A 55983-nucleotide genomic window follows, 5' to 3' on the forward strand; every position below is an offset into this window, starting at 1 on the left:
GGAGCACCTGCGCGACCTGTGGATCGGGACGTACCCCTCGGCCGGCGCGGGCACCCCCGCCGGGCTCGGCGAGGGCATCTGGCGGGTCGGGCTCGACCCCGACACCGGCCGGCTCGGCGAGCCGGAGCTGGTCGTCGCCACCCCCGCGCCGTCGTTCCTGGCCGTCGACCGGCAGGCGGACCTGCTGCTCGCCGTGGGTGAGGACGCCGACGGCACCGTGTCCGCGTTCCGGACCGGCGCCTCGGGCGGCCGCCGCACGCTGGACCTGCTGGGCACCGTCGCCAGCGGCGGCGCGGACCCGTGCCACGTGCTGCTCGACCCCGCGTCGCCCGCGGCGTACGTCGCCAACTACTCGTCGGGCACCCTGGCGGTGCTCGACCGGACCGCGGACGGCCTCGCCCCCGGTGGTCCCGCGCAGGTCCTCGGGCACGCCGGATCCGGGCCGGTCGCCGACCGCCAGGAGGGCCCGCACGCGCACTCCGCGGCGCTGGCACCCGGCGGCGGGCACGTGCTGGTCTGCGACCTGGGCACCGACGAGATCCGCCGGTACCGCCGTGACCCGGAGACCGGGCACCTCACCGACGACGGCGTGGCGGCGACGCTGCGACCGGGCTCGGGACCGCGCCACCTGGTGTTCTCCGCGGACGGCCGGATCGCCTACGTGTCCTGCGAGCTGGACGTGACCGTCGCCGTGCTGGCGTGGGACGTCACCCGCGCGACCGGCCGCGTCGTCCAGCACGTGCCCGCCGCCGAGGACGGCTCCGGCCCCGGGCGCCAGGCCCTGCCGTCGCACATCGACCGGGTGGGCGACCGGGTGCTGGTCGCCACGCGCGGCACCGACGTGCTCGCGACGTTCGCCGCCGGCCCCGACGGCACGCTCGCGCCCGCCGGTCAGACCGCGCTGCCCGGCGCGTGGCCGCGGCACTTCGCCGTCGTGGAGGGCTGGACCGTCGTCGCCGACCAGGTGGGCGACAGCCTGACGGTCCTGCGCGACGGCGCCGTGGTGCACACCGTGGCGCTGCCGGCCCCGGCCTGCGTCGTCGCGGCGTGAGCGCCGTGGACGCGTCCGCCGCGGCACCGGCCCCGCGCCGCCCCCTGCCCCCGATGCTGCCGGGCCCGCACCTGCGCCGGCTCGACGTCATCACGGTCGTCGCGACGTTCGGCGGCCTGCTGTTCGGGTACGACACGGGTGTCATCAACGGCGCGCTCGACCCGATGGTGGCCGACCTCGGGCTGACGCCCGCGACGGAGGGCCTGGTCACCAGCAGCCTGCTGGTCGGCGCCGCGATCGGCGCGCTGCTGGGCGGTCGGCTCGCGGACCGGCTCGGCCGGCGGCGGACGCTCGTGGCGCTCGCGGTGGTGTTCTTCCTCGGCGCGGTCGGCAGCGTGGTCGCGCCGTCGTTCGAGGTCATGGCCGTGGTGCGGTTCCTGCTCGGGGTGGCCGTCGGCGGGGCGTCCGTCACCGTGCCCGTCTACCTGGCGGAGCTGGCGCCCACCGAGCGCCGCGGTGCGATCACGGGACGGAACGAGATCGCGATCGTGGTCGGGCAGCTCGCGGCGTTCGTCATCAACGCGGTGATCGGCACCGTCTGGTCGGACCACCCCGGGGTGTGGCGGTACATGCTCGCCGTCCAGGCGGTGCCGGCGGTCGCGCTGTTCGTCGGGATGCTGCGGATGCCGGAGTCGCCGCGCTGGCTGCTGGCGCGCGGGCGCGACGACGAGGCGCTCGCCGTGCTGCGCCAGGTGCGCGACCCGGGCCGCGCCGCCGCCGAGCTGCTGGAGGTCCGCACGGCGGTCGAGGCCGAGCACGCCGCGGGGGAGCGCGGGAACGGCGGCTGGGCCGAGCTGCGGCTGCCGTGGGTGCGCCGGCTCGTGCTGATCGGCGTGGGCGTGGCCGTGGTCAACCAGCTCGGCGGCATCAACGCGGTCATGTACTACGGCACCCAGCTGCTGCGGCAGTCCGGGTTCAGCGGCGACGTGGCCCTGGTCGCGAACGTGCTGAACGGCGTGTTCTCGGTGCTGGGCATGCTGATCGGCCTGCGCGTCATCAACCGGGTGACCCGGCGCGGGCTGCTGCTCGTCGGGCTCACCGGCATCATCGGGTCGCACCTGCTGATCGCGCTGAGCTCCGCGGCGCTGCCGGAGGGCACGGGCCGGTCGGTCGCGGTGACGGCGTTCCTGGTGCTGTTCGTGGGGTTCAACCAGTCGTCCGTCGGGCTGGTCTGCTGGGTGATCCTGGCCGAGCTGTTCCCGCTGCGGGTCCGGGGGTTCGCGATCGGGCTCAGCGTGTTCTGGAACTGGACGGCGAACGCGATCATCTCCGGGTTCTTCCCGAGCGTGGTCGCGGGGATCGGCGTCAACGGGACGTTCCTGCTGTTCGCGGGCGTGAACGTGCTGTCGTGGCTGTTCGTGCGGTTCGTGCTGCCGGAGACCCGCGACCGCTCGCTCGAGCAGCTCGAGGCGGACTTCCGGGCCGCCCGGGCCTGATCCGCCGCCCGTGCCGGCGTCCCGGGGGTCGGTCGTCCCGCGCGCGACCCCGTCCAGATGGTCGACAATGGGGAGCAGTCCACCCCCGTCCCGCAGGAGCCGTCGTGCCGTCCGACCCGCAGCGCATCGCCATGCTGTCGGTGCACACCTCCCCGCGGGACCAGCCGGGGACCGGCGACGCCGGGGGCATGAACGTCTACGTCGCCGAGCTGTCCCGGGCGCTGGCCCGCCGCGGTGCCGGCGTGGAGATCTTCACGCGCGCCACCTCCTCGACGCTCCCGGACACGGTCGAGCTCGACCCGGGCGACGACCGCGTGCTCGTGCACCACGTCCCCGCCGGTCCGTACGAGGGCCTGGACAAGAACGACCTGCCCGCCCAGCTGTGCGCGGTCACCGCGGGGGTCGTCCGGCACGCGGCCACCCGGCCGGCCGGCTGGTTCGACGTCGTGCACGCGCACTACTGGCTGTCCGGCCAGGTCGGCTGGCTCGCCGCCGAGCGCTGGGACGTCCCGCTGGTGCACACGATGCACACGATGGCGCGGGTGAAGAACGCCGCGCTGGCCCCCGGCGACAGCCCGGAGCCGCCCACGCGCGTGATCGGGGAGGAGCAGGTCGTCGCCGCCGCGGACGCGCTCGTCGCGAGCACCGCCGAGGAGGCCCAGGACCTGGTCGGCATGTACGGCGCGGACCCGGCCCGGGTGCACGTGGTGGCGCCGGGCGTGGACCTCAGCACCTTCCGGCCGTGGGCCGGGGACCGCGCGGCGCTGCGGCGCGACCTCGGCCTGCCGGTCGACCGCGACGTGGTGCTGTTCGCCGGCCGGGTGCAGCCGCTGAAGGCCCCCGACGTGCTGGTCTACGCCATCGGGGTGCTGCGGGCGACGGGCCGGCCGGTACCGCTGCTCGTCGTGCTCGGCGGCCCCAGCGGACGGCCCGCGGCGCTGCGGGAGCTGCAGGCCCTCGCGGTCGCGCTGGGCGTCGAGCAGGACGTGCTGTTCCGGCCGCCGGCGTCGCGCACCGAGCTGGCCCGCTGGTTCGCCGCCGCGGACCTGGTGGCGATGCCGTCCCGGTCCGAGTCGTTCGGCCTGGTCGCCGTCGAGGCCCAGGCGGCCGGCACCCCCGTGGTCGCGTCCGCCGTGGGCGGTCTGCGGTCCGTGGTGCACGACGGGGTCTCGGGCCGGCAGGTCCGCGGCCACGACCCCGCCGTGTGGGCGGACGTGCTGGCGAGCACCCTCGCGGACCCGGCGGTCCGGGGCCCGTGGCGCGCCGCGGCCCGCCGGGTCGCGGAGCAGTACGGCTGGGACGCGACCGCCGAGCAGGTGCTCAAGGTCTACGCCCTCGCCGCCGAGCGCCGCGCCCGCGGCTGACCCCGGCCCGCCCGGGCCGCGCCCGGTCAGGCCGGGACCGGCTCCAGCAGCAGCACCGGGATCACCCGGTCGGTCCGCGTCTGGTAGTCGGCGTAGTCGGGGTACGCCGCGACCGAGCGGTCCCACCAGAGGGCGCGCTCGTCCCCGGTGACCTCGCGGACCGTGTACTCGCCGCGCGCGGGTCCGTCCTGGAGCTCGACCTGCGGGTGCGCGAGCAGGTTGTGGTACCAGACGGGGTGCTTCGGGGCGCCGCCGAGGGACGCGACGACCGCGTAGACCCCGTCGTGCTCGACCCGCATCACGGGGATCTTGCGGACCTTGCCGGACTTCGCGCCCAGCATCGTGACGACGACGACGGGCATCCCGCGCATCGTGGTGCCGCGGGTCCCGCCGGAGCTTCTCGATCAGCTCCACCTGCTCACGGGTCCGGGTGTCGGTGGACGGCTCGTACTCTCCGGTGATCGGCATACCAGCCCGAACGCGCCGCGGGCCGTCCGTTGTTCCGCGGGCCGAACGTCCCCCGACGTCCGCGCGCCGGGTGCGGCAGGATGGACCCCATGACCTACACCCTCGTTCTGCTCCGCCACGGCGAGAGCGAATGGAACGCCAAGAACCTGTTCACCGGCTGGGTCGACGTCGCGCTCTCCGAGAAGGGCGTCGCGGAGGCCAAGCGGGGCGGCACCCTGCTGACCGACGCCGACGTGCTCCCGGACGTCGTGCACACGTCGCTGCTGCGCCGCGCCATCACCACCGCGAACTACGCGCTGGACGCCGCGGACCGCCTGTGGATCCCGGTCAAGCGCTCGTGGCGCCTGAACGAGCGGCACTACGGCGCGCTCCAGGGCAAGGACAAGAAGCAGACGCTCAACGAGTACGGCGAGGAGCAGTTCATGCTCTGGCGCCGGTCCTACGACGTGCCGCCGCCGGACATCGAGCTCGGCTCGGAGTTCTCGCAGGACACGGACGCCCGCTACGCCGGCGAGCCCATCCCGCGCGCCGAGGCCCTCAAGCAGGTGCTCGACCGCGCGCTGCCCTACTGGGACGCCGAGATCGTGCCGGACCTCCAGGCCGGGAAGACGACCCTGGTCGCCGCCCACGGCAACTCGATCCGCGCGATCATCAAGTACCTCGACGACGTCGACGACGCCACGATCGCGGGCATCAACGTCCCGACCGGCATCCCGCTCGTCTACCACCTGGACGAGGAGACGCTGAAGCCCACGAACCCGGGCGGCACGTACCTCGACCCCGACGCCGCGGCCGAGGCCATCGCCGCGGTGGCGAACCAGGGTCGCTGACCTCCCGCTGCACCGCAGCACGACGCAGGGCCCGGACCGAGTCGGTCCGGGCCCTGCGTCGTGCCTCCCGCAGCGTGCGGGGAGGAGCTGCGTCAGCGGGTGATGCCGCCGGGGCGCTCCTGCGAGAAGTCGCCGGTCACCAGGTACACGATCCGGCGCGCGACCGAGACGGCGTGGTCGCCGAACCGCTCGTAGTACCGGCCGAGCAGCGTCACGTCGACCGTCTGCTGGGGGGTGCCCGTCCAGCCCGGGCTCAGCAGCACGCGGAACGTGTCCTCGTGCAGCGAGTCGAGCAGGTCGTCGTCGCGCTCGATGCCCTCGGCCTCGGTGAGGTCGTGGGTGGTGAGCACCTGCGTGGTGCGCTGGGCCACGCGGCGCGCGGCGTCGTTCATCTCGGTGAACACGCCGGTCAGCGCCGGGTCGACGGCGGCACGGGGGTACCGGCCGCGGGCGACCTGGGCGACGTGCCGGGCGAGGTCGCCCATCCGCTCCAGGGTCGCGCTCATCCGCAGCGCCGACACCACGACACGCAGGTCGGTGGCGACGGGCTGCTGCTGGGCGAGCAGCAGGACGCAGCGCTCGTCGAGGTCCCGCTCGAGGGCGTCGATCGCCAGGTCGTCGGCGATGACGGACTCCGCCAGGGCGAGGTCCTGGTGCAGCAGCGCCTCGCCGGCGGCCGTGATCGCGTGCTCGACCCGGCGGCTCATCGCGACCAGGTCGTCCTGGAGCTGCTCGAGCCTCGGCGTCGAAGATCTCCCGCATGACTTCCTCTCGTGGGCGCGCTCGCGTGTCGCGCATCATCGGTCCGGCGGCCCACGCTCGCACGCGGAGGTGAACGCCTGGGTGAACGGCACGCCGCGCCCCGGTGAACGGCGGTGAACATCTGCCGCCACCTCGCGGCCGGGACGCGTCCGGGGGCCGAGCACGTCGGATGCGACCGTACTCTGACGGCGTGGAGGGTCTCAACGGTCTGATCGTGCTGGCCGCCGGTGCGCTCGGTCTGGTGACCGGCATCGGCGCGACGCTGGCGTTCCGGTTCAGCGAGCGCGCGCAGCACCGGGTGCCGGAGCCGCCGGAGCGCGCGCTCGACGACGGCCTGGTCCGGGTGCTCGCGGTGCTGCGGTCCGCGGCGGTGGTCCTCGACGACGAGGACCGGGTGGTGCGGGCGAGCCCGCCGGCGTACGCGCTCGGCGTCGTGCGGGACGGCGCGGTCGAGCACGCCGCGGTCCGGGACCTCATCGCGGACGTCCGTCGCACCGGCGTGATCCGGGACGAGGAGCTGACGCTGCCGCGCGGCCCGCTGGGCCCGGGCACGGTGATGCTGCAGGTGCGGGTCGCCCAGGTCGGCCCGGGCCTGCTGCTGGTGCTCGCGGAGGACCGGACGCAGGCCCGCCGGCTGGAGGCGATCCGCCGGGACTTCGTGGTGAACGTGTCGCACGAGCTGAAGACGCCGGTCGGGGCGCTGTCGCTGCTGGCCGAGACCGTGCAGGACGCCGCGGACGACCCCGAGGCCGTGCGCCGGTTCGCCGGCCGGATGATCAACGAGTCGCACCGGCTGTCGGCGCTGGTGCACGAGATCCTCGAGCTGTCGCGCCTGCAGGTCGCCGGTGCGCTCAAGGAGATCGTCGTCGTGGACGTCGACGCGGTCGTCGCGGAGTCCGTGGACCGTGCCGGGACCGGTGCGGCCGCGAAGCAGATGGCGTTCGACGTCGGCGGCGAGAGCGGCGCGCGGGTGTTCGGCGACCAGACGATGCTGGTCCAGGCGGTGCGCAACCTGCTGGACAACGCGGTCGCGTACTCCCCGGAGGGCACCCACGTCGGCGTCGGCGTCCGGGTCCGCGACGGCCTGGTCGAGATCGCGGTCGTCGACCAGGGCGTCGGCATCTCCGCCGAGGAGCAGGACCGGGTGTTCGAGCGGTTCTACCGCGTCGACCCGGCCCGCAGCCGCGACACCGGCGGCACCGGCCTGGGCCTGTCGATCGTCAAGCACGTCGCGGCCGACCACGGCGGCGACGTGCAGGTCTGGTCGCAGCCGGGCCGCGGCTCCACGTTCACCCTGCGGCTGCCGGTCGCGACGGGCCCCGTGCCCGGCGCGGTGCCGGAGCCGGCGGCGCTGCCCGCGCCCGTCCCCCCGTCCGCCGGCGCCGTGCGCGCGCCGGGCACCGTCGACACCGCCCCGGAGGCCTGACCCCGTGACCCGCATCCTGCTCGTCGAGGACGAGGAGTCGTACCGCGACCCCCTGGCCTACCTGCTCGGCCGCGAGGGCTTCGAGGTCACGACCGCCGCCACCGGCCCGGACGCGCTGGTGGCGTTCGAGGAGCACGGCGCCGACCTCGTGCTGCTCGACCTCATGCTGCCGGGGCTGTCCGGGACCGAGGTGTGCCGCCGGATCCGCCAGCGCAGCGACGTGCCGGTCATCATGCTGACCGCGAAGGACGGCGAGATCGACAAGGTCGTCGGCCTGGAGCTCGGCGCGGACGACTACGTGACCAAGCCGTACTCGTCGCGCGAGCTGCTGGCGCGGGTGCGCGCGGTGCTCCGGCGTCGGCAGCCCGCGGCCGCGGGTGGCGACGGCGCCGACGACGAGCCGGACGACGGCGTGCTCGTCGCGGGCCCGGTGCGGATGGACGTCGAGCGGCACACCGTGACCGTCGGCGACCAGCCGGTGGCGTTCCCGCTCAAGGAGTTCGAGCTGCTGGAGCTGCTGCTGCGCAACGCCGGCCGGGTGCTGACCCGCGGCCAGCTGATCGACCGGGTGTGGGGGACCGACTACGTCGGCGACACCAAGACCCTCGACGTCCACGTGAAGCGGGTCCGCGCGAAGATCGAGCCCGACCCGGGCACCCCGACGCTCCTGGTCACCGTGCGGGGCCTCGGCTACAAGCTGCTCGACGACGACCCGTCCTGAGCCCCGCGGTGCCGCGGCGCGCGCTGCGCAGGATTGGCCGGTCGTTCACCTCCGGTTCACCCGTGCAGGGCAGGCTCGTCACCTGCGCTCCCTAGCGTCGGCGTCACCGGCGCGCACAGACGGGTGCGCGCTGCGCCACGACAGGACGGAAACACTGTGAAGCTCAACCGCGGTCGTACGGGTGCCCTCGCCCTCGCAGGCGTCGTCGCCCTCTCCCTCACGGCATGTGGTTCGGACAACCCGACCGGCGCGACGACGGAGACCTCCGGTGGCGACACCGCCGCGAGCTCGCTGTCCGGCGAGCTGGTCGGCGCCGGTGCGTCGTCGCAGGAGTCCGCGATGGAGGCCTGGCGTGCCGGGTTCCAGAGCGCGAACCCCGACGTCACGGTCTCGTACGACCCGGTCGGCTCCGGTGGCGGCCGCACCTCGTTCCTCGAGGGCTCCACGGCGTTCGCCGGCTCGGACTCGGCCCTGGACGAGGAGGAGCTGGTCACCGCCCAGGAGCGCTGCTACGGCACCTCCGCGGTGGACCTGCCGGTCTACGTCTCCCCGATCGCGGTCGTGTTCAACCTCGACGGCGTCGACAGCCTGAACATGTCGGCCGCCACGATCGCGGGCGTCTTCAACAACACGATCACCACGTGGAACGACCCGGCGATCGTCGCGGAGAACCCCGACGCGACCCTGCCGGACCTGGCGATCACCCCCGTGCACCGCCTCGACGAGTCGGGCACCACCAAGAACTTCACCGACTACCTGTCCAAGGCGTCGGGCGGCGTGTGGACCGAGGAGCCCTCGGGCGACTGGGCCCTCGAGGGCGGCGAGTCCGGCCAGGGCACGTCCGGCCTGGTGCAGACCGTCCAGTCCGGCCAGGGGACCATCGGCTACGCCGACTTCTCCAAGGCCGGCGACCTGGGCGTCGCGTCGATCAAGGTCGGCGAGGAGTGGGTGGCCCCGTCCGAGGAGGGCGCCGCGACCGCGCTCGACGTCTCCCCGCGCGACGACTCCCGCGCCGAGGGCGACATCGTGATCAAGCTCGACCGCGAGACCACCGAGGCCGGCGCCTACCCGATGGTCCTCGTGTCCTACCTCGTCGCCTGCCAGGCGTACGAGACGCAGGAGGAGGTCGACCTGGTCCAGGCGTTCCTCACCTACGTCGCGTCCGCCGAGGGCCAGTCGGCGTCCGAGACCGCCGCGGGCTCCGCGCCGATCTCCGACGCGCTGCGCACCGACGTCCAGGCGTCGATCGACGCGATCACCGTCGCGTCCTGACCCACCGGGCGGGGACGGCGGCCGCGACCCGGCCGCCGCACCCGCCCGGGCCACGGCCGGTCCGCCCTCGGGCGGGCCGGCCCTCGGCGCGAAGAACGCCCTCTCTCCTCCCCCTCCCCCTGGAGACAGCGTGACCAGCACTCAGCCCCGCCCCGCGGGGTCCCTCGACCCGGCGGCGCCCCCCGGCGCGACCGCGAAGCGCCTGCGCTCCGGCCACGGCGACCGCGGTGGCAGCCGCGTGTTCCGCTGGGTCTCGACCGCCGCGGGCGTGCTGATCCTCGTGATCCTCGCCGCCGTCGCGATCTTCCTGGTGCAGCGCGCGTGGCCGGCGCTCACCGCGGACGCGGCGGTGCTGTCGGACAAGATCAGCTGGTTCCCGGACGACACGAGCCTGCTCGGGTTCATCGGGCCGCTGGTGTTCGGCACGCTGCTCGCCGCCGCGGTGTCGCTGCTGATCGCGACACCGATCGCCATCGGGATCGCGCTGTTCATCTCGCACTACGCGCCCCGGCGCCTCGCGAGCGCGCTCGGCTACGTGGTCGACCTGCTCGCCGCGATCCCGTCGGTGGTCTACGGCCTGTGGGGCGGCCTGGTGCTCAGCCCGGTCGTGCAGCCGGTGTGGGAGGTCCTGGGCCGCTGGTTCGGCTGGATCCCGTTCTTCAGCGGCACCGTGTCGCCGACCGGTCGCGTGATGATGACCGTCGCCGTGGTGCTCGCCGTCATGATCCTGCCGATCATCACCGCCATCTGCCGCGAGGTGTTCCTCCAGACGCCCCGCCTGCACGAGGAGGCCGCCCTGGCCCTCGGCGCCACGCAGTGGGAGGTCGTGCGGATGGCCGTGCTGCCGTTCGCCCGGTCCGGGATCGTGTCCGCCGCGATGCTCGGCCTCGGCCGCGCGCTCGGCGAGACGATGGCCGTGCTGATGATCCTGTCGCCCGGGTTCCTCTACTCGTTCCAGCTCCTCGCCGCAGGCCAGCAGCAGACGATCGCCGCCAACATCGCGGCGCAGTTCCCGGAGGCGAACCAGACCGGCGTCGCCACGCTGATCGCCACCGGCCTCGCGCTGTTCGTCATCACCCTGGCCGTGAACATGGCCGCCCGCGCGATCGTCGCGCGGCGCAAGGACTTCTCGGGGGCCAACTGACATGACGACCACGACCCCCGCCCCGCAGTCCCCGGAGACCGGCTCCGCGTCCCTGCGCGAGCTGCTGCAGACCACCGACACCCGGCGCCGCCGCACCGACGTCACGATGCGGGTGCTCATCACCGCGGCGTTCGTGCTCGCGATGCTGCCGCTTCTGTCCCTCACGTACACCGTCGTGTCCAAGGGCATCGGCCGGCTCGACGGCTACTTCCTGCTCAACTCGATGCGCGGCGTCTTCGGCGGGATGGACGCCGGCGGCATCTACCACGCGATCGTCGGCACGCTGGAGATCACGCTGTTCGCGGCGCTGATCTCGGTGCCGATCGGCCTGCTCGCCGCGATCTACCTGGTCGAGTACGGCGGCGGCAAGACGCTCGCCAAGGTCATCACGTTCCTCGTGGACGTCATGACCGGCATCCCGTCGATCGTCGCGGGCCTGTTCGCCTACGCCCTGTTCGCGCTGCTGCTCGGCCCGGGTGCGAAGTTCGGCATGATCGGCTCGGTCGCGCTGTCCGTGCTGATGATCCCGGTGGTGATCCGGTCCAGCGAGGAGATGCTGCGGCTCGTCCCGAACGAGCTCCGCGAGGCGTCGCTCGCGCTCGGCGTGCCGCGCTGGCTGACCATCATCAAGGTGGTGCTGCGCACCTCGGTCGCCGGACTGACCACCGGCGTGATGCTCGCGATCGCCCGTGTCATCGGCGAGACGGCCCCGCTGCTGCTCACCGTCGGCGTGGTCGACTCGATCAACTTCAACCTGTTCGAGGGCCGCATGATGACCCTGCCGGTCTACGTGTACCGGCAGTACTCTCAGGGTCTGGTCCCGTGCTCCCCGGGCGACGCCGCCTGCATCCCGGACATCAACTTCCAGCGTGCCTGGGCCGCCGCGCTCACGCTGTTCCTCATCGTGATGCTGCTGAACCTCGTCGGCCGCCTCGTCACCCGGTTCTTCGCCCCGAAGATCCGCTGACGGCGCCTCCCCCTTCCCCCTCCCCGACAGACCTCCCAAGGAGACCGAGATGGCTCAGCGCATCGACGTCAAGGACCTCAACATCTTCTACGGCAGCTTCCGCGCCGTCGCCGACGTGAACATGGCCATCGAGCCCCGCTCGGTGACCGCGTTCATCGGCCCGTCCGGCTGCGGCAAGTCGACCTTCCTGCGCACCCTCAACCGCATGCACGAGGTCATCCCCGGCGCGCGCGTCGAGGGCACCGTCGCGGTCGAGGGCGTGGACCTGTACGGCTCGGACATCGACCCGGTCGCCGTACGGCGCCAGGTCGGCATGGTGTTCCAGCGGCCCAACCCGTTCCCGACGATGTCGATCGCGGAGAACGTCCTGGCGGGCATCCGGCTGAACAACCGGAAGATCTCCAAGAGCGACGCGAACGACCTCGTCGAGCAGTCGCTGCAGGGCGCGAACCTCTGGAACGAGGTCAAGGACCGCCTCGACCGCCCCGGCTCCGGCCTGTCCGGCGGCCAGCAGCAGCGGCTGTGCATCGCCCGCGCCATCGCCGTGAAGCCGCAGGTGCTGCTCATGGACGAGCCGTGCTCCGCGCTCGACCCGATCTCGACGCTCGCCATCGAGGACCTGATCGCCGAGCTCAAGTCGCAGTACACGATCGTGATCGTCACCCACAACATGCAGCAGGCGGCGCGCGTCTCCGAGAAGACGGCGTTCTTCAACATCGCCGGCACCGGCCAGCCCGGCCGGCTGATCGAGATCGACGACACCGCCACGATGTTCTCGTCGCCCAAGGAGCAGGCGACCGAGGACTACATCTCCGGCCGCTTCGGCTGAGCCGCGGGGGGTCCGCCGGGGCGACGTGACGGGAGGGGATCGTCGCCCCGCGGGGGCCGGTACGACGCAGGCCCTGCCCGGGCGACCGGGCGGGGCCTGCGGTGCGTCCGGGGCCACCTAGTCGGCCGGTGCCGGCGGACCTGGGTGGTGCCTGAGTGGTGCACCGGGCCGTCTAGCGTGGCGGCGCGCCGGCGTCGCGGGACTGGAGGGTACCGCCGCCGACCGGCCGGGACGCAGCAGGCCCCGTCCGGGGTGACCTGGACGGGGCCTGCTGCCGATCCGCGCGTTACGGGGCGGTGGTCGGCTCGGCGGTCGGGGCCTCGGTCGGCGCGGGCTCCTCGGTCGCCTGCGTCGTCATCTCGGGCTCGGGCTCCGGCGTCGGGACCAGGTCCGTGTACTCCGGGAGCGTCCCGTCGAGCACCGGCACCTGCACCGTCTGGGTGCCGCCGGCGCCGGTCGCGATCGTGACCTCGGTCGTGGCGCCGGGGGCGTCGGGCGTCTCCAGGACGACGTCCTCGCCGTCCTGCCCGCCGAGCAGCACCGTCTCGCCCGCCGCGACCCGCACGCGCTCGGTGGACCCGGTGGTGGACACCTCGACGGTCAGGGCGTCGTCGCCGCGGTTGGTGAAGGCGCCCTGCAGGGCGGCGGGGCCGTCGGCCGCCTCGGCGACGAGCAGCAGGTTCTCCGCGGTGAGGTCGCCGAGGGTCGCGCGGACGCCGTCGGACGCGGCGTACGGCTTCTCGGTGGTGATCTGGTTCGTCACGGAGCAGCCGGACAGCACGGCCGCCAGGACGGCGGCGCCGATGACGACGGGGCGGGCGGACGAGCGGCTGCGGGCCACGGTGACTCCTCGGTGCGAGCGGGGGCTGGCGCGTCGGTGCGCGCAGGGGTCGGGCGCACGCGCGCGGCGTGCTGCGCCGAGCCTACGTGGGGCGGGGCGCGGCGCGCACGAGCGTCCCGCCGAGGGCGACGAACCCGCTGGTCAGGCGCGCGCCACGGGGGTGCCGGAGGTCGCACGGGGGCCTGGTCGCAGACTAGCCACGCCGGGCCCGTCCAGCACCACCGCCACGCGGCGTGTCGGATCGCTGACGCGGCACGCAACGCGCTGACCTGCGCAAACGCTGGAGATCTCCACCAAGTCCCCCCGAGTCCGCGTGGTAGACTGGCCGTCCGCGAAAGGGGACACCTGCAGATGACTTTCACTGTTGGGGAGACGGTTGTCTACCCGCACCACGGTGCAGCGTTGATCGAGGAGATCAAGACCAGGACCATCCGCGGCGAGGACAAGATCTACCTCAAGCTGAAGGTCGCCCAGGGTGACCTGACCATCGAGGTGCCGGCGGAGAACGTCGACCTCGTGGGTGTGCGCGACGTCGTGGGCCAGGAGGGCCTGGAGCGCGTGTTCGACGTGCTGCGCGCCCCGTACACGGAGGAGCCGACCAACTGGTCGCGCCGCTACAAGGCCAACCTCGAGAAGCTCGCCTCCGGCGACGTGATCAAGGTCGCCGAGGTCGTGCGCGACCTCTCCCGCCGGGACGCCGACCGCGGCCTGTCGGCCGGGGAGAAGCGCATGCTCGCCAAGGCCCGTCAGATCCTCGTCTCGGAGCTCGCGCTCGCCGAGCACACCGAGGAGGAGAAGGCCGAGGCCATCCTCGACGAGGTGCTCGCGTCCTGACACCGGACGCCTGACCTCACCGAAGCCCCGCACCCCGACCCGCGTGCCCACCGCCGCCGTCCTCACCGCCGCCGGCAGCGGCACGCGGCTCGGGCTGCCCGGGCCGAAGGCCCTCGTCGAGCTCGCCGGGGTGCCGCTGGTCGTCCACGCCGCCCGACGCCTCGCTGCGTCGGGCGTCGTGCTGTCCGTGGTCGTCACCGTCCCGCCCGGGCGCGGCGGCGGGTTCCGCGCGCTCCTCGGCGGCCCGGTCCGCCCCGGGATCGGGATCCCGGTGACCGTCGTCGAGGGCGGCGGCTCCCGCCAGGCGTCCGTCGCGGCCGGCCTCGCGGCGCTGGCGGACGACGTCGACGTCGTCCTCGTGCACGACGCCGCCCGCGCCCTCGCCAGCCCCGCGCTGATCCGGTCCGTCGAGGCGGCGGTCCGCGCCGGGCACCGCGCCGTCGTCCCGGGGCTGCCGGTCGCCGACACCATCAAGCAGGTCGGCGAGCCCGTCGACGGGGCCGCACCCGTCGTCGCCACCGTCCCGCGCGCCACGATGCGCGCCGTGCAGACCCCGCAGGGCTTCGACCGCGCGCTCCTCGACGCCGCGCACGCCGCCGGTGCGCACCGCGCCGCCGACGAGACCACCGCGGCCACCGACGACGCCGCGCTGGTCGAGGCGCTCGGCGAGCAGGTCTGGGTCGTCCCCGGCGAGGAGTCCGCCATGAAGATCACCACCACCCGGGACCTCGCGGTCGCCGAGCTGCTGGCCCGCACCGACGGCGCGGCGGTGCGGTCGTGAGCGGCGGCGGCCTCCCGCGCGTGGGCACCGGCGTCGACGTGCACGCCTACGACCCCGACCCCGCGCCCGACGCCGTGCTGCACCTCGCGGGCCTCGCCTGGCCGGGGGAGCGGCCCCTCGCCGGGCACTCCGACGCCGACGTCGCCGCGCACGCCGCCGCCGACGCGCTGCTCGCCGCCGCGGGGATCGGGGACCTCGGGTCGCAGTTCGGCACCTCGCGCCCCGAGTGGGCCGGGGCGGCCGGGGTCGTGCTCCTCGCCGAGGCCGCCCGCCTGGTGCGCGTGGCGGGGTTCACGATCGGGAACGTCGCGGTCCAGGTGATCGGCAACCGCCCGAAGATCGGCCCCCGCCGCGCCGAGGCCGAGGCCGCGCTGTCCGCCGCGGCCGGCGCCCCGGTGTCCGTCTCCGCCACGACCACCGACGGCCTCGGCCTCACCGGCCGCGGCGAGGGCGTCGCCGCCATCGCGACGGCCCTGGTCGCCCCACCCGCCTGAGCCCCGGCCCTCCCGCCCGCGTGCCCGCGCGCCACGCGCCACGAGAGGTCACGACACGCGGGCGGGGTGCCTCGGTGGTCAGCGTGTCGTGACCTCTCGCCGCCCGCGCCGGGCTCAGCGCCGGGTCGCGGGGCGGGCGCGTCGGCGAGATGGCAGTGCGCGCCTGCGCGGGGCGCAGGGTGCAGAGGCGCGGAGTGTCATCTCGGCGCCGGGGTGGCCGCGGGCGCGGGCGCGGGGGTGGGCGTGGCGGCGGGCGCGGGTTCGGTGGCGCGAGCGGGGGTGGTGGGGGTGCGGGGTGGGCGGGTGGCGTAGAGGACGCCGCCGACGATCAGCGCGCCGAGGGCGAGCTCGCCGGCGGCCGGGTGCTCGTCGAAGATCAGCCAGGACGCCGCGATGCCCACCACCGGGACCAGCATGGAGAACGGGGCCACCACGCCGGAGGGGTGCCGGGCCAGCAGCGTCGTCCAGATGCCCGACCCCACGACCGTCGCGACCAGCACCGTGAACGCCAGCCCGGCCAGGGCCCATGCGGCGGTCGGCGTGCCGAGGGTGGTCAGCGAGCGGCCGATCGCCGCGGGGCCGTCGACGACCAGCGACAGCGCGAGCATCGGCAGCGGCGGCACGACGGACATCCAGAGCATGAACCGCAGCGGGCTGTCGGGGTGCGCCTGCCGGCTCGACACGTTGCCGAACGCCCAGCCGAGCCCGCCGCAGAGCGTCAGCACCACCGGCAGGAGCCCGGCGGATGCCCCGGCGCCCGCCCGCAGCAGCGCGATCCCGGCGAGCCCGCAGATGGCGACACCGACGCCCACGGCCTGCCGGACCGTGATCCGCTCGCGCAGCCACGCGGCGCCGAGCAGGACGGTGAACGGCGCGGACGCCTGGAGCACCAGCGACGCCAGGCCCGTGGGCATGCCGGTGTCCATCGCCAGGTAGAGGAACGCGAACTGCAGCACCCCGAACCCGATGCCGTAGCCGACCAGCCAGCGCACCGGCGCCTTCGGTCGGGGGACCAGCAGGATCGTGGGGACCGCGAGCACCGCGAACCGCAGCGCGACGAGGAAGAACGGCGGGAACTGCTCGAGCGACAGGTGGATCGCCGGGAAGTTCAGCCCCCAGAGCACGGCGACGAGGAGGGCGAGGAGGCGGTCGCGCAGCGGCATGCCCCGATGGTCGACCCCGCCGACCGTCCAGCACCAGCGAGAAGATCAGCAGCGACGTTGTAGCGTCGCTTCATGGACACCCGGCACCTCGCGACCCTCCGGGCCGTGCGCGACCACGGCGGCGTCACGGCCGCCGCGCGGGTCCTGCACCTGACGCCGTCGGCCGTCTCGCAGCAGCTGCGCGGGCTCGCGCGGGACGTGGGCGCGGAGGTCGTGGAGCGGGTCGGGCGCGGCGTGCGGCTGACCGGTCCGGGCCTGGCCCTCGCCGAGGCGGCGCTCGACGTCGCGGTGGCGCTCGAACGGGCCGAGGCCGCGGTCGACGCGTTCCGGTCGGCGCCGCACGGGCTGGTGCGGGTGGCGGCGTTCCAGTCCGGCGCGGAGCTGCTGCTCCCCGGGCTGCTGCGCCGGGTCGCGGGGCTCGACGGGGTGCGGGTGGAGCTCGGGGACGAGGACGTCGCCCAGGCGGACTTCCCGGCGCTCACCGCGGACTTCGACCTGGTCGTGGCGCACCGCCCCGACGACGCCCGCCGCCCCGACGACGCCCACCGACCCCACGACGTGCACCCCTGGCCCGGCGACGTCCTCGCCGTCCCGCTGCTGCGCGAGCCGCTGGACGTCGCCCTGCCCCCGGGGCACCGGCTCGCGGACCGTGACGTCCTCACCCCGGCGGACCTGGTCGACGAGCCGTGGATCGCGGTGCGGGAGGGGTTCCCGGTCGCGGGGGTGCTGGAGGCCGTCGGGGTCGCGGCCGGGGCGCCCCTGCGGGTGGTGCAGCGGTTCAACGACTTCGGTGTCGTGGAGGCCCTGGTCGCCGCCGGGCACGGCGTCAGCCTGCTGCCCCGGTACACCGCGGGGCGGCGCGGCGCGGTGCTGGTCCCGCTCGCGGGAGTGCGCGCCGGGCGCCGGGTGGACGTCCTGGTGCGCCCCGACCGGGCCGAGCGGCGGGTGGTGCGCCGGGTGCTGGACGCCCTGCGCGCCGAGGCCGCCCGGTTCGACGGGCCGCCCGACCCCGGTCCGGGCGCCCGCGACCGGTAGCCTTGACCCTCGTGAGCCTGCGCCTGTTCGACACCGCCACCCGTGAGGTGCGCGACTTCGTCCCCGTCGTCCCGGGCAAGGTCGGCATCTACCTGTGCGGTGCGACCGTGCAGGCGCCCCCGCACATCGGCCACGTGCGGTCGGTCGTGGCGTTCGACGTGCTGGTCCGCTGGCTGCGCCGCACCGGGCACGACGTCACGATGGTCCGGAACGTCACCGACGTGGACGACAAGATCCTGGCCCGGTCCGCCGAGGCGGGCGTCGAGTGGTGGGCGTGGGCGATGCAGAACGAGCGCGCCTTCACCTGGGCGTACGACGCGCTGGGCGTGCTGCCCCCGACGTACGAGCCCCGGGCCACGGGCCACGTGCCCGCGATGGTCGCGCTGATGGAGCGCCTGGTCGAGACCGGGCACGCGTACCGGGCGGGGGAGGGCGACGTCTACTTCGACGTCCGCTCGTTCGCCGAGTACGGCGCGCTGACCAGCCAGCGGCTGGACGACATGGCGCCCGCCCCCGACGGCGGCCCGACCGACAAGCGCGACCCCCACGACTTCGCGCTCTGGAAGGCCGCCAAGCCCGGCGAGCCCGCGACCGCGGCGTGGGACACCCCGTTCGGCCGCGGCCGGCCCGGCTGGCACCTCGAGTGCTCCGCGATGGCGCAGCGGTACCTGGGCGACACGTTCGACATCCACGGCGGCGGCCTGGACCTGCGGTTCCCGCACCACGAGAACGAGCAGGCGCAGTCCCGCGCGGCCGGGTACGGGTTCGCCCGGTACTGGCTGCACAACGGCTGGGTGACCCAGTCGGGCGCCAAGATGAGCAAGTCGCTGGGCAACGGGCTGCTGGTCAGCACGCTGCTCGAGACGGTGCGTCCGGCCGTGCTCCGCTACGCGCTGACCGCCGTCCAGTACCGCTCGATGCTGGAGTGGACCCCGGACACGCTCGCCGAGTCGGAGGCCACCTGGGACCGGCTGGCCGGGTTCGTGGACCGGGCGGTCGAGGTCGTCGGCGTGGTGCCCGCGGAGGAGCTCGCCGCGGCCGACCTGCCCGAGGCCTTCGGTGCCGCGCTCGACGACGACCTCAACGTCCCGCAGGCGCTCGCGGCCGTGCACGAGCACCTGCGTGCCGGCAACACGGCCCTGGCCGCGGGCGACCACGCCGCGGTCCGCGTCGAGCTGGTCGCGGTGCGCGCGATGCTCGACGTGCTCGGCCTGGACCCCGCGGGCGCGCAGTGGGGCGCCGCCCGCACCGACGACCGGCACGCGACCGCGCTCGACGCGCTCGTGCGCGCGGAGCTCGACGCCCGGGCCGCGGCCCGGGCCGCCCGTGACTGGGCCACCGCGGACGCGATCCGCGACCGACTCGCGGCCGCCGGTGTGGCCGTCGAGGACAACGCCACCGGCGCGCGCTGGTCTCTCGTCGCGCGCCAGACCACTGAGGACGAGGACTGATGGCCGGGAACTCCCAGCGCCGGGGCGCGACGCGCAAGCCGGGCAGCAAGAAGGGCATGTCCGTCGGTTCCGGCGGCAACAGCCGACGCGGGCTCGAGGGCAAGGGCCCGACGCCCAAGGCCGAGGACCGCGCCTGGCACCCCGCGGGCAAGCGCAAGGCCGCCGCCGAGCGCCGCGCCGCGACCGGGACGGGGCGCCCGTCGGGCAACCGGCCCACGGGTCGCGGGGGCGCGGCCGCGGGCCGGGCGCGCGGCGCGGGGGCGACGGAGGTCGTCTCCGGGCGGAACTCCGTCGTCGAGGCGATGCGCGCCGGGATCCCGGTGTCCGCCGTCTACATGGCGACCCGTCTGGAGGCGGACGACCGCACGCGCGAGATCCTGCGCACCGCGGCCGACGCGGGCTACCCGCTGCTGGAGGTCACCAAGCCGGAGCTCGACCGCCTCACCGACGGCTCCGTGCACCAGGGTGTCGCGATCCAGGTGCCGCCGTACGACTACCGGGACGTCGAGGACCTGCTCGACATCGCCGCGGCGAGCGACCGCGCGCCGCTGGTAGTGGCGCTCGACGGCGTGACCGACCCGCGCAACCTCGGGGCCGTGCTGCGGTCGGCGGGAGCGTTCGGCGCGCACGGCGTGCTCGTCCCCGAGCGGCGGTCCGCGGGCGTGACGGCCTCGGCCTGGAAGGTCTCCGCCGGCGCCGCCGCGCGGGTGCCGGTGGCGCGGGCCACCAACCTGGTGCGCGCGCTGGAGCGCCTGCACGAGGCGGGCTGCTTCATCGTGGGCCTCGACGGCGGCGGCGAGGTCACCGTCGGCGACCTGCCGTACTCGACGGACCCGCTGGTGCTGGTCGTCGGCTCCGAGGGCAAGGGCCTGTCCCGCCTGGTGCGCGAGCACTGCGACGCGATCGCGTCCATCTCGATCGCGTCCGACGTCGAGAGCCTCAACGCCGGCGTCGCCGCGGGCATCGCGCTCTACGAGGTCGCCCGGCAGCGCCAGGCCTGACACCGCAGGTCACCGGCCCGCACCCCGTCCTGGGGTGCGGGCCGGTGCGCGTGGCCGGACGATGGGCCGCATGACTGCTGACAGCACCGACCCCGTCGCCACCGTCGCCGCGCTGCTGCGCGACCACCGCCTGGGCGTCCTGACCACCGTCGCGCCCGACGGCACCCTGATCGCCCGCCCGATGGCGCTGCAGGAGGTGGAGTTCGACGGCGACCTGTGGTTCTTCGCGGAGCGCGGGTCCCGCAAGGCCGCGCACGTCGCCGCGCACCCGGGCGTGAACGTCGCGGTCGGCTCCGGCGCGACGTGGGTGTCGCTCGCGGGGACCGCCGAGGTCGTCACCGACGTCGCGAAGAAGCGCGAGCTGTGGAGCGCCGCGGTCGAGGCGTGGCTCCCGGAGGGGCCGGACTCCCCGGAGTCGGTCCTGCTGCGGGTGCGCGCCGACTCGGCCGAGTACTGGGACGCGCCCGGCGGCCGGGTGGCGACGCTGCTCAGCTTCGTGAAGGCGAAGGTCACCGGCGACCGGCTCGAGGGGACGAACGAGACCGTCGAGCTTCTGACGGGCCCGCCCGGGGTCAGTCGCGGACGACCGGGATGGTGTCCGTGTCCTCGCGGAGGTCCGCCGCCGAGACGCCGAGCACCGACTCCTCGTCGGGGCGGTTCGGCAGGATGTCCTGCACGTAGGACGCGACGGCCTCGCGCATCGGGACGTCCCGGCCCTGGCCCTCGGACAGGAACCACCGGTGGTCCAGCAGCTCGTGGTACAGCTGCGCGGGCTCGAAGCTTGGGCGCAGGGCGCGGGGCACGGCGCGGACGGCGGGCTCGAACACCTCGGTGAGCCAGTCGTGCGCGACGAACGTCTCGTCGTCGTTCTGCCGGTCGGTCGCGGCGCGGAACTGGTCGAGGTCGTTGAGCAGCCGGCGGGCCTGGTTCTCCTGCACGTCCAGGCCGGTGAGCCGCATGAGCCGGCGGGAATGGTGCCCGGCGTCGACGACCTTCGGCTGGATCCGCACGGAGGTGCCGTCGAGGTCGGTGGTGATGTCGAGCTCGCCGACGTCGAAGCCGAGGTCGTTCAGCCGCTCGATGCGGGCCTGCACGCGCCACCGCTCGTTCAGGCCGAACGACTCGGCGGTGGTGAGCGCGGTCCAGAGCTCGTGGTACCGCTCGACGAGCATCTCGCCGATGGCGACGGCGTCGACCTCCTCCTCGAGGAACTCGCCGGCCTGCAGGTCCATCAGCTCGCCGATGATGTTGACCCGCGCGACCTCGAGGTCGTACGACCGCTGCCCGACGGTGAGCGTGTCGTGCAGGTCGCCGGTCTCGGCGTCCACGAGGTACGCGGCGAACGTCTCGGCGTCGCGGCGGAACAGGGTGTTCGACAGCGACACGTCGCCCCAGTAGAACCCCGCGAGGTGCAGCCGGACCATGAGGACGGCGAGCGCGTCGATGAGGCGCGTGGCGGTGTCGGGGCGCAGCGCCTGGCTGAACAGGGCGCGGTACGGCAGCGAGAACCGCAGGTGCTGGGTGATCAGCACGGCCTCGAGCGGCTCGCCGTCGGGGGAGGTGCGGCCGGTGATGACGCCGACCGGGTCCACGCTCGGCACGTCGAGCTTGCTCAGCTGCCGCAGCAGCTCGTACTCGCGGTAGGCGACGGTCTCGCCGATCTCCTTGATCGCGATGACCCGCCCCGACAGCCGCGCGAACCGCACGGTGTGCCGGGAGATGCCGCGGGGGAGCGCGGCGAGCTGGTCCGCGGGCCAGTCGGCGAGCGGCACGTCCCAGGGCAGGTCGAGGAGCGCCGGGTCGGGCGCGGCCGCGGTGATCTGCAGGCGCGTGCGAGGAGTCATGGAACCGATTCTCCCATCGGACGACGACGGGGCGGGACCGCGTACGTGCCGGTCCCGCCCCGTCGTCGTGGAGGTGCTGTGCGTCAGACGGAGATGCGCTCGCCCGAGCCGGCGTGGAACAGGTGCTGCTCGCCGGTGCGGATGCGGACCCAGATCTGCTCGCCCTTGGCGGGGACCTGGCGGGGGTCGACGCGCACGATGACCTGCGAGTCGCCGGCACCGGAGGTGACCGACGCGGCGCCGGCCTCGCCCACGAGGGCGCCGTAGACGAACGCGTCGGAGCCGAGCTCCTCGACGATGTTCACGACGACCGGCAGCGCGTCCGGGGTGCCCTCGGGGACGACGTCCAGCGCCTCGGGGCGGAACCCGATGGTGATGGAGCTGTTGTCGTCCGCGGCGAGCTGGCCCAGGGCCGAGCGCGGCACGGCGATGCCGGCGGAGCCGACCGTCGCGACGCCGTCGACCAGCGGGAAGGTGCCGATGTTCATGGCCGGGGAGCCGATGAAGCCGGCGACGAACACGTTGGCCGGGGTGTCGTACATGTCGCGCGGGGTGCCGACCTGCTGCAGGAGGCCGTCCTTGAGGACCGCGATGCGGTCGCCCATGGTGAGCGCCTCGGTCTGGTCGTGCGTGACGTAGACCGTGGTGACGCCCAGGCGGCGCTGGAGCGAGGCGATCTGCGTACGCGTCTGGACGCGGAGCTTGGCGTCGAGGTTCGACAGCGGCTCGTCCATGAGGAACACGCGCGGCTGGCGGACGATGGCGCGGCCCATCGCGACACGCTGCCGCTGGCCGCCCGAGAGCGCCTTCGGCTTGCGGTCGAGGTACTGGGTGAGGTCGAGGATCTTGGCGGCCTCCTCGACGCGGGTGCGGATCTCCGCCTTCGGGGTGCCGGCGATCTTGAGCGCGAAGCCCATGTTGTCGGCGACCGTCATGTGCGGGTACAGCGCGTAGTTCTGGAACACCATCGCGATGTCCCGGTCCTTCGGCTGGACGTCGGTGACGTCGCGGTCCCCGATGAGGATCCGCCCGCCGTTGACGTCCTCGAGGCCCGCGAGCATGCGCAGGGAGGTGGACTTGCCGCAGCCCGAGGGGCCGACGAGGACGAGGAACTCGCCGTCCTCGATGTGCAGGTCGAGCGCGTCCACCGCGGGACGCTCCGTGCCGGGGTAGACCCGGGTGGCCTTGTCGAACGTGACCGTAGCCATGGTTCATCGATCCCTTCACCGGCAGGTACGTGCCGGACGATCCGTCGTGAAGAGTGTCAGAGTGTCTTCGCTGACACGGGTCGAGGGAGGTCGGGCGACCCCCCTCGGTCCACGGTCATCCTGCCACAGAAGGCTGACCGGCGGGGATGGCCGCCGGTGTCAGTTGAGGACGACGGTGACGTCGTCGCCCCAGCCGACCAGGTCGCCGCGGTGGCCCCAGACCTGGCGCACCTCCGGCGGGAGCCGGGTCGCCCACGCGGGCCGGCCGGAGCCGAGGTCGAACGCCGCGAGCGAGAGGCCCAGGCCGCCGTCGGGCGGGACGGCGAGCTCGCCGCCGACCCACCTCGCGCTGTCGTCCTCGGGGGCGCCGACGGTGAACCCGGCCTCCGTGAGCCGGTCCGCCCGCGCGACCAGCAGCACGCGCCGGCCGTCGGTCATCAGGCCGCCGCCCACCTCCGAGGAGGCCGCCACGGGCGTCCGCCACAGCTCGCGCCCGGTGCGCACGTCGAGCGCGCTGACGCCGTCGCCGTCCGCGGCGTACAGCACGTCGTCGAGCAGCACGGCCGCACCGTCCGTCCACCGGGGCCGGGCGACCGACCACAGCTCGTCGCCGGACGGCACCTGGACGGCCGTGAGCAGGCGCCCCTCGCCCGGGCGGCTCGTGATCAGGAGCTCGGTGTCCGGGGCGCTGCCGTCGTCGACCCCCAGGTAGATCGGCTGCCCGGCCAGCGGGAACAGCTCCGCCCCGGTGTCGTCGAGCACGACGAGCCCGGCGCCGGACGCCGCCAGGTGGCCGGTGCGGGTGACCACGAGGTAGTCCGTGCCGCCGACCTGCCGGGTGCCGTCGGCGGCGTCGAACGCCCAGCCGCCGATGTCGCCCTGCACCACGACCCGACCGGCGTCGGCGAACACCGTCGGCGGGTACGCGGTCTGCTCGGACCCGGTGCCGCGGTCGAGTGGCTCGGTCGTGCGCCACAGCGGCGTCGCGTCCGGGTCGTCGGGGGCGTCGGGCGCGGCCCGGACGTCCCACGCCGTGACCTCGAGCGTCCCGGCGACCACGGACGCCAGCACCTGCAGCCCCCCGCCGCCCGCCCAGGACGACATCGGCGGCACCGGGCGGCTCGACCGCACCTCCCCGGACGCGGCGTCGACGGACACCAGGCGCGCGGCGGCGGGCGGGCCGGCCGTCCAGCGGTCGTCCGACGCGGCGGGGTCGGACGCCGACCGGTCGAGGACCAGGCAGCGCACGGTGGTCACCGGCGGGGCGCCGCCGTCGCACGACGGGTACTCGAGCCCGATGTCGGGCGCGGCGGCCCCGGGGTCCTCGAGGGAGGTGGACCAGACGGTCGCCCCGTCCGCACCGACCGCGATCAGGTCCCGCGCGTCGTCCCACGGCGGCGTCGTGACCCCGATCCGCAGGTCGCCCGCGTCCAGGCCGGTCATCGACACGGCCGCGAGGTCGCCGTCGAGCACCCGGCCGACCGGCAGCCGGGGGTCGACGTCGCGGAGCACGCCCTCGACCTCCTGCCGGGCGGTCACCCGGTCCCGCTCGCGGGCGTCGAGGACGACCTGGGTGCCGACCACCGCCGCGACCAGGACGACCGGCACCGGCCACCAGCGCAGCGCCGCGCGCCGACGCCGCGCGACCCGGGCGGCGTGCGCGGCGTCGGCGTCCGGGTCGGTGCCCGGGTCGGCGCCCGGGTGGAGCCCCGGGTCGGCGCGCCGACGCCCGTCGCCGGGCGCGCCCGCGGTGACGTCGACGACCTCGACGTCCTGCATGGCGTCCCGCGGGGCCCTGCTCATGCGGGCAACCTATGCCCCGGCGGGCGCTCCCGGGAGGGGTTCGCCGGACAGGTCCGCGACGAGCCCGGCGAGCAGGTCCGCGACGTCCTGCGGCTCGGGGAACCGGAACCGGGCCACCGTGTCCCCGGGGCCGACCTTCAGGGTGACCCCGTCCGCGCCGAGGGCCTCGAACGCGTGCTCGTCGGTGACGTCGTCCCCGGCACTCAGCACCGTGCGCGCGCCGAGCTCGTCGCGCAGCGCGACCAGCGCCGCGCCCTTGTCGGCGTCGAGCACCGACACCTCGACGACCTTCTTGCCGTGCAGCACCTTCGACCCGAGGCGCCCGCCGACCACGAGGGCGTCGCGCTCGGCCTCGTCCCCGACGGCCGGGTCGGCCATCCGGGTGTGCACCGCGACGGCGGCGGGCTTCTGCTCGACCCAGACGCCGTCGCGGCCGCGGGCGACCGCCTGCATCTCGGCGCCGAGACGGTCGAGCCGGTCCTGCTGGTCGTCGGTCAGGGTGATGACGTCGGCGTCCAGGCCGTGCGCGCCGACCCGGGACCGCTCGGCCCCGTGGCTGCCGATCAGCACGGTGCCCGGCGGCACGTCCGCGAGGCGGTGCAGGTCGCCGGTCGGGCGGCCGGACACCAGGGCGAGCCGCACGACGTCGGCGTGGCGCGCGAGGTCGCGCAGCGCCGCCACGGCGTCGGGCAGGATCCGGGAGGCCTCCGGGTCGTCCTGCAGCGGGGCGAGCGTGCCGTCGAAGTCCAGCGCGACGAGCAGCGGCAGGCGCGCCGGGTCGGCGACGACCTCCCGGAGCAGCGCGCGCAGGGCGGGGCCGTCGTGCGCCGCGGGGTCGTCGTGCGCCGGGTGGTCGCCGTGCGGTGCGGGGGCCCCGGTCACCGGGCCTCCTCCTCGCCGGTGCGGCCGCGCACGGGCACGGCCGTCAGGACGGACAGGAACGAGTCCGACCAGTGCGCGACGTCGTTCTCCAGCACGCGGCGGCGCAGGCGGCGCATCCGCTTGCGGGCCTCGCGCGGGTCGATGTTCGCGGCGTGCTGGATCGCGTTCTTCAGCCCGGCGATGTCGTGCGGGTTCACCAGGATGGCCGCGCCGCCGAGCTCGTCCGCGGCGCCGGTGAACTCGCTGAGCACCAGGGCGCCGCGGTCGTCGGAGCGGGCGGCGATGTACTCCTTCGCCACCAGGTTCATGCCGTCGCGCAGGGCGGTGACCAGCATGACGTCCGCCGCGAGGTAGAGCGCCGCCATCTCCTCCATCGGGTAGGAGTGGTGCAGGTAGTGCACGGCGGCGTGGCCGAGCTCGCCGTACTCGCCGTTGATCCGGCCGACCAGCACCTCGACGTCGTCGCGCAGCTGTTGGTACGCGCCGACGTTCTCCCGGCTGGGGGAGGCGACCTGGACCAGCGTCGCGTCCGCCACCGTCAGCCGGCCGTCCTCGAGGAGCTCGCCGAACGCCTTGATCCGGTGCCGGATGCCCTTGGTGTAGTCGAGCCGGTCGACGCCGAGCAGCAGCACCTCGGGGTCGCCGAGCTCGTGCCGGATCTCCTTCGCCCGGGCCTGGACCTCGGGGGTGCGCGCGAGCCGGTCGAACGCGTGGGAGTCGATCGAGATGGGGAACGCCGCGGCGCGCACGTGCCGCTCGGTGCGCCCGTCGCCGTCGGTCAGCGTGATCATCTGGCCGCGCGTCGACTTGTCGGTCAGGCGTCGGACCACGCGGACGAAGTTGGCGGCGTCGCCGCCGCGCTGGAACCCGATGAGGTCCGCGCCGAGCAGCCCCTCGACCACCTGGAGCCGCCACGGCAGCTGGGCGAAGATCTCCAGCGGGGGAACGGGATGTGGTGGAAGTAGCCGATCCGCACGTCGGGGCGCAGCTCGCGCAGGTACCGCGGGACCAGCTGCAGCTGGTAGTCGTGCACCCACACCGTGGCGCCGGGCGCGGCCTGCTCGGCGGCGGCGTTCGCGAACCGGCGGTTGACCCGCTGGTAGGCGTCCCACCACTGCCGGTGGAACGTGGGCGGCTGGATCACGTCGTGGTACAGCGGCCAGAGGGTGTCGTTCGAGAACCCCTCGTAGTACAGCGTGAGGTCGTCCTCGGTGAGCTTCACCGGCACGAGGCGCATGTCGTCGGCGTCGAACGGCTCGAGCTCGAGGTCGGCCGAGCCGCCCCACCCGACCCACGCGCCGTCGGAGTTCTGCACCACCGGCTCCAGGGCGGTCACGAGACCGCCGGGCGACCGGGTCCAGCTCGGCTTGCCGTCGTCGCCCAGCGTCACGTCGACCGGAAGCCGGTTGGCGACGACGACCAGGTCATAACCAGCAGATGTCACGGATCCATCAGCTCCTTGGTGTCGTCCTGACGATAACGTGACCCGGCGCCGACCGCCCGGGATGCGGGCCCCCGCCGCGCGCCGACGCCGGACGCCGCCGGGCGGCGGATACCGTGCCGTCATGGAGCGCGTGGGGCTGTCACCGGGCGCCGAGGTCGGCGGGTACACGATCCTGGCGCCGCTCGGTTCCGGCGGCATGGGCACGGTCTACCGGGCCGTCGACGGCGGCGGTACGGCGGTCGCGCTCAAGCTGCTGCACCCGCACGTCGGCGCCGACCCGTCCTCCCGGGAGCGGCTGCGGCGCGAGGTGGTCGCCCTCCAGCGGCTGCGGCACCCGGGCGTCGCGGCAGTGCTCGACGCGGAGGCGGACTCGACCGAGGCGTTCCTGGTCACCGAGCTCGTCCCGGGCCTCGACCTGGCCGAGCACGTCCGCCAGCGCGGCCCGCTCGACGCCGCGGAGCTGCTGCGGGTCGCCGAGGGGCTGAGCGACGCGCTCGCCGCGGTGCACGCCGCCGGGGTCGTGCACCGCGACCTCAAGCCGTCCAACGTCCTGGTCACGCCCGACGGGCCCGTGCTGATCGACTTCGGCATCGCGCAGTCCGTGGACGAGACCCGCGTGACGTCGACCGGGTTCGTCGTCGGGACGCCCGGCTACCTCGCGCCCGAGCTGGTCGACGGCGCGGAGCCGACCGCGACCACGGACTGGTGGGGCTGGGCCGCGCTGCTCGCCTACGCCGCCACCGGTCGCGCCCCGTTCGGCACCCGCCCGCTCGAGGCGGTGCTGGTCCGCACCCGCAGTGGCGACGCGGACCTCGCGGGCCTCGGGCCGGTGACGGCCGGCGCCCTGTGGGACGCGCTCGCCCCCGACCCGGCCGACCGCGCGGAGCCCGCCCAGGTGGTGGCAGCGCTCGCGGAGGCCGCGCGCCGCGGGGAGCGGTACTCGGCCGAGGCGGCCACCGAGGCGATCGCGGCCGGCACGGTCGCCGGGGTGGCCGGCGCCGCCGGGGTGGCCGGGACCGCCGCCGTGGCCGGGACCGCCGGGACCGCGGCCGGCGGGACGGTCGCCTTCGGGGCCGCCGCCCCAGCCGACGGCGCACCGACGCTCCGCCAGCCCGCCGGGGACGCGTACCGTCGCGGCGGTCCCGCGACGGGGGAGACGGCGGTGCTCGGCGCCCCTGCCGGCCCCGGCGGCTCTGGCGACACCGACGACACCGACGACCCCCGCGGCTGGACCGAGCCCGCCGTGGGCACCGCCGTCCTCGCGCCGACGGCCGGACCGGCGCGCGACGGGGCCACCCGGGCGATCCGCACCGACGCCCCGCCGTCGGTCCCGCCCCGCGGGTGGGACGACGACGCGCCGACCCGCGCGTGGGACGCCCGCGGCGCCGACGACGACCGCGGCGACGACGGCACGGAGCAGTGGCCCGACCCGCGCGGGCAGGTGCTCCCGCCCGTGCCGCCGGAGCCGCCGCGCCGCACCGGGACCCTGCTGGCCCTGGGGCTGCTCGCGGTCGCCGCGGCCGCCCTGCACCCCGGGCTCGCCCTGCTCGTCCTCGCCCCCCTGCTGCTCGTTGCCCGGACGGTCGGCTCGGTCGGCGACGCGCTCGCCCGGCGCCGCGAGCGGGCCGGCGCCCGGCGGACCGACGGCCTGCGCGCCGTCGCATCGAGCCCGTGGCACCTGCTGCGTGCCCTGGTGACCGTGGTGCCGTCGCTCCTGGTGGCCGCGAGCGTCGTCGTCATCGTGCTCGGCGTGGGCTGGTGGCTCGTCGCGACGGGCGCGGTCGACGTCGGCCCGCTGCGCGCCGCGGACGGCAGCCCCACCGGCGCGGCGACCTCGGTGCTGCTCGCCGCGGCGACCGCCGCCGGGCTGCTCGCCCTGTGGTGGGGGCCGCTCGCCCGGACCACCCGCACCGGCGCCCGGTGGCTGCTCGCCGGGGTCGCGCCCGGTCGGGGCGGCGCCGTGGTCGTCGTGCTGCTCGCGCTGGCCGGCGCCGGGGCGCTCGCGGCGCTCGCGGTCACCGGGTCGCCCGTCGACTGGGCCCCGCTGCCGGAGCCGGCGCTGCCCGCGGCGCCCTGACCCTGCCGGGGGTGCCGCCGCGGTGCCCGCCGGGGCGAGAAGGCCCAGCCCCGTCCCAGGGCGACGCCGTACCCTGGGCGGCATGACCGGGACGGGGCACACGCGTGCGCGCGCCACCGCGACGGCCGCCACGCTCCCGCTGCTGGCGCTCGTCGGCTCGCTGCTCGCGCTCGGCGGGTCGCTCTGGCTCGGTGCCGCGCGCAGCGTCGTCCACCACTGCCTGACGGTCGACGGCCCGCTCGCGCTGCTCGGCGTGCGGCTCGAGCTCCTCCAGGACGTCGCGGACTGCCCCACGGGCACGCTCGCGCTGACGCCGGCCGCCTCGCACGGCGCGGTGCTCGCCCTCGGCCTCGTCGTGCCGGTGGCCGCCGCGAACGCGGCGCTCGGCCTGCTGGGCCTGGGGCTGACGGCCCTCCTGCTGCGCGCCTCGCGCACCGTCCGCGCCGTGCTCGGCGCCGTCGTGCACGTGCTCCCGGCGCCCCGGTCCGCGGGCCCCGTGCCCGCCGCCCGGGCCGTGCCGCGCTGGCACGTCGACCTGGTGCGACCGACCGACCTGGTCCGCGCGCTGCACCCGCACCGGGGCCCGCCCGTGGCGCTCGCCTGAGCCCACCACCCGGACCGCACGAAGGCAGGACCCATGACCGGCAGCACCAGCAGCACCCCGAGCCCCGGCCAGGCGGCTCGACCCGGCAAGAACGAGCGGCGCGACGCCGCACGCGAGCAGGCCCGCATCCTGCGCGAGAAGCAGATGAAGCGCGACAAGCGGAACAAGGTCATCGCGATCACCGTGTTCGGGGTCGCGGTGCTCGCGCTCCTGGGCGTGGGCGCGTACATCTTCAGCCAGCGTGCGCAGACGGCGTCGCTGCCGGAGTACGACGACATCCCGCTGAGCGAGGTGACGTCGGCTCCGTCCGCCGCGCTGGACGGCGGCGGGTTCGCCTTCTCGGCGGACGGCATCGGCGACGTCGACGACACGCTCCCCCGCGTGGACGTCTACCTGGACTACATGTGCCCCGCCTGCGGCAGCTTCGAGGCCACGAACGGGGAGAACCTCGTCGACCTCGCGGCGGGCGGCGAGCTGCACGGTCGTCTACCACCCGATCGCGATCCTCAACCGGTTCTCGCAGGGCAGCGGCTACTCCACCCGGTCCGCCGCGGCGGGCGTGCTGATCGCCGAGGAGGCGCCGGACGCGTTCCAGGCGTTCACGCAGCAGATGTTCGCGTCCCAGCCCGCCGAGGGCACGCCCGGGCTGAGCGACACCGAGATCGCGGACATCGCCCGCGACACCGGGGTCCCCGACGCCGTCGCCGACCGCATCGCCGACGGCACCGCCCTCGACGACTTCGGCCAGTGGGTCACCTCGGCGACCAACGAGGTCAGCGCCGACGCCGACCTCGTGAACCCGCAGTCCGGCAACTTCGGCACGCCGACCATCACGATCGACGGCACGTTCTGGGGCGGCGACTGGACCGACCCGGCCAACCTGCTGGCGGCCATCGGCTAGTCGCGACGCAGCCCCCGAGGGCCCCCGCGACGCCGACCACCGGTCGGCCGCGCGGGGGCCCTCGTCCGTCGGGGCCGTCCGTGGACTCGCGCCCGGTACGCTGGTCGCCGCGCCCGCGGGCGCACCCGCCTCCTTAGCTCAGCTGGCCAGAGCAGCTGTCTTGTAAACAGCAGGTCGTCGGTTCGAATCCGACAGGGGGCTCCGCTCCGCTCCGCCGTCCTCCCGCTCCGCCGTCCACCCGCGTCCTACCCTGGCCGGCATGACCCGGCGCGCGATCATCGTCCACGGCACCGGCGGCCACCCGGACGCGGTCTGGTACCCCTGGCTCGCGGGCCGCCTGTCCGCGCGCGGCTACGTCGTGGACCGCCCGCACCTCCCGGGGCTCAACGTCGAGCCGGTCGCGCGGACGCTGCCCCGGCTGCTCGACGCCCGCACCCTCGACGCGGACACCGTGCTGGTCGGGCACTCCGGAGGAGCGGCGCTGCTGCTGGCGGTCCTGGAGCACCTCGACGGGCCGGTCGCGCAGGCGGTGCTGGTCGCGGGGTACAGCACGCGGCCGAACGACGCGGACGAGCCGGTGCTGCAGGAGTCGTACGACTGGGACCGGGTCCGGGCGAACGCCGGGGACCTGGTGCTGGTGAGCTCGGTGCGGGACCCGTACGGCTGCGACGCCGAGCAGGGTCGCGCGATCCTGGACCGGGCCGGCGGGACGCTGGTGGTGCGCGACGACGGGCACTTCGGGGACGTGGACCAGCCGTACGGCACGTTCCCGCTGCTGGACCGGCTGATCCTCTGAGGGCGGGACGGCTCAGATCCGGGGCCCGGTGGCCGAAGGGGTACCGCAAGCAGCACCGTACCGACGCAGGAGACCCCAGGAGACCGACATGACCCTCACGCTGGCCGCGCGCCCGAGCCCGCTCACCCGTGCCGTCGTCGAGCACGCCCGCTCGTGCGACCGACCCGGCTGGCGGCTGGACACGAGCCCGCGGCGGTTCGGTCTCGTCGTCGCGCGGTGCACCCGGTGCGGGACGCAGGAGTGGCGCGCCCGCTGACACCGGCGGCTGACCCCGCGGCGACCGACCCGGAGCCACCCGGTCGTGGTCACCCGTCCGGGTGCATGAAGAAGCCCTCGACCGCGCAGGGGGCAGGCGATCGAGGGCAAGAGAACTGTAACCCACGATCGCGCGCCGCGGACACGTCCGTCACCCGTTCGGATGCCAACCACCCGGTCGGAGTGCCTGGCCAGCGGCGACGCGGTCAGCCCTGGCTCGCGCTGTAGCCGCGTCCGGGCCAGTACGGCCACTCCTCGAAGTGCTCGACCCGGCCGTCGGGCGCGAACTGCAGCACCCAGAGGTCGGTGTACTCCTGCGGCTCGTCCCCGGTGTAGCGGACCAGCGCACGCACGACGGCGTCGCGCCCCTCGACGGCGACCACCCACGCCGACATCGTGAACGGCTCGGGGTCGGACCAGAAACCCCGGACGGCGGGCAGGCCCTCCAGCGGCGGCTCGTACGGCGAGCGCAGGTAGCGGACGTCCTCGGTGAACAGCGTGCCGAGCGCGGCGGTGTCGTCGGCCCGCCACACCCGCTCGTAGGCCTCGACCCAGCGCAGCACGTCCGTGCGGTCCATGGCGTCTCCTCGTCGAGCGGTCAGGCCCTGCCGGTCTCCTCGAGCAGCCGCAGGGCCGCGGTGACCCGCGGGTTGCGGCCGGGGTCGGCGTCGATGCCGAGCGTGGCGTAGACGCCGTTGATGTGGTTCTGCACGGACTTCTCGGTGATGCGCAGGGCCTCGCCGATGCCCGCGTTGGACAGGCCCTGCGCGAGCAGCCGCAGCACGGAGTACTGGCGGTCGGTGAGCCGCGCGACGGCGGACCCGGCGCGCGGCGCCATCCGGTCGAGCAGGGTCGGGTCGAGCGTCGTGCGCCCCGCGGCGGCGGCCTTGATCGCGGTGACCAGGGTCTGGGCGCTGGTCGAGGACGTCTTCGACAGGTACGACCAGCCGGCCGCCACGTCGGGGGGCAGGTCCAGCAGCAGGTCCATCGCGTCGTGCGCGGAGAGCAGCAGGATCCCCAGCCCGGGCTGGCTGCGCCGGAGCGTGACGCCGAGCGCGATGCCGTTGCCGTCGGGCAGGTCGATGTCGAGCACGGCGACGTCGGCGGCGCCCGGTCGCAGCGCCGCGAGACCCTCGCGGACGGTGCCGACCGAGGCGACCACGCGGACGCCCTCGGTGGCGCCGAGCGTGAGCTCCAGCATCGACCGGAAGAGTGGTTGGTCCTCGACGACGACCACACGGGTCACCTCGGGTGCGATTTCGGACATCCTGGACAGTATGGTCGGTCCCGGCCCGCAACGCGGGAGTCGGCGCGCGGACCCGGTCCGCCTGGACGGGTGGTGACGGATGCCGACGGCAGTGATCCGGACCGCCGCCGCGCTCCGCGCCGACCGCCGCACCCTGCTGCTCGCCGCGGGCACCGTGATGTCGGCGTTCGCGATCGGTGCCGCCGTGCAGACCGCGTGGGTGTTCGGCAACCAGGGCGGCGACGTCCCCGTGCTCGCGCGGATCGGCGCGAACCTGACGGCCGTCGTGGCGATGCTGGTGATCCTCGCGGTGACCGGGGTGTCGCTGCCGCAGCGCGGGGCGCTGACGATGTCCGCGGGCGTGCTCGGCGCCGGCGTGACCGCCTCCGGCGTGCGGTTCGCGTCCCAGCTGCTGCTGGACGTCTACGTCGACCCGCCGCAGCGGGTGATCGTCGCCGAGCTGGCCAGCGGCGCGACCGTGGCGTGGATCGCCGCGAGCATGGGCCTGGCGGCGATGCTGTCCCAGCGCAACCTGCGCCTCGAGGTGACGAACGCCGCCCAGGACCGGCTGCGGATCGAGCTGGCGCTCCAGGCGCTGCAGCACGAGGAGGTCCGGGTCCGCCGCGAGGTCGCCGAGGGGCTGCACGGCAGCATGCAGCAGCGTCTCGTGCTGATCGTCGCCCGGCTGGACGGCCTGCTGAGCGGGCTGGGGGAGCGGGCGACGGAGGCGGACCTGACGATCCTGCGGGAGGTGCGCGCGGAGATCGAGACGGTTCGGGAGGCCGACGTCCGGGCGACCAGCCGGATGCTCTACCCCGACCAGCTCGAGGTCGGGATGGTGCCGGCGATCCGGGCGCTGCTCGGCCGGATCCCGACGGCCGTGAACACGCGCCTGGGTGTCACCGACGAGGTCCGGGTGCTGGACGACCCGACCGCCTCCCGCCTCACCCGCAGCGAGCGGCTGCTCGCGGTGCGGGTGGTCGAGGAGGCCATCTCGAACGCGCTGCGCCACGGCCGCGCGGAGGTGGTGGACGTCCGGGTCTCGCTGGTCGACGACTCCCTGGAGCTGCGGGTCTCGGACGACGGCCGGGGGTTCGGCGACGAGGCGGGGGTGCCGTCCGGGACGGCCCGCCTGGCCGACCGGCTGCGGCTCGCCGGGGGCGACCTGCGGGTGTCCTCGGTGCCCGGGGACGGCACCCAGGTGGTCGCCCGCCTTCCGGTGGAATCGCTCCGGGCGGCACCGCTGTGACCTGCGACGCCAGGATTTCACCCACACGCTTTGTCTGATTTGCCCGGATACCGGTTGCTCGGTGGAGGCACCCGTGCGGGTGGGTGGGTGGTGGCACCCAGAAAGCGCCTCCCCGGCCGGTGGCACCCGGCCCTACTGTGCGCGAGCCACGTCGCCGGGACTCCCCTGCTCCGACGACCGGCGGACGCGTGAGGTGCTCTGGCGCCACGGACGCGTCGGTCACCGTCAGCCGTCCCCGAGGAGCCTCCGCATGTCCACGTCCACCGCCACCAAGCGCCCCACCCTGCGTCGCAAGGTCGTCGCGCTGACCGTCGCCGGTCTCGGCATCGCCGGCCTCGGTCTGGCGTCCGCCGCCCAGCTCAACCTGACCGCCGGCGCGCTCGGGGCGGGCACCACCGTCGTCGCGTCCTGCGACTCCGACGGCGTCGCGGTCGCGTTCACCAACGCGTTCGCCGCCGCCGCCAAGGGCTACACCGTCACCGAGGTCAAGCTGTCCGGCGTGGCCGCCGGCTGCGCGGGCCAGACCGTCAAGGTCGACCTGCTCAACACCGACCCGGCCGACGGCTCGACCGGCGCCTCGCTCGGCCAGGTCACCGGCACCGTCGCCGCCAGCGGCGGCTCCGTCACGCTGGCGGTCCCGGGCTCGGTCAAGGCGGCCGACGTCAAGGGCGTCGCGGTCGTCATCGCCAGCTGACGGACGCACCATCCGCGCGCGGCACGCCACGACGGCCGGTGCGGGCAGCCCCCCTGCCCCGCACCGGCCGTCCGGCGTGCCCGCACGCGTCCGGGGGGCGATCGGCTGGCTCGGCACCGCCGCGGTCGTGGCGGTGCTGGTCTGGTTCGGCTGGCCCAGCACGCTCGGGGGCTGCACGACCCTGACGATCGTCTCCGGCCTGTCGATGGAGCCCACCTACTCCACCGGGGACCTGGTCGTGTCCCGGTGCGGGGTGCCCGACGAGGGCGACGTGGTCGTGTACTCGCCGCCCGACGCGACCGACGGCCGGATCATCCACCGCGTCGTCGGCGGCGACGCGGCGGACGGCTGGATCATCCAGGGCGACAACAACGACTTCCTCGACCCGTGGCGCCCGCATGCCGAGGACGTGCTCGGCATCGCCCGGTGGCACGTCCCCGGGCTCGGCAAGGTCGCGACGGTGCTGCTCGACCCGTGGACCTGGGCGTCGCTGGTCGTCGTGGCCGGCGGCGTGCTGCTCTGGCCGACCCGGCCCGACGACGACCCGGACGACGACCCGGACGACGCCCCGGACGACGCCCCGGAGCCCGCGTGACCGCGATGGGCCGCCGGCGCGGCCTGGCGCTGGCCGCCCTCGGCCTGGTGGTGCTCGCGGTCGTCGTGCTCGCCCTGCGCCCCGCGAGCGCCGCGCGCCTGCCGCTGACCGGCGCGCAGATCATGACCGCGCGCGCCGCGCCGTGCTCGTCGGCGTCGATCGGGGCGGCCGCGGGCGGCACCGGCACCGGCTCGACGCAGGTGGTGCTGACCGGGGTGCCCGAGGGCTGCCGCGGGCGTGCCGCGACCGTCCGGCTGTTCGCGGCCGACGGGACGGCCCTGGCCGCCGCGGACACCGCTGTCACGCTGGCGGCGGCGGCGAGCACGACCGTCACCGTCCCGTCCTACGCGCCCGCCCGGGTCGGCGGGGTGGCGGTGACCGTCGGGACGTGGTCGCTGCCGACGACGTGGACCGCACCGTCCGGCTCGGTGGCCGGACCGGTCACCCCCGGCGCCGGCACCGCGTTCGGCCCGGTCACCTGGAGCCAGGTCGCGTCGTCCGGGACGCAGGCGTGCGTGTCCGTGCCGGTCTCCGCGGCGCCCGGCACGCCGTGGCGGGTCGACCTGCACCTCGACCAGCGCCCGTTCAACGGTCTGACGTCGGGCGCCGGGTTCGTGGTGAGCCCGTGGTGGGCGCGCCTGGCGTCCACCACCCCCGTCGCCGGCGTCGTCTCCGTGGTCGGTGGACCGGGGTACGAGACGCTCGCCGCGGGCCAGTCCGTGACCGTCACGGCCTGCCACTACGACCTGCCCGTGCCGGCGTACGACCCGGCGCTGGCCTACTCCCAGACGATCGGCACCCCGACCGGCAGCGGCGCGTACGCGTGCCTGCCCGTGACGGTGGGCGTCTCGGGCACCCCGCAGTTCTTCGCGGGCTGGCGGACCGACGTGGACCTCGCGCCGCTCGTCGCGTGGATGACCGCGCGGGGCGGCGCGCCCGACCTGCGGACCGTGTCCGTGCCGGGCAGCTTCGCGGCGGAGTCCCGGGGGGCGGGCGTGGTCCGGGTGACGCCGACCGGGTGGGACACCTGGGGCGTCCGCGACGACACCGCCCGCGCGTTCCAGGTCTGCGTGCGCTCCTGACCCGCGCGACCGGGTGGCGCCGGTCGTCCCGGGATCGCCCGGACGGGTGGTTCCGCCCCGGGGTGCTCAACGCGCGCCCCCGCCCGACGATGGGGGCACCAGGTCGACGGATCGACCTGGTGTTGTTCCACGGAGGGGGCGCCGATGGCGCACGAGCGCACCCGCGCGCGCCGCGCGGCAGGAGTCACCCTGGCGTGGCTGGGGTGCGCCGGCCTGGCGGTCTCGATGGCCCGCGCCGCGACCTGGGACGGCACCGCCGCTGCCCCCGCCGGCGCCTGCGTGGTCAGCCGGATCGAGGTGGGCTACGACATCGACTACGTCGCGGCGCTCGGCGGCTACGGCGTGACGGGCGCCGCCCTGTCCGACGTGCCCGCGGGCTGCGCGGGCCGCGAGGTGGCGGTGACCCTGCACGGGTCGGACGACGAGGCGCTGGCCGAGGCGCGCGCGACCGTGACGGCCCCGACCACCACGATCGGGATGCCGGGCGCGCAGGTCCCGGTCGAGGCGCTGTCCGGCGTCTCCCTCGCCCTGGTCACCGACGGCGGGAGCGCCACCGCCGCGACCGGCTGAGCGCCGGGGCGCGGTCCGGCGTCAGAACTCGGTGAGCGTCGGCAGCTTCGGCCGACGGGTGTCGCCCGACGACGTGCCGCGCAGCCGCCGCGTCGCCCACGGGTAGGCGTAGACCCGCACCCACCGCGCGTCGAGCCGCGCCTGCTCGACGCGGCTGACCCGGGGGACGTCGGTCGGCGGGTCGTCCCAGGCGGCGTCGTCCGGTGCCAGTCCGAGCCCGACCAGCGCGCCCTGCGCGACCCGGGCGTGCGCCTCGGTGGTCAGGTGGATCCGGTCGGGCGACCACATCCGGATGTCCCGCAGGTGCCGCATGCCCCACAGGTCGAGCACGTGCGCGCCGTGCCGCCGGGCGATCGACCAGATGTGCGCGTTGTAGACGCCGACCTTCGGGCGCGTGACCGACACCAGCGCCGAACCCGCGGAGTCGAACCCGGTCGCCAGGAGCACGTCCGCGCCGGTCGCCCGCACCCGTGACACCGCCTGCTCGAGCTGCCGGGCGAGCCGGTCGGGGTCCGAGCCGGGGCGCAGGATGTCGTTGCCGCCGCCGACCAGGCTCACCAGGTCCGGCTCGAGGGCCAGCGCCGCCGGGAGCTGCTCGGCCACGACGGCCCGGAGCAGCCGGCCGCGCACGGCGAGGTTCGCGTACTGCAGCGGCGGCAGGCCCGCCGCGCGGCGGCGGTCGGACAGGTGCGCGGCGAGCACGTCGGCCCAGCCGCGCAGCGGACCGTCCTCCCCGCCCGGGGAGTCCCAGAGCCCCTCGGTGAACGAGTCGCCCACCGCCACGTACCGCGACCAGCGCGGGGCACCGCCCGCCACGTCGTGCTGCGTCGTCATGCCCGCAGTCTGCCCCCGCGGCACCGCCGGTGTCAGGGCAACGTCCAGTCCACCGGCGCGGCGCCCTGCTCGGCGAGCAGCGCGTCCACCCGGGAGAACGGCCGCGAGCCGAGGAACCCCCGGCGTGCCGACAGCGGGCTCGGGTGCGCGCTCGCGACCACCGGGACGTCGCCGAGGTGCGGGGCGAGCTGCTGGGCGTCCCGCCCCCAGAGGACGGCGACGAGCGGGCCGCCGCGCTCGACGAGCGCCTCGATCGCGCGCGCCGTGACCTGCTCCCACCCCCGGCCGCGGTGCGACGCCGGCTCGCCGGGGCGGACGGTGAGGACGCGGTTGAGCAGCAGCACGCCCTGGTCCGCCCACGGCGACAGGTCCCCGGTGGTGGGGCGCGGCACGCCCAGGTCGGACTCGAGCTCCGTGAAGATGTTCGCGAGCGACCGCGGCACGGGGCGCACGTCCGGCTGCACCGAGAACGACAGCCCCGTCGGGTGCCCGGGCGTCGGGTAGGGGTCCTGGCCGACGAGCAGCACCCGCACGTCCGCGAGCGGCCGGGTGAACGCGCGCAGCACGTCCGGCCCGGCGGGGAGGTACCCGCGCCCGGCGGCGACCTCGGCCCGCAGGAACGCCCCGGCGGCGTGGACGTGCTCCTCGACGGGCGCCAGCGCGGCCGCCCAGTCGGGCGCGACCAGCTCGGCGAGGGGAGCGGCGATCACGGTCCCCGACGCTATCCCACCCCGCGCCTGCGCCGGCCTGCGCCGGCCTGCGCACGCCTGCGCCTGCCTGCGCCGGCGTGCGCCGAGATGGCAGAACGCGCCTGTGCCGCGGGGTCGCGCTCCAGGCGCGTCCTGCCATCTCGACGAGGGGGCGGGCAGGAGAGGGCGGGGTGGGGAGGGCGTGCGGGGGGCGCGGCAGGAATGACACCGGTGTGATTACCGCCGTACGATGGACGCCGACCGCGGGTGGACGCAGGAGGTGGCGGGTGATGGCAGGGCTGGACGCGACGGCGCAGCAGGACGTGACCCGGCCGGTGCTGGTGGCGCTCGACACCCCGGCCGACGGATCCCCGGCCGACGGGACGCCCGGCGCCCGGCTCACGGAGCGCGACCAGCAGGTCCTCGCCTTCGAGCGCCAGTGGTGGAAGTACGCCGGCGCGAAGGAGCAGGCGATCCGCGACCTGTTCGACATGTCGGCGACCCGGTACTACCAGGTGCTGAACGCCCTGATCGACTCCCCGGACGCCCTCGCGCACGACCCGATGCTGGTCAAGCGGCTCCGCCGGATGCGCGCGACGCGGCAGCGCGCCCGCAGCGCGCGGCGGCTCGGCGCGGACGCATGAGGGTCTGAGCAGCGCGAGCCGTTAGCCTGTCCGCCGTGACGAAGGCCAGCGACCGGTACCCGGAGGACGAGTTCGACGCCGAGCCGGCGCAGGATGTGCCGGTGGGCGTCCACCGGGCACCCCGCAGCTGGTGGAGCCGGTGGTGGCCGTTCGTGGCCGTCGTCGTGCTCGTCCCGTCGCTGACGGTCGGGTTCGTGCTGTGGGCGTCCTCGTGGGACGGCTCGCTGCCGGGCTTCGGCAGCTCGTCCGCGCCGCCCGCCGCGCAGGAGCCGGCCGAGACGCCCGACCCGTCCGCCACCGAGGGGACGCCCGCGGAGGAGGCGCCCGCCGAGGAGGCCCCGGCCGAGGAGACGCCGGCCGAGGAAGCCCCCGTCGAGGAGGCGCCCCCGGCGCCCGACCTGGCCGCGTCCGTGCGCGTGCTGAACGCGGCGAACCGGCAGGGGCTCGCGGCGAGCACCGCCGAGGACCTCGAGGACGCCGGATTCACGGCTGTCACGGCGGGCAACGGCAACGCCGGCGGCAGCACCGCGACCACGGTGTTCTACGGGACGCCCGAGCTCGCCGCGACGGCGCAGCAGGTCGCGACGACGCTCGGCATCACCAACGTCGTCGAGTCCGCCGACGTGGCCGAGGACGGCGTCGTCGTCCTGCTGCTGCGCGACTTCGTCAGCTGACCTCTTCCGCCCGCCGCGGCGCCGCGGCTACAGTCGGCGGCGTCGCGGTGAGCGCGCTCCCACGCCGACCGCGACACGCCGTGCCCACCTGAACGCGCCGGACACCGGCCGGACCGAGGAGCAGCCGCATGCCGCAGGGGACCGTGAAGTGGTTCAACGCCGAGAAGGGCTTCGGGTTCATCACCCCGGCCGACGGCGGGCAGGACCTGTTCGTGCACTTCAGCGCCATCCAGTCGAGCGGCTACCGCAGCCTCGACGAGGGCCAGCAGGTGGAGTTCGAGGTCGGGCAGGGCACCAAGGGTCCGCAGGCGGAGCAGGTCCGCCCGCTCTGAGCCCGACCGCGCTGCCGGCGACGCGCCGGTCAGCCGTCCAGCGCGTCGACGGTCAGCACCACCGAAGCGGCGGTCCACGCCAGGGGCGCCACCGCGGCCGGTGAGCCGTCCGCGAGGACCTTCTCCGGCAGCGCGCCCATCGCCGTGCGGTGCGCGTCCAACCAGTCCAGCCGTGCGCGCGCCTCGTCCGGGAACCCGTTCGACGCGGCGGTCAGGGCGTACAGCGACGTCTGGGGCGTCCACGAGATGCCGTCGCGCTTCCACGCGGCCCCCGGCGCCAGGCCGCCCGCGGGTCGCGCCATCGCCGCCGCCGACGCCTGCCACGCCTCGACGCCGCCGGTCAGCGCGACGGGCTGGAACGGGGGCAGCACGAACGCGCTCGCCGCGTCCGCGGGCCCGCCGTCGGCGTACCGCCCGTAGGCGTCGTCCCCGCCGAACGCCCGCTCGACGGCCGCGCGGGTGCGGGTCGCCGCGTCGCGCGCCTCCTCCGCCGCGGCCGGGTCGCCGAGCAGGTCCAGGACGTCGTCCGCCGCCTCGAGCCCCGCGAGCAAGGGCGCGACCGTCCCGAGGGTCAGCTCGTCCTCCTCGACCTCCCAGTAGTCGGGGGACGCCGCGGGCAGCCCGTCGCCGGCGACCAGGGCGGACGCGTGCGCGGTGCCCCGGCGGACCAGCTGCTCGACGCGTGCCGCCGTGGCCGGGCGGTCGGCGGGGTCGGCGGCGGCGACCACCTCGCCCGCCGCCCACAGCGCCCAGCCCGTGCCGTCCGTCTGCGGTGTGCGGTCGTCCGGCACCGCGCCGGAGCCGTCCGGCAGGTACCGGGCCTGGAACGAGCCGTCGGCCGCCTGCACCCGGGTCAGGAACCCCAGCACGTCGAGCGCGTCCTGCGGGTGCCCGGTCCGGGCCAGCGCCACCGCGACGAACGACGCGTCCCGCGGCCAGACGTACCGCCAGTACGGGCTCCACGCCGCGACCGACGCCCCGTCGTCGAGGACGAGGGTCCGCAGGTCCAGCAGGGCGTCGGCGGCCAGGTCCGCGTACGGCCCGTCCGCGCCGGGCACCTCGCCGGACGCCAGCCACGCGCGCTGCTCGTCCGCCAGGGCGTCGTCGGCCGCCGTGGTGTCGTCCACGGGCACCCGGGTGCCGGGGTGCAGCTCCGGCACCTCGCCCACGGGCACCCCCTGCGGGCCGTCGGGGGTGGCGACGACGCCCTCGGTGTAGAGGTCGACGTGCGCCTCGCGCGGTCCCGTGGCGCCGAACGCGACCAGTCCGCACCCGACGACCGTGAGCGCGACGACGGCGGCGACGGTGCGGGACGGCATGCGCGCAGGCTAACGGGAGTTCCCGTGTCGCGGTCAGGCCATCCCGCCGAGCCACGTCGTCACGGCGCGGGTGAGGTCCTCGCGGTTGTCCACGCCGATCTTCCGGTGGGCCGCCAGGATGTGGTTCTCGACGGTCCGGGAGCTGATGCTCAGCGCCGTCGCGATCTGGCCGCCGGACATCTGCGCGGCCGCGAGCTGGACGATCTCGAGCTCGCGGGCGCTCAGGTCCACCGCCTCGACCAGCGGCGCGAACAGCCCGTGCCGCTCCGCGCCGCGCCCCTGCGCGACGTCCCACGCGTCACCCGCCTGCCGGCAGGCCCCGGCCAGGTCACCCTGCTCGCGCAGTGCCAGCGCCCGGATCACCAGGGCGCGGACGGCGTACAGGTGGGTCCCGCCGGCGTCGAGCGCGACGGAGGCCGCGGCGAGCGCGTCGGGGTCCCGGTGGGCAGCCGCGACGGCGTAGGAGGTCAGGGCGGTGAGCAGCCGGGAGTCGGTTCCCGCGGTCGCCGCCTCGAGTGCCTCGGCGCGGTCGGGGTCCGGCCGGCGCTCGAGCGACGCCACCGCCGCGACCACGCCCGCGGCGACGTAGCCCCCGGCGACGCTGTCCTGCGCGGCGCGCCACAGCTCGTCCGCGACGTCCGCCTGGTCGCCGCCGCGGGCGAGCGCGAGCAGGGTGCCGGGGACCATCGCGGGGAACGGGCCCTGCCGGTGGCCGAGAGCCCGGGCCTGGACGGCGAGCGCCCGGGCGTACCCGGCACGCCCCTGCCACCCGGCGACGATCGCCGCGAGCGACAGCAGGCCCGCCTGGTAGTGCCGGTGCATCGCGAGCACGTGCGGCGCGGCCAGCGCCTCGCCGACGACGCGGTCGAACTCCTCGAAGCGCCCGGCGAGCGTCAGCCCCAGCGCGGCGACGTACCAGTGGGACTGCAGCGGGACGGCGTCCGCGCCCTCCTGGAGCTCGCCGACCCGGTCCAGCGCCCACGCGACGCCCTCGTCCACGTCACCCGCGAGGACCAGCGCGAGTCCCCGGCAGACCTGGCCGTGGTGCCGGTCGGGCGGGAACACCGGGTCGTAGTCGTCGAGCAGGGCGCGAGCCTCCCCGACGCGCCCCGCGGCCAGGTGCGTCTCGATCCGCACCGCCGTCAGCGTCTCGGTGCCGATCGGGTCCTGGCCGGGCGCCGCGGGCGCCAGCAGCTCCGCCGGCGGGAGGGCGTCGAGCACGAAGCCCAGGTGCGCCTGCACGCCCCGGAGGAACGCCTCGTGCTCCCCGGCCAGCGGTCGCGCCCGTTCCAGCACCTCCCGGGCGCCCGCGAGGTCGTCGCCGCGCAGCGCGCGGAACACCGCCTGCCACGCCGTGAGCAGGGCGCGGGACCGCGGGTCGCCGTCGGGGGCGGTCCGTGCGACCACGGCCTCGACGTCCCCGACGCGGGCGGACGTCGAGTGCATCGCGGCGACCAGCGGAACCGCCATCGCCGCGACCGGCTCGCGCTCCCACGCGGCCCGGCGGGCCGCGAGCTTCGCCTGCCAGTGCTCCGCCGAGCGCTGGGCCACGAGCGAGGCGTGCTCGGCCGCGTCCCCCGGGGACCCCGGCTGCGCGGGCAGCCCGTGCGCCGCGAGCAGCTCGCGGACCTGCGCGCGGCGCGTCACCGAGGCCTCGTGGCGCAGGTACTCGCCGAGCAGCGGCGGGTAGACACCGATCACGGGCCCGCTGACGGTGTCGCTCACCTGCAGCAGGCCGACGTCGTCGAGCCGGTTCAGCGCGGTCCACGGCAGCAGGCCCCGGGCGCGCAGCGCCGGCGACGCCCCGGCCACGGCGAGCAGCGTCACGGCGTCGAGGTCGTCGTCGTGCAGGTCGGCCAGCAGGGGCTCGACGGCCTGGGCCAGCTCCGGCGCCCACCCCTCGTCGTCCCCGGTCCACAGGCCGTCCTCGAACCGCAGGCGGCCGCTGCGCCGACCGGAGTCGACCATCGCGTGCACGAGGCCCGGCAGCCCGCCGGACCGGGTGGCGAGGCGCGCGACGACGGCCGGGTCCACGGACGCACCCAGGAGGTCGTGCACCAGGACGTGGACCTGGGCGAACCCCAGCGGCTGCAGCACGAGGCGCGCGCCCGGCTGCAGCTCGGTGGTAAGGGCGCGGATCGCCTGCTGGCGCCGACCCGCCGGTCGGCTGACCGCCAGCACGGGCACCGCCGCCCGCACCCGGGCCGCCATCACGGCGCCCGCGGTCACGTCGTCGAGGTCGTCCGCGTCGTCGATCACGACCACGCAGGACCGCGACTCGAGCAGGTCCACCAGGGCGTCCACGACGGCAGCGGTGGTCGGGGCGCTCCCGGGGCCGACCAGGTCCAGCCCGGAGACCGCCACGGCGGCGAGCGGCCGGTCGGCCAGCGCGCGCACCCCGGGCAGGCGCACCGCGGACACGCCGGCGTCCCCCAGCAGGTCGGCGACCCGCCGCGCGGCCTGGGACCGTCCCGAGCCACGCCGACCCACGAGGTTCACGCTCACCCCGTCCAGCAGGTAGCGCACCACCTCGTCCACGACGGCCGGCTCGACGGTGAGCGGCCCGGTCCCGGTCGGCACCCGCACCACGCTACTCAGACGCGTCGCAGCCGCCCGGACCCTCACTTGCCCGCCGCACCTACTCAGGGGTCCGCGCGGCACTACTCAGGTCCGGCAGGAGCGGGCCCACCCCGCCCCGGCGCGGGAGAGGGTTCGGACGTGCCGCCGCCCCGGTCCCCACGTGGACCGGCGCCGGGCGGCCCCGGGGCAGCTGACGGCACGGTCCGAGCAGGCCCCGGCACCCCGACCCACCACCCCTGGAGAGGACCCGCATGACGACCGACAGCCGCCCCGCACCGCGGCCCACCCGCCGCCCCGTCCTCCGCCCGGCGCCCACGACGGACGCGACGGACGCGACGGACGCGACGGCCACGACGGAGGCGACGGCCACGACCGCGGAGACCACCGGCACGCTGCTGCGGGTCGTGTCCCGCGTGCAGAAGACCCTGCTCGACGTGGGCGCGGTCGTCGGCACGCTCTCGGTCGTCGTCGTCGTGCTCTGCCTCGTCACCGGTGTGCGCCCGGCGATCGTCGTCTCGGGCTCGATGGCCCCCGGCATCCAGGTCGGTGCGCTGACCGTCGCCCGCACCGTCGACGCGGCGTCCGTCGCGGTCGGCGACGTCGTCACCCTGCCCCGTCAGGACGGCGACGGCCTCGTGACGCACCGCGTCGTCGAGGTGGCCCCCGGTGCCGAGGGCGGAGCGACGGAGCTGCGCCTCCAGGGCGACGCCAACACCGAGCCCGACGCGCGTCCCTACACCGTCGACAGCGTCGGGCTGGTCCTCGGCTCCGTGCCGCACCTCGGCCGCCTGGTCATGGGGCTCCAGGAGCACGTCGTGGCGGTCGTCGCCGGCCTGCTGGTCCTCACGGCCGCCGCGACCTACCCCACCGGCCGCCGCGGGCGGGCATGACCCGCATCGCGCACGTCGGCACGCACCGCACACCACCCACCCACCACGCACCTCCGGGGAGCTCATGGCATTCGAAGGGACGCGCGGCGCAGTCGACGCCGTGCTCCGGTGGCTGACCGCCGGGCAGAACGTGCTCGTCCGCGGCGACGCCGGATCGGGCCGCACCGCGGTGCTCGAGGCCACGCTCGCCGCGGCGTCGCACCGCAACGTGTCGGGCCTGCTGCTGCGGGCCGGCGGGTCGACCCCCTACGCCCCGCTGCTCGGGCACCCCTCGGTGTCGTCCCGCGAGCCGGCGCAGGCCGAGGCCGCCCTCGTCGAGTGGCTCGCCGGAGAGCTGCACGGGCCGCGTGCGGTCCTGCTCGTGGACGACGTCGACCTGGTCGACGAGGGCACCGCCGCGGTCGTCCTGCAGGTCGTGCGACGCACCGGCTGCGCCCTGGTGATGTCGAGCACGCGGGACCTCTCCCGACCACGCACGCCGCAGATCGCGGCCCTGGTGGCCCAGTGCGCGCCCGCGGAGGTGCGGCTGCTGCCCCTCGGGTTCACCGCCATGACCGGGCTGCTGTCGAACGTCCTCGGTGCGGCGCCCGACGTGGCCCTGGTCTCCGCGGTGACCGCCCGGTCCGCGGGCAACCCGCGCGTGGCGGTCGCGCTCGCCCGCGCCGCGCGGTTCGCCGGCGCCGTCGAGCTCGCCGACGGCCTGTGGACGAAGGTCCGGCCCCTCGACGACGCCCCGCTGGACGCGGTCGCGCACGCGCTGCTGTCGCGCCTCGACGACGACGCCGTGGGTGCGCTGGAGCTCGTCGCGTGGCTGGGTTCCGTCGGCAGCGCGGACGCGGTGCGCCTGCTCGACCCGGCGGTGGTGGAGCGGCTGGTCGCCGACGGGCGCCTGGTCGCGTACCGGCTCGGTGGCGAGCCGGAGGAGCTGGTCGTCTCGCCGCCCGCACTGGCGTCGGCGCTCCGGCAGCGTCTCGGGCAGCGGGACGTGGCGGCGCTGGCCGACCGGCTGGCGACCGCCGTCGCGGCGGACCCCGCCCCCGCCGGGGCGTCGGGGGGCCTCGTCCTCGCGGAGCGCGAGCCGCGTGAGGGCGACTACTGGCGCGTGTCGGCGGAGCTCGTCGCGGTCGTGCACCACCGGTCCGCGAGCGAGGAGGCCGCCGCGCGCGCCGCCTGGGAGGCGGAGCCCACCGTGGCTCGCGCGGTGGCCTACCTCGAGCGCCTGATGCGGCGTCCCGCCGACGAGCAGATCGCGCGCGTGCTGCGCGACACGCGACCGGGGCCCGGTGACCGGCCGCAGGACCGCACCCGCCTGCGCCTGCTCGAGGCGCGGTGGGCCTTCTGGCGCGGTGAGCCGGTCGAGTCCGTCCGCGTCCGCCTCGGGGAGCACGCGGACGACCTGCGGCCGCTCGTCGAGGTCGACGCGCTCGGCGACCGCGTGGTCCGGCGCGTGCACGAGGGGGCGTCCGACGACGAGCTGCTCGAGACCCTCGACGAGGACCGGCTGCCGCACGACCTGCGCGGGTGGTCGACGCTCGCGCGGGCGGCCGCCACGCTCGAGGCGGGCCGGCCGGACCTCACCGTGCAGGTCTGCGGCGACGGCCGCCCGGCCGGGACGCCGGCGGAGCTGCAGCACCACCTCGACGCGCTCCACGGCGAGGCGCTGCTGATGCTCGGTGAGCTGCGGGAGGCCGAGGCGTGGGCACGCGCGCGGCTCGAGACGGCCTACGACGCCCTGGACACCGTCGGGATCCGCGCGCACGCGTGCGTCCTCGCGCAGGTGCTGCTGTTCGCGGGCCAGCCCCAGGCCGCGTGGCGCGTCATCAGCACGGCGCTGCGGCTCGGCCCCGCCGGTCCGCTCGAGAGCGCCTTCTACCGCCGGGCGCTGGTCCTCGGAGCCGCCCTGCAGGGGCGGGCCGGTGCCCTGCCGGTCGCACGCATCCTCCTGGCGGAGCTGGACGCCGCGCCGCGCAGCCGCCGGCCCCTCGTCCGGTCGCTGCGGGTCCTCGCGCACGCCGCCCTGGAGGTCGCGCAGGACCACGACGAGGACGCCGCCGAGGAGATGTGGGAGCGCGGGTCCCGGTACGCCGAGCGCGGCCTGATGCAGCCGGCGCTGCTCTGCTGGTTGCTGTCGGCCCTGCCGATGTCGACCGGGCAGCTGGCGACCGTCCAGGCCGCCTTCGCGCGCACGCCGCTGCCGCTGCTCGCACCGCACCTGCGGCTGCACGAGGCGATCGCCGCCGGCGACGCGCCCGCGGTGGGCGCGGCCCTGGCCGCGGGGCGCCCCTGGATCCCGTCCGGGTTGACGCGCACGGCCGTCGCCCTGGTCGACGCCGCGCGCGCCAGCGCACCCCCGGCCGCCGTCGCCGCGGAGCCCCCGGCGGCGGGGCGACCGGCGCGGACGGCGCGGGAGGCGGGCGGCTCGCTGGCGATGCGGGTGCAGGTGCTCTCGGACCGGGAGCGGGAGGTCGCGGTCCTGGCCCGCGCGGGGCTCACGAACCGGCAGATCGCCGACCAGCTCGTGCTCAGCGTGCGGACCGTCGAGAACCACATGAGCAGCGTGCTGCGCAAGCTCGGGTTCAGCGGCCGCGGCGACCTCGACCGCTGGACCGAGGTGTAGGCGCGCCGGCCCGTGGTCTGTCCGCCGAGGGCTGAGCGGCCTTGCACTCGGCAGGTCCGAGTGCTAACCATGTGCTTAGCACTCTCGGGTCGAGAGTGACAGAATGAGAAGCGAGGCCGACCCGGTGAGGTCCGCCGCACGACGGGACATGACCGTCGCAGCGGCGTGGCCGTCCGTCGCGGGCACCGTCCGGCCGAACCACGAGCCACAGTGAAGGATCGATAGCCCCATGGCCAAGATCATTGCCTTCAACGAGGAGGCCCGTCGCGGCATCGAGCGCGGACTCAACGTCCTCGCCGACACCGTCAAGGTCACCCTGGGCCCCAAGGGCCGCAACGTCGTGCTGGACAAGAAGTGGGGCGCCCCCACGATCACCAACGACGGCGTCTCCATCGCCAAGGAGATCGACCTCGAGGACCCCTTCGAGAAGATCGGCGCGGAGCTCGTCAAGGAGGTCGCCAAGAAGACGGACGACGTCGCGGGTGACGGCACCACCACCGCCACCGTGCTCGCCCAGGCGCTCGTGCGCGAGGGTCTGCGCAACGTCGCCGCCGGCGCCAACCCCATCGCCCTCAAGCGCGGCATCGAGAAGGCCGTCGAGGCCGTCACCGCCGCCCTGCTCGAGCAGGCGAAGGAGATCGAGACCAAGGAGCAGATCGCCGCCACCGCGTCGATCTCCGCCGGCGACACCGCGATCGGCGAGCTCATCGCCGAGGCGCTGGACAAGGTCGGCAAGGAGGGCGTCATCACGGTCGAGGAGTCCAACGCCCTCGGCCTGGAGCTGCAGCTCACAGAGGGCATGCGCTTCGACAAGGGCTTCCTGTCGGCGTACTTCGTGACCGACCCGGAGCGCCAGGAGGCCGTCCTCGAGGACGCCTACGTGCTGCTCGTCGAGTCGAAGATCTCGAACGTCAAGGACCTGCTGCCGCTGCTGGAGAAGGTCATCCAGTCCGGCAAGCCGCTGTTCATCGTCGCCGAGGACGTCGAGGGCGAGGCCCTGGCCACGCTCGTCGTCAACAAGATCCGCGGCACGTTCAAGTCCGTCTCCGTCAAGGCCCCGGGCTTCGGCGACCGCCGCAAGGCGATGCTGCAGGACATGGCGATCCTCACCGGTGGCCAGGTCGTGTCCGAGACCGTCGGCCTCAAGCTCGACACCGTGGGCCTCGAGGTCCTCGGCCAGGCGCGCAAGATCGTCGTCACCAAGGACGAGACCACCATCGTCGAGGGCTCCGGCGACGCCGCCCAGATCCAGGGCCGCGTCAACCAGATCCGCGCCGAGATCGAGAACTCCGACTCGGACTACGACCGCGAGAAGCTCCAGGAGCGCCTCGCGAAGCTGGCCGGCGGCGTGGCCGTCATCAAGGCCGGCGCGGCGACCGAGGTCGAGCTCAAGGAGCGCAAGCACCGCATCGAGGACGCGGTGCGCAACGCCAAGGCCGCCGTCGAGGAGGGCATCGTCGCCGGTGGTGGCGTCGCACTCATCCAGGCCGGCGAGAAGGCCTTCGCGACCCTCGAGCTCGAGGGCGACGAGGCGACCGGTGCGCAGATCGTGCGCATCGCGATCGACGCGCCGCTGAAGCAGATCGCCATCAACGCCGGCCTCGAGGGCGGCGTCGTGGCGGAGAAGGTCCGCAACCTCCCCGCGGGCTCCGGCCTCAACGCCGCGACCGGCGTGTACGAGGACCTGCTGGCCGCCGGCGTCAACGACCCGGTCAAGGTCACCCGCTCCGCGCTGCAGAACGCGTCGTCCATCGCGGCGCTGTTCCTCACCACGGAGGCGGTCGTCGCCGACAAGCCCGAGAAGTCGGCCCCGGCCGGCCCCGGTGGCGACGGCGGCATGGGCGGCATGGACTTCTGATCCAGTCGCCGCGGGGCTGACGCCCCGCACCAGCACGGCACGACGGGCCGGTCACCCCACGGGGTGGCCGGCCCGTCGCACGTCCCGTCCCGCGCACCGCTCCCGCGCTCGCTCCCGCGCCCGCGGTCGACGAGAGGTCACGACACGCTGGTACGCGGTCGCTGGCGCCAGCGTGTCGTGACCTCTCGTCGGGTCGCTCGGGTGCGGGGGTGCGGGGGTGCGGCGGAGTGCGGGTGGGTCAGTGGCGCGGGCGGGCGTGGGCCGGGACGCGCAGGCCCGAGGCGCGCAGGCGGCGGATGAGCTCGCCGGCCGTCACCGGCACCGCGCCCTGCGCGACGAGGTCCGCGTGCATCTCGTCGGGGACGTCGTAGTGGTCGAGGTCGAACGCGCGGCGGGGGAGGCCCGCCGCCTCGGCGAACGCGTGCAGCTCCGCGAGCGAGGCGTCGCTGACCAGGTGCGACCAGGTGCGCCCGTGCCGCGGCCAGAGCGGGGGGTCGACGAGGACCGTCACGCCCCCGCGCCGCGGTGCACGGGCTCGCGGACGACGACGTCCTCGGCGGGTGCGCGCTCCGGGCCCTGCGGCGGGTCCAGCTCGGCCAGCACCTTGTCGAGCTCGTGCAGCTCCGCGCCGAGGTTCTGCCGGGCGGGCTCCTCCCACGCGGCGCCGAGCGGGCTGACGAACAGGCTGGGCCGCTTGAGCAGCTTGCGCACGATCCGCTGCCGCGCGCGGATGTAGTCCGGCATCGGGATGTCCGCGTACTCCTCGCGCACGTCGTGCAGGTACGCCTTGTAGCGCTGCGGCTCGGCGGCCAGCATCGCCAGGTCGGCGTCGCACAGCACCGCGCAGTCGAAGTCGCTCGGGTCGGCGACGTGCCGGACCAGCGCGATCACGAGCTCGTGGACCCGGGCGACCCGCGCCTCGGGGACGCCGAGCGCGGTGAGCTGCTCGGTGGCGAGCCGTGCCGAGGCGACCTCGTCCTCGCCGCCGCGGTTCGCGTAGGTCGCGACGTGGTCGGCGTCGAACACGGCGCCGTGGTACCAGGCCGCCAGGCGCACCAGGTCGGGCTCGTGCGTCTCCTCCGCGAGCTCGTCGACGCGCGCGAGCACGTCGGCCAGGTGGCGGAGGTTGTGGTAGGTCCGGCCGGGCCCGCTCCACCGCTCGACGAGGTCGGCGCCCACGTCGCGGACCTGGTCCTGGGGTGCGGTGGCACCGGCCCCCGCCGCACTGCGGACGAACGCGGACAACAGCCACTGTGGTGCGTCGTAGACGCCCATGGAACAGCCTCACTGCAACAGACGACCCTGCTCGGACGCGCCATCGTAGACCCACCGGGCCGGGGATGCGCCACGCGGCCGGGGTCAGCCCTGCGGGTGGTCCTCGGTGGCGTCGGCGCCCGCGGGCTCACCCACGGGCAGCGACACCCGCACGGTCGCCCCGCCGCCCGGTGTCGCGGAGATCGCGACGTCACCGTGGTGCGCCGCGACGATGGCGGCGACGATCGCCATGCCGAGCCCCGCGCCGCCGCCGGTGCCGTTGCCCTCGCGGGTGCGCCCGGCGTCGACGCGGTAGAACCGCTCGAACACCCGGCCCGCGTGCTCGGGGGCGATCCCGGGCCCGTGGTCGCGGACCTCGAGGACGACGCGGTCGCCGACGCGTCCCACCGCGAGCTCGGCGGGGGTGCCGGCGGGGGTGTGCCGGGCGACGTTGCCGACCAGGTTCGCGACGACCTGCCGGAGCCGCGCCTCGTCGCCCGGGACGACGGTCGCGGGCAGGTCGGCGTCGGGGTCGACGGTGGCGCCGTCGACCGACCCGACCCGGACCTGGCGCGTCGGGTCGATCGCCCGGAGGTCGTGCGCCGCGTCGGTGGCGAGGACCGCGAGGTCGACGGGGGCGGTCCGGGCCGCGCGCTCGGCGTCGAGCCGGGCCAGCGCGAGCAGGTCCTCGACGAGGCCGCCCATCCGGGTCGCCGACTGCTCGATGCGCCGCATCGTGTCGTCGACCTGGTCCTTCTCGGTGAGCGCGCCCATCCGGTAGAGCTCACCGTAGCCGCGGATCGCCGCGAGCGGGGTGCGCAGCTCGTGCGACGCGTCCGCGACGAACCGCCGCATCCGCTCCTCGGACCGGGTCCGGTCGTCGAACGCGGACTCGATCTGGGACAGCATCGAGTTCAGCGCGGCGCCGAGCCGACCGACCTCGGTGGTCTCGGGCGCGGGCGGCACGCGCTGGGACAGGTCGCCGGCGGCGATCTGCGCCGCGGTGACCTCGATCTCCCGCAGCCCGCGCAGGGAGCGCTGCACCGCCCAGGTGCCGACGACCGCCCCGATCGCGAGGATCGCGAGGGCGCTGGTCCACAGCAGGACGGCGGACTGGCGCACGACGTGCTGGACGTCGGTGAGCGGCTCGGCGTACATGACGTACCCGATCACCCCGTCGGACTTGGACGTCACCGGCGTGACGGCGACGCGCCAGGTCGCCCCCCGAACGGAGCTGCTGACGGTCATCGCACGGTCGCCGGCGAGGTCCGCCACGTCGAGGTCGGGCAGGCGGGGGACGCCGGCGCTCTCGAGGGTGCTGCCCTCCGGGTCGACGGTGGTGCTGGAGCCGAGGACCTGCACGGCGACGGCGTAGTCCCGCTCGCCCCACGACTGGATGGTCAGGCCCTCGACGGTGCCGAACTGCTGGTAGGCGTCGGCGAACTTCTCCCGGGCGGTCACCGCCTGCAGGTGCAGGCTCTCGTCGAGCTGCGTCACCAGGAACCGGGAGAGCGCGGTGGTGGTCGTCAGCCCGGCGATGGCCAGGCCGGTGGCGAGCAGGACCGTGCTGATGCCGACCAGGCGGGCGAGCAGCGGCGTCCGGGCCCACTGGGCCCGGACGCGGAGCAGGACGCCGCCGACGAGTCCGGGGTCGGGGTCGGTGGGCGGGGCCTCGGCCTCGGCCTCGGCCTCGGCCTCGGGAGCCTGGGGCGTCGTCACGTCCCGCTCGGCTTGCGCAGCATGTACCCGACGCCCCGCTTGGTCTGGATCAGGGGCGCGACCTTGGTGCCGTCGGCGCGCTCGACCTGGTCGACCTTGCGGCGCAGGTAGGAGATGTACGACTCGACGATGTTCGCGTCGCCGCCCCAGTCGTACTGCCAGACGTGGTCGAGGATCTGCGCCTTGGACAGCACGCGGCCGGGGTTGAGCAGCAGGTAGCGCAGCAGCTTGAACTCGGTGGGGGACAGGTCGACGACCTGGCCGGCGCGGCGGACCTCGTGGCTGTCCTCGTCGAGCTCGAGGTCCTCGTAGGACAGCACGCTGGTGCCGGCGACCTCGCCGACCTGGGTGCGGCGCAGCACCGCGCGGATGCGGGCGACGACCTCCTCCAGGCTGAACGGCTTGGTGACGTAGTCGTCGCCGCCGACGGTCAGGCCGGTGATCTTGTCCGCGGTGTCGTCGCGCGCGGTCAGGAACAGAACGGGGACGTGCTGGCCCTTCTCGCGCAGGCGGCGGGTGACGGTGAACCCGTCCATGTCGGGGAGCATCACGTCGAGGACCAGCAGGTCGGGCTGCACCTGGCGGGCGAGCCGCAGCGCGCCTGCCCCGTCGGCGGCGGCGTGCACCTCGAACCCGGCGAACCGCAGGGACGTGGCGAGCAGCTCGCGGATGTTCGGCTCGTCGTCCACGACGACGAGCCGGGCCTCGGGGGTCTGGGCGGCGCCGGTCATGCGTGCCAGTGTGCCCCCGGACGCTGGAGGATTCCTGGGAGCGGGCTGGTCGCCCCGCGGGAGCGGTACCGTGCTGCCTCGTGAGTGCCGACCTCCCCACCACCGACCAGCCGCTCGTGACCGTCGTCCAGCTCGACGAGACGGCGCCCCTGGACCGGTTCGCCGACGCCCTCGACGCCGCCGACGTGCGGATCCGCCTGGTCCGGGCGTACGCGGGCGAGGACGCGGGCCCCGCGACCGAGCTCGACGGCCTCGTCGTCCTCGGCGGCCGGATGTCCGCGCACGACGACCAGGAGCCGGGCATCGCGGCCACCCGTACGCTGCTCGCCGACGCCGCCCGGCACGGGGTGCCGACGCTGGGCATCTGCCTGGGCGCGCAGCTGCTCGCCGTCGCGACCGGCGGCCGGGTGCACGTCGCGGCGCCTCCCGGGCGCGAGTCCGGCGTCGTCGACGTCCGCTGGCGCCCCGAGGCCGCGGCCGACCCGCTGCTCGGCGGTCTCGCGGTCGACGCGGGGGAGTCCGACGCCCGCAGCACCCCGATGCCGACGATGCACGCCGACGCGATCGTGGACCTGCCCGCCGGCGCCGCGTGGCTCGCGGCGTCGCGGATGTACCCGTACCAGGCGTTCCGGGTCGGGGAGCGGGCGTGGGGCGTGCAGTTCCACCCCGAGGCGAGCCCGGCGACGGTGCGCGCGTGGGCGCTGGACGAGGGCGACGCCGACGCCGAGGGCGTGGTCGCCGCGGTGACGGCGGCCGACGCGGAGGTCCGCCCGGCGGGCACCCGCATCGCGGTCACGTTCGCGGACCTCGTCGCCCGTCGCGCGGCGGACCGCGCGACCGTCTGACCCCGCCCGACCGTCCGACCCCGCACGACCGACGAACGGCCCGAACCCCCGTGCGGGGTCCGGGCCGTTCGCGCGTGCGGGAGGTCAGGCCTCGATCTGCGGCGTGACCGGGGTGGAGCCGAGCTGCTGCGGCTGGCCGCCGGACTTCAGCGCGGCGAGGCGCGCCTCGATCTCGATGTCCGCGCCCGACGCCTCGAGCTCGGCGAACTGCGCGTCCAGCGAGGACGCGGCGATCTCCGCCTGGCCCATCGCGATGGCCTCCTCGCGGCGGACCTTCTCCTCGAACCGCGCGAGCTCGCTGGTCGGGTCGAGCACGTTGATCGACGAGATCGCGGTCTGCACGGTCTGCTGCGCCTGGGCCGACTTCTGCCGGGCGACCAGGGTGTCGCGGCGCTGCTTCAGCTGGCCGAGCTTGTCCTTCATCTGGGCCAGGCCGGACTTGAGCTTCTCGACCGTCTCGCGCTGCGACTCGATGATCGGGGCGGAGTCGCGGACCTCGCCCTCGGCGCTGATCTGCTTGCCGAGCGCGACCTTGGCCAGGTTGTCGAACTTGTCGGCGTTGGCCGCGTCGCCCGCGGTGCGGTACTGGTCGGCGCGGGCGGACGCGGCGAGGGCCTTGGCGCCCCACTCGCGCGCGGCGGCGACGTCCTCGTTGTAGTCCTGCTCCGCGAGGCGCAGGTTGCCGATCGTCTGCGCGATGGCCTTCTCCGCCTCGGCGATCGAGTTGGTGTAGTCGCGGACCAGCTGGTCCAGCATCTTCTGCGGGTCCTCGGCCTGGTCGATCAGGGCGTTGATGTTCGCCCGCGCGAGCTGGGTGATCCGGCCGAAGATGCTCTGCTTCTCGGTCATCGCCTGGTGCCTCTCTCGTCTCTTGCCTCTGCCGAACATGATCTAGAAACCGCCGCCGCGTCCGCCGCCGCCGAAGCCGCCGCCCCCGCCGCCGAACCCGCCGCCGAGGCCGCCACCGCCCCAGCCGCCGCCACCGCCGCCGCCGTGCGCGCCGCCGCCGCCCCAGCCGCCGCCACCGCCGCGCAGGATCGAGTCGATGAGGATGCCGCCGAGCACCATCCCCCCGATGTTGCCGAGACCGCCGTCGCCGCCCCCGCCGCGGCGCTGCTGGTCGTGCCAGTCGACGTCGCGCTGCGCGAGGGACTGCGCCTCGCGGACCAGCCGGTCGGCCTGCTGGGCGGCGCCGAGCGCGCGCTCCGGGTCGGTGTCCCGCTGGTCGACGGCGGTGCGGAACATCCGCCCGGCCTCGGCGAGGCGGGTGCGCGCCTCGGGGCCGACGGCGCCGCGCCGGGTCTCGACGTAGTCGGTGGTGCCGCGGATCGCGGAGTCGACGCGCCCGAGGGTCTGGTCGAGCAGCTGCCGGGCGCGCCGGGCGCTCTCCTGGGCCTCGCGCATCGGGGCGAGCGCCTGGTCGATCGCGGCCTCGGCGTCGGTGACGTCGCGCAGCGCGGCCAGCGGGTCGCCCTGCCCGTCGCGGGCGGACCGGGCCGCCGTGATCGCCTGCCGGGCGGCCTCCGCGCGGGCGGCGACCTCGGGGTGCCGCGGCGCGAGCCGGGCGGCGTCCTCGACGTCCGCGCTGATCGAGGCCACCGCGGCGTCCAGCCGGGACCCGATGGTCGCGAGGTCGGTGCGGGCCCGGTCCACGGAGTCCAGCAGCGTGCCGGCCTGGCCGAGCGCCTCCTCGGCCGCGCGGGCGTACCGGACGGCGAGCCCGCGGTCGCCGCCGGCCACGGCCTCGCGGCCCTGGGCGATCGCGGTGCCGACCTCGTCGAGCAGCAGCACGGCCTGGTCGGGGTTGCCGGTCACCGACGCCAGCGCGGACGGCGGGTAGGTGGCGGCGAGCGCCGCGAGGGAGCCGCGGGCGGCCT

52 protein-coding genes, 1 tRNA gene and 3 pseudogenes (2 of these 56 cut by a window edge) are annotated in these 55983 nt (G+C 75.6%); 35 read left to right on the forward strand and 21 right to left on the reverse strand.

What is annotated here, in order from left to right:
• From AC1VL8_RS07085 to mshA, 3 genes are all read left to right on the forward strand, one after another.
• On the forward strand, nt 1–1051 hold the 3' portion of the coding sequence (locus AC1VL8_RS07085) for a lactonase family protein (protein WP_483074663.1). It extends 5 nt beyond the left edge of the window; the window shows 1051 of its 1056 coding nt (coding positions 6–1056); its start codon lies off the left edge, out of view; the stop codon is at nt 1049–1051.
• Entirely contained in the window at nt 1048–2487 is a 1440-nt protein-coding gene (locus AC1VL8_RS07090; protein ID WP_483074664.1) for a sugar porter family MFS transporter, read from the forward strand. Before AC1VL8_RS07085 ends, AC1VL8_RS07090 begins: the two co-directional genes overlap by 4 nt.
• A gap of 131 nt (nt 2488–2618) precedes the next feature.
• Nucleotides 2619–3851, forward strand: coding sequence for a D-inositol-3-phosphate glycosyltransferase (gene mshA, locus AC1VL8_RS07095; RefSeq protein WP_483076204.1), 1233 nt, complete (start codon nt 2619–2621; stop codon nt 3849–3851).
• 26 nt (nt 3852–3877) lie between these two features.
• Here mshA and AC1VL8_RS07100 read toward each other — a convergent pair whose 3' ends face one another.
• Nucleotides 3878–4213, reverse strand: a complete 336-nt coding sequence (locus AC1VL8_RS07100) for a nitroreductase family deazaflavin-dependent oxidoreductase (protein ID WP_483074665.1) — start codon at nt 4211–4213, stop codon at nt 3878–3880.
• Between the two features lie 195 nt (nt 4214–4408).
• On the opposite strand from AC1VL8_RS07100, the gene AC1VL8_RS07105 reads away from it, so the two are divergent.
• Nucleotides 4409–5149 (forward strand): phosphoglyceromutase, encoded by a 741-nt coding sequence (locus AC1VL8_RS07105; RefSeq protein WP_389233011.1) that lies wholly within the window; start codon nt 4409–4411, stop codon nt 5147–5149.
• A gap of 92 nt (nt 5150–5241) precedes the next feature.
• Here the strand turns inward: AC1VL8_RS07105 and phoU are convergent.
• A pseudogene (phoU, locus tag AC1VL8_RS07110) lies at nt 5242–5911 on the reverse strand (phosphate signaling complex protein PhoU).
• Between the two features lie 190 nt (nt 5912–6101).
• On the opposite strand from phoU, the gene AC1VL8_RS07115 reads away from it, so the two are divergent.
• From AC1VL8_RS07115 to pstB, 6 genes are all read left to right on the forward strand, one after another.
• Entirely contained in the window at nt 6102–7337 is a 1236-nt protein-coding gene (locus AC1VL8_RS07115; RefSeq protein WP_483074666.1) for a sensor histidine kinase, read from the forward strand.
• 4 nt (nt 7338–7341) lie between these two features.
• The gene (locus tag AC1VL8_RS07120) at nt 7342–8058 is read left to right on the forward strand and encodes a response regulator (RefSeq protein ID WP_389233001.1); all 717 of its coding nucleotides are present in this window, start codon (nt 7342–7344) and stop codon (nt 8056–8058) included.
• 156 nt (nt 8059–8214) lie between these two features.
• A complete protein-coding gene (locus AC1VL8_RS07125; RefSeq protein ID WP_483074667.1) occupies nt 8215–9330 on the forward strand; it encodes a phosphate ABC transporter substrate-binding protein PstS in 1116 nt (371 codons plus the stop codon).
• Between the two features lie 130 nt (nt 9331–9460).
• On the forward strand, nt 9461–10474 hold the full coding sequence (gene pstC / locus AC1VL8_RS07130; RefSeq protein WP_483074668.1) for a phosphate ABC transporter permease subunit PstC: 1014 nt from the start codon (nt 9461–9463) through the stop codon (nt 10472–10474).
• 1 nt (nt 10475) lies between these two features.
• Nucleotides 10476–11441 (forward strand): phosphate ABC transporter permease PstA, encoded by a 966-nt coding sequence (pstA, locus tag AC1VL8_RS07135; RefSeq protein ID WP_483074669.1) that lies wholly within the window; start codon nt 10476–10478, stop codon nt 11439–11441.
• 49 nt (nt 11442–11490) lie between these two features.
• The gene (gene pstB / locus AC1VL8_RS07140; protein WP_389232989.1) at nt 11491–12270 is read left to right on the forward strand and encodes a phosphate ABC transporter ATP-binding protein PstB; all 780 of its coding nucleotides are present in this window, start codon (nt 11491–11493) and stop codon (nt 12268–12270) included.
• 286 nt (nt 12271–12556) lie between these two features.
• On the opposite strand, the gene AC1VL8_RS07145 is transcribed toward pstB, so the two are convergent.
• Complete coding sequence (locus AC1VL8_RS07145) at nt 12557–13111, reverse strand: hypothetical protein (protein WP_483074670.1); 555 nt, start codon at nt 13109–13111, stop codon at nt 12557–12559.
• Between the two features lie 351 nt (nt 13112–13462).
• Between AC1VL8_RS07145 and AC1VL8_RS07150 the strand changes: the two genes are divergently transcribed.
• The 3 genes from AC1VL8_RS07150 to ispF are packed head-to-tail and all read left to right on the forward strand — an operon-like array spanning nt 13463 to nt 15220.
• On the forward strand, nt 13463–13945 hold the full coding sequence (locus tag AC1VL8_RS07150) for a CarD family transcriptional regulator (RefSeq protein ID WP_122148867.1): 483 nt from the start codon (nt 13463–13465) through the stop codon (nt 13943–13945).
• Nucleotides 13946–13988: 43 nt separating this feature from the next.
• Nucleotides 13989–14726 carry a 2-C-methyl-D-erythritol 4-phosphate cytidylyltransferase gene (ispD, locus tag AC1VL8_RS07155; RefSeq protein WP_389232983.1) on the forward strand — a complete coding sequence of 246 codons (738 nt, stop codon included), beginning with the start codon at nt 13989–13991 and terminating at the stop codon, nt 14724–14726.
• Entirely contained in the window at nt 14723–15220 is a 498-nt protein-coding gene (ispF, locus tag AC1VL8_RS07160) for a 2-C-methyl-D-erythritol 2,4-cyclodiphosphate synthase (RefSeq protein ID WP_483074671.1), read from the forward strand. The genes ispD and ispF overlap by 4 nt, the downstream gene beginning before the upstream one ends.
• A gap of 197 nt (nt 15221–15417) precedes the next feature.
• On the opposite strand, the gene AC1VL8_RS07165 is transcribed toward ispF, so the two are convergent.
• Complete coding sequence (locus AC1VL8_RS07165; protein ID WP_483074672.1) at nt 15418–16383, reverse strand: EamA family transporter; 966 nt, start codon at nt 16381–16383, stop codon at nt 15418–15420.
• A 72-nt stretch (nt 16384–16455) separates the two neighbouring features.
• On the opposite strand from AC1VL8_RS07165, the gene AC1VL8_RS07170 reads away from it, so the two are divergent.
• The 4 genes and pseudogenes from AC1VL8_RS07170 to AC1VL8_RS07185 all read left to right on the forward strand — a co-directional run.
• Entirely contained in the window at nt 16456–17418 is a 963-nt protein-coding gene (locus tag AC1VL8_RS07170; protein WP_483074673.1) for a LysR family transcriptional regulator, read from the forward strand.
• 11 nt (nt 17419–17429) lie between these two features.
• Complete coding sequence (gene cysS / locus AC1VL8_RS07175) at nt 17430–18869, forward strand: cysteine--tRNA ligase (protein ID WP_483074674.1); 1440 nt, start codon at nt 17430–17432, stop codon at nt 18867–18869.
• Nucleotides 18869–19870, forward strand: a complete 1002-nt coding sequence (gene rlmB / locus AC1VL8_RS07180; protein ID WP_483074675.1) for a 23S rRNA (guanosine(2251)-2'-O)-methyltransferase RlmB — start codon at nt 18869–18871, stop codon at nt 19868–19870. The genes cysS and rlmB overlap by 1 nt, the downstream gene beginning before the upstream one ends.
• A gap of 70 nt (nt 19871–19940) precedes the next feature.
• Nucleotides 19941–20384 (forward strand): annotated as a pseudogene (locus AC1VL8_RS07185) (pyridoxamine 5'-phosphate oxidase family protein); the annotation flags it as partial.
• Between the two features lie 58 nt (nt 20385–20442).
• Here AC1VL8_RS07185 and AC1VL8_RS07190 read toward each other — a convergent pair.
• The 5 genes and pseudogenes from AC1VL8_RS07190 to AC1VL8_RS07210 form a co-directional block, all read right to left on the reverse strand.
• Nucleotides 20443–21714: a DUF4032 domain-containing protein gene (locus AC1VL8_RS07190; protein ID WP_483074676.1), complete on the reverse strand. Its 1272-nt coding sequence runs from the start codon at nt 21712–21714 to the stop codon at nt 20443–20445.
• Between the two features lie 83 nt (nt 21715–21797).
• Nucleotides 21798–22922 (reverse strand): ABC transporter ATP-binding protein, encoded by a 1125-nt coding sequence (locus AC1VL8_RS07195; protein ID WP_483074677.1) that lies wholly within the window; start codon nt 22920–22922, stop codon nt 21798–21800.
• 159 nt (nt 22923–23081) lie between these two features.
• Nucleotides 23082–24725 (reverse strand): outer membrane protein assembly factor BamB family protein, encoded by a 1644-nt coding sequence (locus AC1VL8_RS07200; RefSeq protein WP_483074678.1) that lies wholly within the window; start codon nt 24723–24725, stop codon nt 23082–23084.
• Nucleotides 24726–24734: 9 nt separating this feature from the next.
• The gene (gene otsB, locus AC1VL8_RS07205; protein ID WP_483074679.1) at nt 24735–25607 is read right to left on the reverse strand and encodes a trehalose-phosphatase; all 873 of its coding nucleotides are present in this window, start codon (nt 25605–25607) and stop codon (nt 24735–24737) included.
• Nucleotides 25604–27051, reverse strand: a pseudogene (locus tag AC1VL8_RS07210) (alpha,alpha-trehalose-phosphate synthase (UDP-forming)). The gene otsB and the pseudogene AC1VL8_RS07210 overlap by 4 nt, the downstream one beginning before the upstream one ends.
• A gap of 121 nt (nt 27052–27172) precedes the next feature.
• Here AC1VL8_RS07210 and AC1VL8_RS07215 point away from each other — a divergent pair.
• From AC1VL8_RS07215 to AC1VL8_RS07240, 6 genes are all read left to right on the forward strand, one after another.
• Entirely contained in the window at nt 27173–29128 is a 1956-nt protein-coding gene (locus AC1VL8_RS07215; protein WP_483074680.1) for a serine/threonine-protein kinase, read from the forward strand.
• An 82-nt stretch (nt 29129–29210) separates the two neighbouring features.
• Complete coding sequence (locus AC1VL8_RS07220; RefSeq protein WP_483074681.1) at nt 29211–29732, forward strand: hypothetical protein; 522 nt, start codon at nt 29211–29213, stop codon at nt 29730–29732.
• A 559-nt stretch (nt 29733–30291) separates the two neighbouring features.
• Entirely contained in the window at nt 30292–30633 is a 342-nt protein-coding gene (locus AC1VL8_RS07225; protein WP_483074682.1) for a DsbA family protein, read from the forward strand.
• Between the two features lie 127 nt (nt 30634–30760).
• Nucleotides 30761–30834 (forward strand) — tRNA-Thr (locus AC1VL8_RS07230).
• A 58-nt stretch (nt 30835–30892) separates the two neighbouring features.
• Nucleotides 30893–31429 (forward strand): RBBP9/YdeN family alpha/beta hydrolase, encoded by a 537-nt coding sequence (locus AC1VL8_RS07235; protein WP_483074683.1) that lies wholly within the window; start codon nt 30893–30895, stop codon nt 31427–31429.
• An 88-nt stretch (nt 31430–31517) separates the two neighbouring features.
• Complete coding sequence (locus AC1VL8_RS07240; RefSeq protein ID WP_389232935.1) at nt 31518–31685, forward strand: hypothetical protein; 168 nt, start codon at nt 31518–31520, stop codon at nt 31683–31685.
• Nucleotides 31686–31890: 205 nt separating this feature from the next.
• Here AC1VL8_RS07240 and AC1VL8_RS07245 read toward each other — a convergent pair whose 3' ends face one another.
• Both AC1VL8_RS07245 and AC1VL8_RS07250 read right to left on the reverse strand, forming a co-directional pair.
• Nucleotides 31891–32262: a nuclear transport factor 2 family protein gene (locus tag AC1VL8_RS07245; protein WP_483074684.1), complete on the reverse strand. Its 372-nt coding sequence runs from the start codon at nt 32260–32262 to the stop codon at nt 31891–31893.
• Between the two features lie 20 nt (nt 32263–32282).
• Nucleotides 32283–32951, reverse strand: coding sequence for a response regulator transcription factor (locus AC1VL8_RS07250; protein WP_389232929.1), 669 nt, complete (start codon nt 32949–32951; stop codon nt 32283–32285).
• Nucleotides 32952–33030: 79 nt separating this feature from the next.
• On the opposite strand from AC1VL8_RS07250, the gene AC1VL8_RS07255 reads away from it, so the two are divergent.
• The 5 genes from AC1VL8_RS07255 (at nt 33031) to AC1VL8_RS07275 (ending at nt 37120) form a co-directional block, all read left to right on the forward strand.
• On the forward strand, nt 33031–34179 hold the full coding sequence (locus AC1VL8_RS07255) for a sensor histidine kinase (protein ID WP_483074685.1): 1149 nt from the start codon (nt 33031–33033) through the stop codon (nt 34177–34179).
• 250 nt (nt 34180–34429) lie between these two features.
• Nucleotides 34430–34873, forward strand: a complete 444-nt coding sequence (locus AC1VL8_RS07260) for a hypothetical protein (protein ID WP_483074686.1) — start codon at nt 34430–34432, stop codon at nt 34871–34873.
• Nucleotides 34874–34949: 76 nt separating this feature from the next.
• Nucleotides 34950–35468 (forward strand): signal peptidase I, encoded by a 519-nt coding sequence (locus tag AC1VL8_RS07265; protein WP_483074687.1) that lies wholly within the window; start codon nt 34950–34952, stop codon nt 35466–35468.
• Nucleotides 35465–36550: a hypothetical protein gene (locus AC1VL8_RS07270; protein ID WP_483074688.1), complete on the forward strand. Its 1086-nt coding sequence runs from the start codon at nt 35465–35467 to the stop codon at nt 36548–36550. The genes AC1VL8_RS07265 and AC1VL8_RS07270 overlap by 4 nt, the downstream gene beginning before the upstream one ends.
• 144 nt (nt 36551–36694) lie before the next feature.
• Nucleotides 36695–37120 (forward strand): hypothetical protein, encoded by a 426-nt coding sequence (locus AC1VL8_RS07275; protein ID WP_483074689.1) that lies wholly within the window; start codon nt 36695–36697, stop codon nt 37118–37120.
• 21 nt (nt 37121–37141) lie between these two features.
• On the opposite strand, the gene AC1VL8_RS07280 is transcribed toward AC1VL8_RS07275, so the two are convergent.
• On the reverse strand, nt 37142–37954 hold the full coding sequence (locus tag AC1VL8_RS07280) for an SGNH/GDSL hydrolase family protein (protein WP_389232912.1): 813 nt from the start codon (nt 37952–37954) through the stop codon (nt 37142–37144).
• Between the two features lie 32 nt (nt 37955–37986).
• On the reverse strand, nt 37987–38661 hold the full coding sequence (locus tag AC1VL8_RS07285; RefSeq protein ID WP_483076205.1) for a uracil-DNA glycosylase: 675 nt from the start codon (nt 38659–38661) through the stop codon (nt 37987–37989).
• Nucleotides 38662–38933: 272 nt separating this feature from the next.
• Between AC1VL8_RS07285 and AC1VL8_RS07290 the strand changes: the two genes are divergently transcribed.
• The 3 genes from AC1VL8_RS07290 (at nt 38934) to AC1VL8_RS07300 (ending at nt 40293) form a co-directional block, all read left to right on the forward strand.
• Nucleotides 38934–39287: a DUF3263 domain-containing protein gene (locus tag AC1VL8_RS07290; protein ID WP_483074690.1), complete on the forward strand. Its 354-nt coding sequence runs from the start codon at nt 38934–38936 to the stop codon at nt 39285–39287.
• Between the two features lie 35 nt (nt 39288–39322).
• Nucleotides 39323–39961: a LytR C-terminal domain-containing protein gene (locus tag AC1VL8_RS07295; RefSeq protein WP_483074691.1), complete on the forward strand. Its 639-nt coding sequence runs from the start codon at nt 39323–39325 to the stop codon at nt 39959–39961.
• Nucleotides 39962–40089: 128 nt separating this feature from the next.
• Complete coding sequence (locus tag AC1VL8_RS07300; protein ID WP_483074692.1) at nt 40090–40293, forward strand: cold-shock protein; 204 nt, start codon at nt 40090–40092, stop codon at nt 40291–40293.
• A gap of 29 nt (nt 40294–40322) precedes the next feature.
• Here the strand turns inward: AC1VL8_RS07300 and AC1VL8_RS07305 are convergent, their stop codons facing one another.
• Entirely contained in the window at nt 40323–41612 is a 1290-nt protein-coding gene (locus tag AC1VL8_RS07305; RefSeq protein WP_483074693.1) for a glucosidase family protein, read from the reverse strand.
• Nucleotides 41613–41645: 33 nt separating this feature from the next.
• The gene (locus AC1VL8_RS07310) at nt 41646–44192 is read right to left on the reverse strand and encodes a helix-turn-helix domain-containing protein (protein ID WP_483074694.1); all 2547 of its coding nucleotides are present in this window, start codon (nt 44190–44192) and stop codon (nt 41646–41648) included.
• A gap of 251 nt (nt 44193–44443) precedes the next feature.
• On the opposite strand from AC1VL8_RS07310, the gene AC1VL8_RS07315 reads away from it, so the two are divergent.
• The 3 genes from AC1VL8_RS07315 to groL all read left to right on the forward strand — a co-directional run bounded on the left by AC1VL8_RS07315 (nt 44444) and on the right by groL (nt 49557).
• The gene (locus tag AC1VL8_RS07315; RefSeq protein ID WP_483074695.1) at nt 44444–45082 is read left to right on the forward strand and encodes a signal peptidase I; all 639 of its coding nucleotides are present in this window, start codon (nt 44444–44446) and stop codon (nt 45080–45082) included.
• A gap of 64 nt (nt 45083–45146) precedes the next feature.
• Nucleotides 45147–47699, forward strand: a complete 2553-nt coding sequence (locus AC1VL8_RS07320; RefSeq protein ID WP_483074696.1) for a helix-turn-helix transcriptional regulator — start codon at nt 45147–45149, stop codon at nt 47697–47699.
• A gap of 229 nt (nt 47700–47928) precedes the next feature.
• Nucleotides 47929–49557, forward strand: coding sequence for a chaperonin GroEL (gene groL / locus AC1VL8_RS07325; protein ID WP_483074697.1), 1629 nt, complete (start codon nt 47929–47931; stop codon nt 49555–49557).
• Nucleotides 49558–49795: 238 nt separating this feature from the next.
• On the opposite strand, the gene AC1VL8_RS07330 is transcribed toward groL, so the two are convergent.
• The 4 genes from AC1VL8_RS07330 to AC1VL8_RS07345 all read right to left on the reverse strand — a co-directional run bounded on the left by AC1VL8_RS07330 (nt 49796) and on the right by AC1VL8_RS07345 (nt 53261).
• Entirely contained in the window at nt 49796–50068 is a 273-nt protein-coding gene (locus AC1VL8_RS07330) for a DUF4031 domain-containing protein (protein ID WP_389232885.1), read from the reverse strand.
• Nucleotides 50065–50832, reverse strand: a complete 768-nt coding sequence (locus AC1VL8_RS07335) for an HD domain-containing protein (protein WP_483074698.1) — start codon at nt 50830–50832, stop codon at nt 50065–50067. Before AC1VL8_RS07335 ends, AC1VL8_RS07330 begins: the two co-directional genes overlap by 4 nt.
• Before the next feature lie 84 nt (nt 50833–50916).
• A complete protein-coding gene (locus tag AC1VL8_RS07340; RefSeq protein ID WP_483074699.1) occupies nt 50917–52530 on the reverse strand; it encodes a sensor histidine kinase in 1614 nt (537 codons plus the stop codon).
• Nucleotides 52527–53261, reverse strand: coding sequence for a response regulator transcription factor (locus AC1VL8_RS07345; protein WP_389232876.1), 735 nt, complete (start codon nt 53259–53261; stop codon nt 52527–52529). Before AC1VL8_RS07345 ends, AC1VL8_RS07340 begins: the two co-directional genes overlap by 4 nt.
• A gap of 80 nt (nt 53262–53341) precedes the next feature.
• On the opposite strand from AC1VL8_RS07345, the gene AC1VL8_RS07350 reads away from it, so the two are divergent.
• On the forward strand, nt 53342–54106 hold the full coding sequence (locus tag AC1VL8_RS07350; protein WP_389232873.1) for a type 1 glutamine amidotransferase: 765 nt from the start codon (nt 53342–53344) through the stop codon (nt 54104–54106).
• A gap of 84 nt (nt 54107–54190) precedes the next feature.
• Here AC1VL8_RS07350 and AC1VL8_RS07355 read toward each other — a convergent pair whose 3' ends face one another.
• Together AC1VL8_RS07355 and AC1VL8_RS07360 are read right to left on the reverse strand one after the other, a co-directional pair.
• A complete protein-coding gene (locus AC1VL8_RS07355) occupies nt 54191–54955 on the reverse strand; it encodes a PspA/IM30 family protein (protein WP_389232870.1) in 765 nt (254 codons plus the stop codon).
• Nucleotides 54956–54997: 42 nt separating this feature from the next.
• Nucleotides 54998–55983 carry the final stretch of a TPM domain-containing protein gene (locus AC1VL8_RS07360; RefSeq protein ID WP_483074700.1) on the reverse strand. The gene runs 1048 nt beyond the window's last position, so 986 of the gene's 2034 nt are visible here — the last part of the coding sequence; the start codon falls outside the window, past its right edge; its stop codon occupies nt 54998–55000.

It is taken from the genome of Cellulomonas sp. KU4C (assembly GCF_056868065.1).

Excerpts from the sequence above, each read along its gene's own strand:
- mshA (WP_483076204.1), top strand. The coding sequence starts at position 2,619 with ATGCTGTCGGTGCACACCTCCCCGCGGGACCAGCCGGGGACCGGCGAC.
- AC1VL8_RS07100 (WP_483074665.1), bottom strand. The coding sequence starts at position 4,213 with ATGCCCGTCGTCGTCGTCACGATGCTGGGCGCGAAGTCCGGCAAGGTC.
- AC1VL8_RS07105 (WP_389233011.1), top strand. The coding sequence starts at position 4,409 with ATGACCTACACCCTCGTTCTGCTCCGCCACGGCGAGAGCGAATGGAAC.
- pstA (WP_483074669.1), top strand. The coding sequence starts at position 10,476 with ATGACGACCACGACCCCCGCCCCGCAGTCCCCGGAGACCGGCTCCGCG.
- pstB (WP_389232989.1), top strand. The coding sequence starts at position 11,491 with ATGGCTCAGCGCATCGACGTCAAGGACCTCAACATCTTCTACGGCAGC.
- AC1VL8_RS07150 (WP_122148867.1), top strand. The coding sequence starts at position 13,463 with ATGACTTTCACTGTTGGGGAGACGGTTGTCTACCCGCACCACGGTGCA.
- AC1VL8_RS07165 (WP_483074672.1), bottom strand. The coding sequence starts at position 16,383 with ATGCCGCTGCGCGACCGCCTCCTCGCCCTCCTCGTCGCCGTGCTCTGG.
- AC1VL8_RS07170 (WP_483074673.1), top strand. The coding sequence starts at position 16,456 with ATGGACACCCGGCACCTCGCGACCCTCCGGGCCGTGCGCGACCACGGC.
- rlmB (WP_483074675.1), top strand. The coding sequence starts at position 18,869 with ATGGCCGGGAACTCCCAGCGCCGGGGCGCGACGCGCAAGCCGGGCAGC.
- AC1VL8_RS07190 (WP_483074676.1), bottom strand. The coding sequence starts at position 21,714 with ATGACTCCTCGCACGCGCCTGCAGATCACCGCGGCCGCGCCCGACCCG.
- AC1VL8_RS07195 (WP_483074677.1), bottom strand. The coding sequence starts at position 22,922 with ATGGCTACGGTCACGTTCGACAAGGCCACCCGGGTCTACCCCGGCACG.
- AC1VL8_RS07200 (WP_483074678.1), bottom strand. The coding sequence starts at position 24,725 with ATGAGCAGGGCCCCGCGGGACGCCATGCAGGACGTCGAGGTCGTCGAC.
- AC1VL8_RS07215 (WP_483074680.1), top strand. The coding sequence starts at position 27,173 with ATGGAGCGCGTGGGGCTGTCACCGGGCGCCGAGGTCGGCGGGTACACG.
- AC1VL8_RS07220 (WP_483074681.1), top strand. The coding sequence starts at position 29,211 with ATGACCGGGACGGGGCACACGCGTGCGCGCGCCACCGCGACGGCCGCC.
- AC1VL8_RS07235 (WP_483074683.1), top strand. The coding sequence starts at position 30,893 with ATGACCCGGCGCGCGATCATCGTCCACGGCACCGGCGGCCACCCGGAC.
- AC1VL8_RS07240 (WP_389232935.1), top strand. The coding sequence starts at position 31,518 with ATGACCCTCACGCTGGCCGCGCGCCCGAGCCCGCTCACCCGTGCCGTC.
- AC1VL8_RS07245 (WP_483074684.1), bottom strand. The coding sequence starts at position 32,262 with ATGGACCGCACGGACGTGCTGCGCTGGGTCGAGGCCTACGAGCGGGTG.
- AC1VL8_RS07250 (WP_389232929.1), bottom strand. The coding sequence starts at position 32,951 with ATGTCCGAAATCGCACCCGAGGTGACCCGTGTGGTCGTCGTCGAGGAC.
- AC1VL8_RS07255 (WP_483074685.1), top strand. The coding sequence starts at position 33,031 with ATGCCGACGGCAGTGATCCGGACCGCCGCCGCGCTCCGCGCCGACCGC.
- AC1VL8_RS07260 (WP_483074686.1), top strand. The coding sequence starts at position 34,430 with ATGTCCACGTCCACCGCCACCAAGCGCCCCACCCTGCGTCGCAAGGTC.
- AC1VL8_RS07275 (WP_483074689.1), top strand. The coding sequence starts at position 36,695 with ATGGCGCACGAGCGCACCCGCGCGCGCCGCGCGGCAGGAGTCACCCTG.
- AC1VL8_RS07280 (WP_389232912.1), bottom strand. The coding sequence starts at position 37,954 with ATGACGACGCAGCACGACGTGGCGGGCGGTGCCCCGCGCTGGTCGCGG.
- AC1VL8_RS07290 (WP_483074690.1), top strand. The coding sequence starts at position 38,934 with ATGGCAGGGCTGGACGCGACGGCGCAGCAGGACGTGACCCGGCCGGTG.
- AC1VL8_RS07300 (WP_483074692.1), top strand. The coding sequence starts at position 40,090 with ATGCCGCAGGGGACCGTGAAGTGGTTCAACGCCGAGAAGGGCTTCGGG.
- AC1VL8_RS07305 (WP_483074693.1), bottom strand. The coding sequence starts at position 41,612 with ATGCCGTCCCGCACCGTCGCCGCCGTCGTCGCGCTCACGGTCGTCGGG.
- AC1VL8_RS07315 (WP_483074695.1), top strand. The coding sequence starts at position 44,444 with ATGACGACCGACAGCCGCCCCGCACCGCGGCCCACCCGCCGCCCCGTC.
- AC1VL8_RS07320 (WP_483074696.1), top strand. The coding sequence starts at position 45,147 with ATGGCATTCGAAGGGACGCGCGGCGCAGTCGACGCCGTGCTCCGGTGG.
- groL (WP_483074697.1), top strand. The coding sequence starts at position 47,929 with ATGGCCAAGATCATTGCCTTCAACGAGGAGGCCCGTCGCGGCATCGAG.
- AC1VL8_RS07335 (WP_483074698.1), bottom strand. The coding sequence starts at position 50,832 with ATGGGCGTCTACGACGCACCACAGTGGCTGTTGTCCGCGTTCGTCCGC.
- AC1VL8_RS07345 (WP_389232876.1), bottom strand. The coding sequence starts at position 53,261 with ATGACCGGCGCCGCCCAGACCCCCGAGGCCCGGCTCGTCGTCGTGGAC.
- AC1VL8_RS07355 (WP_389232870.1), bottom strand. The coding sequence starts at position 54,955 with ATGACCGAGAAGCAGAGCATCTTCGGCCGGATCACCCAGCTCGCGCGG.